Origin of the sequence: Pseudomonas sp. AF32 (genome assembly GCF_022342325.2) — a bacterium.
Taxonomy (GTDB): Bacteria; Pseudomonadota; Gammaproteobacteria; order Pseudomonadales; family Pseudomonadaceae; genus Aquipseudomonas; species Aquipseudomonas uvaldensis.
The window spans coordinates 225,037-268,768 of record NZ_RQJK02000005.1; the positions used below are offsets into that span (position 1 = coordinate 225,037).

General features: G+C 60.5%; 49 protein-coding genes (1 of these 49 cut by a window edge). 24 read left to right on the forward strand and 25 right to left on the reverse strand.

What is annotated here, in order from left to right; genetic code table 11:
- Positions 1–558, forward strand: partial view of a 2-hydroxyacid dehydrogenase gene (locus EGM97_RS07235; protein ID WP_238962690.1) — the 3' portion only. The gene continues 399 nt to the left of window position 1, outside the view; the window shows 558 of its 957 coding nt (coding positions 400–957); its start codon lies off the left edge, out of view; the stop codon is at positions 556–558.
- Positions 559–562: 4 nt separating this feature from the next.
- On the opposite strand, the gene EGM97_RS07240 is transcribed toward EGM97_RS07235, so the two are convergent.
- Together EGM97_RS07240 and EGM97_RS07245 are read right to left on the reverse strand one after the other, a co-directional pair.
- Entirely contained in the window at positions 563–937 is a 375-nt protein-coding gene (locus EGM97_RS07240) for a hypothetical protein (RefSeq protein WP_238962689.1), read from the reverse strand.
- Positions 938–966: 29 nt separating this feature from the next.
- Complete coding sequence (locus tag EGM97_RS07245) at positions 967–1,374, reverse strand: VOC family protein (RefSeq protein WP_238962688.1); 408 nt, start codon at positions 1,372–1,374, stop codon at positions 967–969.
- A 67-nt stretch (positions 1,375–1,441) separates the two neighbouring features.
- Between EGM97_RS07245 and EGM97_RS07250 the strand changes: the two genes are divergently transcribed.
- Positions 1,442–2,002, forward strand: coding sequence for a GNAT family N-acetyltransferase (locus EGM97_RS07250; protein WP_238962687.1), 561 nt, complete (start codon positions 1,442–1,444; stop codon positions 2,000–2,002).
- Positions 2,003–2,025: 23 nt separating this feature from the next.
- Here the strand turns inward: EGM97_RS07250 and EGM97_RS07255 are convergent, their stop codons facing one another.
- A complete protein-coding gene (locus tag EGM97_RS07255; RefSeq protein WP_238962686.1) occupies positions 2,026–2,538 on the reverse strand; it encodes a P-loop nucleotide/nucleoside kinase family protein in 513 nt (170 codons plus the stop codon).
- Positions 2,539–2,819: 281 nt separating this feature from the next.
- On the opposite strand from EGM97_RS07255, the gene EGM97_RS07260 reads away from it, so the two are divergent.
- The 9 genes from EGM97_RS07260 to EGM97_RS07300 all read left to right on the forward strand — a co-directional run bounded on the left by EGM97_RS07260 (position 2,820) and on the right by EGM97_RS07300 (position 9,539).
- Positions 2,820–3,848, forward strand: a complete 1,029-nt coding sequence (locus EGM97_RS07260) for a sterol desaturase family protein (RefSeq protein ID WP_238962685.1) — start codon at positions 2,820–2,822, stop codon at positions 3,846–3,848.
- Positions 3,849–3,990: 142 nt separating this feature from the next.
- Positions 3,991–4,179, forward strand: coding sequence for a hypothetical protein (locus EGM97_RS07265; protein ID WP_238962684.1), 189 nt, complete (start codon positions 3,991–3,993; stop codon positions 4,177–4,179).
- A gap of 245 nt (positions 4,180–4,424) precedes the next feature.
- Positions 4,425–6,614, forward strand: a complete 2,190-nt coding sequence (locus EGM97_RS07270) for a response regulator (protein WP_238962683.1) — start codon at positions 4,425–4,427, stop codon at positions 6,612–6,614.
- A gap of 154 nt (positions 6,615–6,768) precedes the next feature.
- Entirely contained in the window at positions 6,769–6,954 is a 186-nt protein-coding gene (locus EGM97_RS07275) for a hypothetical protein (protein ID WP_238962682.1), read from the forward strand.
- Positions 6,955–7,279: 325 nt separating this feature from the next.
- On the forward strand, positions 7,280–7,687 hold the full coding sequence (locus EGM97_RS07280) for a glycine zipper domain-containing protein (RefSeq protein WP_053150353.1): 408 nt from the start codon (positions 7,280–7,282) through the stop codon (positions 7,685–7,687).
- Positions 7,688–7,809: 122 nt separating this feature from the next.
- Positions 7,810–7,968 (forward strand): hypothetical protein, encoded by a 159-nt coding sequence (locus EGM97_RS07285; protein WP_172679609.1) that lies wholly within the window; start codon positions 7,810–7,812, stop codon positions 7,966–7,968.
- A 30-nt stretch (positions 7,969–7,998) separates the two neighbouring features.
- Positions 7,999–8,202 (forward strand): hypothetical protein, encoded by a 204-nt coding sequence (locus tag EGM97_RS07290; RefSeq protein WP_238962681.1) that lies wholly within the window; start codon positions 7,999–8,001, stop codon positions 8,200–8,202.
- An 87-nt stretch (positions 8,203–8,289) separates the two neighbouring features.
- Positions 8,290–8,643 (forward strand): hypothetical protein, encoded by a 354-nt coding sequence (locus tag EGM97_RS07295; protein ID WP_238962680.1) that lies wholly within the window; start codon positions 8,290–8,292, stop codon positions 8,641–8,643.
- A gap of 200 nt (positions 8,644–8,843) precedes the next feature.
- A complete protein-coding gene (locus tag EGM97_RS07300) occupies positions 8,844–9,539 on the forward strand; it encodes an HAD-IA family hydrolase (protein ID WP_238962679.1) in 696 nt (231 codons plus the stop codon).
- Positions 9,540–9,604: 65 nt separating this feature from the next.
- Here the strand turns inward: EGM97_RS07300 and EGM97_RS07305 are convergent, their stop codons facing one another.
- Complete coding sequence (locus EGM97_RS07305; protein ID WP_238962678.1) at positions 9,605–10,351, reverse strand: 3-oxoacyl-ACP reductase family protein; 747 nt, start codon at positions 10,349–10,351, stop codon at positions 9,605–9,607.
- 125 nt (positions 10,352–10,476) lie between these two features.
- Between EGM97_RS07305 and EGM97_RS07310 the strand changes: the two genes are divergently transcribed.
- A complete protein-coding gene (locus EGM97_RS07310; RefSeq protein ID WP_238962677.1) occupies positions 10,477–11,400 on the forward strand; it encodes a LysR family transcriptional regulator in 924 nt (307 codons plus the stop codon).
- A 146-nt stretch (positions 11,401–11,546) separates the two neighbouring features.
- Here the strand turns inward: EGM97_RS07310 and EGM97_RS07315 are convergent, their stop codons facing one another.
- The 3 genes from EGM97_RS07315 to EGM97_RS07325 all read right to left on the reverse strand — a co-directional run bounded on the left by EGM97_RS07315 (position 11,547) and on the right by EGM97_RS07325 (position 15,021).
- Entirely contained in the window at positions 11,547–12,275 is a 729-nt protein-coding gene (locus EGM97_RS07315; protein ID WP_238962676.1) for an aspartate/glutamate racemase family protein, read from the reverse strand.
- A 17-nt stretch (positions 12,276–12,292) separates the two neighbouring features.
- Entirely contained in the window at positions 12,293–13,822 is a 1,530-nt protein-coding gene (locus EGM97_RS07320) for an NCS1 family nucleobase:cation symporter-1 (RefSeq protein WP_238962675.1), read from the reverse strand.
- 458 nt (positions 13,823–14,280) lie between these two features.
- Positions 14,281–15,021 (reverse strand): phosphoadenylyl-sulfate reductase, encoded by a 741-nt coding sequence (locus EGM97_RS07325; RefSeq protein WP_238962674.1) that lies wholly within the window; start codon positions 15,019–15,021, stop codon positions 14,281–14,283.
- 173 nt (positions 15,022–15,194) lie between these two features.
- Here EGM97_RS07325 and thrH point away from each other — a divergent pair, with 173 nt between their 5' ends.
- Positions 15,195–15,812, forward strand: a complete 618-nt coding sequence (thrH, locus tag EGM97_RS07330; protein WP_238962673.1) for a bifunctional phosphoserine phosphatase/homoserine phosphotransferase ThrH — start codon at positions 15,195–15,197, stop codon at positions 15,810–15,812.
- Positions 15,813–15,858: 46 nt separating this feature from the next.
- Here thrH and pabB read toward each other — a convergent pair whose 3' ends face one another.
- From pabB to rloA, 4 genes are all read right to left on the reverse strand, one after another.
- The gene (pabB, locus tag EGM97_RS07335) at positions 15,859–17,202 is read right to left on the reverse strand and encodes an aminodeoxychorismate synthase component I (RefSeq protein ID WP_238962672.1); all 1,344 of its coding nucleotides are present in this window, start codon (positions 17,200–17,202) and stop codon (positions 15,859–15,861) included.
- A 302-nt stretch (positions 17,203–17,504) separates the two neighbouring features.
- A complete protein-coding gene (locus tag EGM97_RS07340; protein WP_053150389.1) occupies positions 17,505–18,491 on the reverse strand; it encodes an alpha-L-glutamate ligase-like protein in 987 nt (328 codons plus the stop codon).
- The gene (rloB, locus tag EGM97_RS07345) at positions 18,491–20,023 is read right to left on the reverse strand and encodes an osmotic stress tolerance membrane protein RloB (protein WP_238962671.1); all 1,533 of its coding nucleotides are present in this window, start codon (positions 20,021–20,023) and stop codon (positions 18,491–18,493) included. The genes EGM97_RS07340 and rloB overlap by 1 nt, the downstream gene beginning before the upstream one ends.
- 5 nt (positions 20,024–20,028) lie before the next feature.
- On the reverse strand, positions 20,029–20,565 hold the full coding sequence (gene rloA / locus EGM97_RS07350) for a retropepsin-like aspartic peptidase RloA (RefSeq protein ID WP_053150397.1): 537 nt from the start codon (positions 20,563–20,565) through the stop codon (positions 20,029–20,031).
- Between the two features lie 282 nt (positions 20,566–20,847).
- On the opposite strand from rloA, the gene EGM97_RS07355 reads away from it, so the two are divergent.
- From EGM97_RS07355 to prpF, 5 genes are all read left to right on the forward strand, one after another.
- Positions 20,848–21,561, forward strand: coding sequence for a GntR family transcriptional regulator (locus EGM97_RS07355; protein ID WP_238962670.1), 714 nt, complete (start codon positions 20,848–20,850; stop codon positions 21,559–21,561).
- Positions 21,558–22,448 (forward strand): methylisocitrate lyase, encoded by an 891-nt coding sequence (gene prpB, locus EGM97_RS07360; RefSeq protein WP_232777519.1) that lies wholly within the window; start codon positions 21,558–21,560, stop codon positions 22,446–22,448. Before EGM97_RS07355 ends, prpB begins: the two co-directional genes overlap by 4 nt.
- Positions 22,449–22,503: 55 nt before the next feature.
- Positions 22,504–23,631: a bifunctional 2-methylcitrate synthase/citrate synthase gene (gene prpC, locus EGM97_RS07365; protein ID WP_238962669.1), complete on the forward strand. Its 1,128-nt coding sequence runs from the start codon at positions 22,504–22,506 to the stop codon at positions 23,629–23,631.
- A 198-nt stretch (positions 23,632–23,829) separates the two neighbouring features.
- The gene (acnD, locus tag EGM97_RS07370) at positions 23,830–26,418 is read left to right on the forward strand and encodes a Fe/S-dependent 2-methylisocitrate dehydratase AcnD (RefSeq protein ID WP_238962668.1); all 2,589 of its coding nucleotides are present in this window, start codon (positions 23,830–23,832) and stop codon (positions 26,416–26,418) included.
- Between the two features lie 33 nt (positions 26,419–26,451).
- Positions 26,452–27,645: a 2-methylaconitate cis-trans isomerase PrpF gene (gene prpF / locus EGM97_RS07375; RefSeq protein WP_238962667.1), complete on the forward strand. Its 1,194-nt coding sequence runs from the start codon at positions 26,452–26,454 to the stop codon at positions 27,643–27,645.
- Positions 27,646–27,772: 127 nt separating this feature from the next.
- Here prpF and EGM97_RS07380 read toward each other — a convergent pair whose 3' ends face one another.
- The 10 genes from EGM97_RS07380 to soxR form a co-directional block, all read right to left on the reverse strand.
- The gene (locus EGM97_RS07380; protein WP_238962666.1) at positions 27,773–28,675 is read right to left on the reverse strand and encodes a metal ABC transporter solute-binding protein, Zn/Mn family; all 903 of its coding nucleotides are present in this window, start codon (positions 28,673–28,675) and stop codon (positions 27,773–27,775) included.
- Positions 28,676–29,575, reverse strand: a complete 900-nt coding sequence (locus EGM97_RS07385; RefSeq protein WP_053150416.1) for a metal ABC transporter permease — start codon at positions 29,573–29,575, stop codon at positions 28,676–28,678.
- Entirely contained in the window at positions 29,575–30,327 is a 753-nt protein-coding gene (locus EGM97_RS07390; protein WP_238962665.1) for a metal ABC transporter ATP-binding protein, read from the reverse strand. Before EGM97_RS07390 ends, EGM97_RS07385 begins: the two co-directional genes overlap by 1 nt.
- Positions 30,324–31,253 carry a metal ABC transporter solute-binding protein, Zn/Mn family gene (locus EGM97_RS07395; RefSeq protein ID WP_238962664.1) on the reverse strand — a complete coding sequence of 310 codons (930 nt, stop codon included), beginning with the start codon at positions 31,251–31,253 and terminating at the stop codon, positions 30,324–30,326. Before EGM97_RS07395 ends, EGM97_RS07390 begins: the two co-directional genes overlap by 4 nt.
- Positions 31,254–31,289: 36 nt before the next feature.
- Positions 31,290–31,865, reverse strand: coding sequence for a DUF6162 family protein (locus EGM97_RS07400; RefSeq protein WP_238962663.1), 576 nt, complete (start codon positions 31,863–31,865; stop codon positions 31,290–31,292).
- Entirely contained in the window at positions 31,862–32,188 is a 327-nt protein-coding gene (locus tag EGM97_RS07405) for a hypothetical protein (protein WP_238962662.1), read from the reverse strand. Before EGM97_RS07405 ends, EGM97_RS07400 begins: the two co-directional genes overlap by 4 nt.
- Positions 32,185–32,730, reverse strand: coding sequence for a thiamine pyrophosphate-binding protein (locus tag EGM97_RS07410; protein ID WP_238962661.1), 546 nt, complete (start codon positions 32,728–32,730; stop codon positions 32,185–32,187). Before EGM97_RS07410 ends, EGM97_RS07405 begins: the two co-directional genes overlap by 4 nt.
- On the reverse strand, positions 32,727–33,941 hold the full coding sequence (locus tag EGM97_RS07415; protein WP_238962660.1) for a PepSY-associated TM helix domain-containing protein: 1,215 nt from the start codon (positions 33,939–33,941) through the stop codon (positions 32,727–32,729). The genes EGM97_RS07410 and EGM97_RS07415 overlap by 4 nt, the downstream gene beginning before the upstream one ends.
- A gap of 278 nt (positions 33,942–34,219) precedes the next feature.
- Entirely contained in the window at positions 34,220–34,678 is a 459-nt protein-coding gene (locus EGM97_RS07420; RefSeq protein WP_238962659.1) for a VOC family protein, read from the reverse strand.
- Between the two features lie 103 nt (positions 34,679–34,781).
- On the reverse strand, positions 34,782–35,234 hold the full coding sequence (soxR, locus tag EGM97_RS07425; RefSeq protein WP_238962658.1) for a redox-sensitive transcriptional activator SoxR: 453 nt from the start codon (positions 35,232–35,234) through the stop codon (positions 34,782–34,784).
- A gap of 93 nt (positions 35,235–35,327) precedes the next feature.
- On the opposite strand from soxR, the gene EGM97_RS07430 reads away from it, so the two are divergent.
- The 5 genes from EGM97_RS07430 (at position 35,328) to EGM97_RS07450 (ending at position 39,964) form a co-directional block, all read left to right on the forward strand.
- Positions 35,328–35,693 (forward strand): antibiotic biosynthesis monooxygenase, encoded by a 366-nt coding sequence (locus tag EGM97_RS07430; RefSeq protein WP_238962657.1) that lies wholly within the window; start codon positions 35,328–35,330, stop codon positions 35,691–35,693.
- 111 nt (positions 35,694–35,804) lie between these two features.
- Positions 35,805–36,074, forward strand: coding sequence for a hypothetical protein (locus EGM97_RS07435; RefSeq protein WP_238962656.1), 270 nt, complete (start codon positions 35,805–35,807; stop codon positions 36,072–36,074).
- Positions 36,075–36,170: 96 nt separating this feature from the next.
- Positions 36,171–36,785 (forward strand): LysE family translocator, encoded by a 615-nt coding sequence (locus tag EGM97_RS07440; protein ID WP_238962655.1) that lies wholly within the window; start codon positions 36,171–36,173, stop codon positions 36,783–36,785.
- 159 nt (positions 36,786–36,944) lie between these two features.
- The gene (locus tag EGM97_RS07445) at positions 36,945–38,111 is read left to right on the forward strand and encodes a cysteine desulfurase family protein (RefSeq protein ID WP_238962654.1); all 1,167 of its coding nucleotides are present in this window, start codon (positions 36,945–36,947) and stop codon (positions 38,109–38,111) included.
- A 44-nt stretch (positions 38,112–38,155) separates the two neighbouring features.
- Positions 38,156–39,964: an aminopeptidase P family protein gene (locus EGM97_RS07450; protein WP_238962653.1), complete on the forward strand. Its 1,809-nt coding sequence runs from the start codon at positions 38,156–38,158 to the stop codon at positions 39,962–39,964.
- 8 nt (positions 39,965–39,972) lie between these two features.
- Here EGM97_RS07450 and EGM97_RS07455 read toward each other — a convergent pair whose 3' ends face one another.
- Both EGM97_RS07455 and EGM97_RS07460 read right to left on the reverse strand, forming a co-directional pair.
- On the reverse strand, positions 39,973–40,563 hold the full coding sequence (locus EGM97_RS07455) for a 2-hydroxychromene-2-carboxylate isomerase (RefSeq protein ID WP_238962652.1): 591 nt from the start codon (positions 40,561–40,563) through the stop codon (positions 39,973–39,975).
- Positions 40,564–40,598: 35 nt separating this feature from the next.
- A complete protein-coding gene (locus tag EGM97_RS07460) occupies positions 40,599–41,327 on the reverse strand; it encodes an SDR family oxidoreductase (protein WP_238962651.1) in 729 nt (242 codons plus the stop codon).
- 90 nt (positions 41,328–41,417) lie between these two features.
- Here EGM97_RS07460 and EGM97_RS07465 point away from each other — a divergent pair, with 90 nt between their 5' ends.
- On the forward strand, positions 41,418–41,987 hold the full coding sequence (locus tag EGM97_RS07465; RefSeq protein ID WP_238962650.1) for a TetR/AcrR family transcriptional regulator: 570 nt from the start codon (positions 41,418–41,420) through the stop codon (positions 41,985–41,987).
- Between the two features lie 10 nt (positions 41,988–41,997).
- Here the strand turns inward: EGM97_RS07465 and EGM97_RS07470 are convergent, their stop codons facing one another.
- Entirely contained in the window at positions 41,998–42,279 is a 282-nt protein-coding gene (locus EGM97_RS07470; RefSeq protein WP_238962649.1) for a hypothetical protein, read from the reverse strand.
- 167 nt (positions 42,280–42,446) lie between these two features.
- Positions 42,447–43,334: a threonine/homoserine exporter RhtA gene (rhtA, locus tag EGM97_RS07475; RefSeq protein WP_238962782.1), complete on the reverse strand. Its 888-nt coding sequence runs from the start codon at positions 43,332–43,334 to the stop codon at positions 42,447–42,449.
- Positions 43,335–43,732 lie beyond the last annotated feature (398 nt).

Here is a 43,732-nt window from a genome sequence, read left to right on the forward strand (position 1 = left end):
AGCCCGACACCGTTGGCACCGCTGCCATTGGCTCGTCAGGTGTCGGGCATGCGCATCGGCATCGTCGGCATGGGCCGCGTCGGTCGTGCCGTGGCGATCCGCGCCGCCGCGTTCGGGTGCGCGATCAGCTATACCGACCTGCAACCCATGAATGACGTGAGCCACCGGTTCGTTGCCGACCTCAAACAGTTGGCGAGTGAGAGTGACGCACTGATTCTTGCCGCCGCCGCCGACAAGGCCGAAGCGATCATCGACGCCCAAGTGCTGCAAGCCCTGGGGAAGGGCGGCTACCTGATCAACGTGGCCCGGGGCAAGCTGGTCAACGAGACCGATCTGGTCGCAGCACTGAACGCCGGAGACATCGCCGGCGCGGCGCTGGATGTGTTCGTCGACGAACCGAACGTTCCCGAAACGTTGTTTGGCAATGAACATGTCGTCCTGCAACCTCATCGCGCCAGCGCAACGTTGCAGACCCGCACGCGCATGGGAGAAATGGTGGTGGCCAGCCTGGTGGACAGTTTTGCCGGAAAAGTACCGCAAGGGTGCGTGACGGGGTGAGCGCTTAACGTCCGAACGGGTAGTGCTCGATACGACAGGCATGACTGTTGCCATCGCCTTTGCAGATACCGTCCAGGTAGCGGTAGTCGACTCGCACCGACTGCCCTTTCCTGGGCCATTGCCGGCGGGGAAGCGTGGCCTGGTAGTCGGCCGTTTCCGGCGTGAACGTGAGTGTCGTTCCTTCCTTTGGGCACTCTACCGTGGCCGACTTCGGGCTTGCCGTCAGGACCTTGGCTTGTAGTTGTGGGAAAGGGCGTTTAAGTACGTCAGTGATGTGCAGTTCCAGACGGCAGATTTGCCAGGTGGCTGCCTGTACGGGATCGCACAGGACCAAGAGTGCCAACGCGAACGGCACAAGATAGGCGGCTTGTTTTTTCATGTCATTTTCCCTGAGAGCCCCGATTCCATTCAACGCCACCAGGCTGCTTCAGGATCATGGCAGCAAACGCACAGCTTATTGCCGTCAAGGTCCCGAAAGTAGGCGCCGTAATAATCGGGGTGATAGTGGGGCCTTAATCCTGGAGGGCCTTCACAAGTGGCCCCGAGAGCCAACGCTGTAGCGTGGCTTTTCCTGACCGCCTCTCGGTTGGGCGCGAGTAGCGCCACCATCTGCCCATTGCCGGGCTCACTGGCGTGGCCGTCAAACGGTGTGCCTATGACAAAGATCGGGCGGGGAGAGGCTGGCGCGACCCAACCGGCCCAAGCCTTGCTCGCTTCGCAGAATTTCAACGTGAGGCCCAGGCCAGCCATTATCTTTGAATAGAAAGCGAAGGCACGATCGAAGTCGCGTATACCTACATAAACGTGGGATATCATGACAGTCACCACTGAGGCTATGGATCAACGGGTTTACCAAGCCTGAGAAGTAAAAAGGAACTTTATCGTGGACACCATCCCCGTGCTCAAGACTCGGCGCCTTATCCTCACGCCCCTGCAGCTGAGCGACGCACCGGCTATCCAGCAGTTATTCCCTCACTGGGACGTAGTGCGCTATCTCGACAGCCGCGTGCCTTGGCCCTATCCGGATGACGGCGCGCTGACCTACATCCGCGACCACGCGCTCCCCGCCATCGAAGCGGGCCGTGAATGGCATTGGATGATTCGCAGGTGCGAAGAACCGGCGCAAAGCATCGGAAGTATCAGCCTGTACGACCAGCACGGCAACAACCGAGGCTTCTGGCTGGCACCTCAATGGCAGGGAAACGGCTACATGCGCGAAGCCTGCGAAGTTATTAACGCCTATTGGTTCGAAACGCTGGGACGTCCCGTCATGCAGGTACCCAAGGCGGTGGGCAACCAGGCATCGCGCAGGGTGTCGGAGCGCGAAGGCATGCGCATGATCGCGACGGGGCAGGGGGATTTCGTTTGTGGGCCGATGCTCAAGGAAATCTGGGAGATGAGGCGCGAGGATTGGCTTGGACGCAAGGCCGCGTCAGGAATGTAGCAAGCCAGCCACGGCAAGATGGATCATTGGAGGTTGGGCCGAAAACAACGCTCCATGATCATGGCAACCGCTTTCGTTGAAGACAACAGGGCTGTGTCTACGCTGAGCGGCGCACGATTCCACGCTTCGTATTCATGATTCTGGACCGACTGCCAGCTTGGCGGAGTCAGTCCGGGAATATCGATCTGCCTGGTTTCTACCCGTCGTCGGTGTTCCTGCTTATCCGAACAGATCACTTGGATATCCACTAGCTGAACACCTGACTGTCTGGCGATTGAGCTCCACGCCTCGCGGCTTTCGGCTACGGGATTTACGCAATCGACGATGACCGTGCTGCCAATGCGCAGATTACTCCGAGCCAGCTCATTGGCGACCCGATAACCGCTGCGTCCCACTCCATGAGCCAGCACACCCTCGTTTCGGATGGCCTGCTCGATCGTATCGATTCGCAGGTACACGGCGCCAATTTTAGCGGCAAGGTCACTTGCGATAGTCGTTTTTCCGGTCCCCGGAAGACCGCTGAAGACAATGAGCATCTTATGTTCCTTGATGATCTGAAACCGCTATCGACGGCTGTTTTGCGCGGTCTAGGTTTTTCACGTTGTCCTCCGGAACAGAACCATCGATCGTTCGGGACAGGTTAGCAATTCGTTCAGGTCATTGCCCGAAGCCACATTCGCTTGCGTATCTGGGGACGTGGAGGGGCAAGATGGCTTGAAGCTGAGCACTTGATCCACTGACATGCCCGATCAAATGCCACCCAGACATTAATAAGATTGATTTACAATGCCGTTCCTTCGTCCGAGGCCGACGCTCCGTGGATGCATTTTCCCTGCTGTATCGACACTTGATCGATTGGGTCATCACGCCCATTACCGAGCAGTTCTTCGGCATTTTCAACCTGAACGGCCGCCTCGGCGCCCTGTTTCTCTGCGCTTCCTACGGCGTTGCCTATGGCCTGTTCCGTTTCAGGAAACGTCGCGGCTTGACCGGCGCCCGTTCGTTCTGGCAATTTCTCGGTGGTAATCAGGTTCATTGGCATCGTTCGGCGTTGCTGGATTACCGCTATTACTTCGTGCGGGCGATTCTCAAGGTCGCGCTGGTGGTGCCCATCGTCCACCTGGTGGATCCGTACATTCTGCGCTCTGGCGATTACCTGGCGTTCTTCGGCAATCTCTGGGGCGCGCGGCCGCGCCTGGGGGAGAACCTTTCGCTCGCCTTGATGTATGGACTTGGGGTGTTCCTGGTGAAGGATTTCATCCATTACTGGGCGCACCGGGCGTTTCACTCGCGTTGGCTTTGGGCTTTTCACAAGGTCCACCATTCGGCGCCCGTGCTGGTGCCGGCCACCGCGAGTCGCGTGCACTTTTTGGAAAAAGTCGTCGAGAAAATCGGCGTCACCGCCGGCCTTGGCCTGTATGTCGGTGCCTTCTGGTATGCCTGCGGTGGCGAGGTCAGCCGCTACACATTGTTCGGCGTGACGTACCTGGTGTTCATCTTCAACAGCCTGGCGGCGAACCTGCGGCACACCCATGTCTGGCTGTCATTCGGCCCGGTGGTGGAGCATCTGTTGAACAGCCCGGCCCAGCATCAGATCCACCACAGCGACGCTCCACGGCATTTCAACCGGAACTTCGGCACGAACCTGTCGCTGTGGGACTGGATGTTCGGCACGCTCTATGTCACCACCCGGCAGCCCGAGCCGCTGCGTTTCGGCACGGGCGAGCAGGATCAGCAGCGGTACTTGACGGTTTACAGCCTGATCGTCACGCCTTTTATGGAGACGGCTCGCAAGTTCAGGACGAGGCGTTCGCGGAGGGTTGAGGCTGAAACGCGGAGTTTATAAACGGATTTTTAGCGAGGTTAACGGATACAAGAAAAAACGAAACCTCCTACTTCTTATACGGAAACGTCCAAAGGCCGAACAAGGTATCTTCGTGGCTCTGCATACAGCACCCCGAAACGTGGGTAATCTTTGGAGGTCGGGAATGGAATCGCGTGTGGTGAAACTCGAGACGCATGTCGAAAATGTTCGACGCGAGATGGACGTTATCTGCGTAGACCTGCGCGAGCATCGCGCTGAAACAAGGATGGATCTGAGGGTTTTGTTCGCGGCATTGATTACGTCCTCCCTGGGGTTGGCCGGGATGATGGCGAAAGGTTTTGGCTGGCTGTGAATCAAAGGCCCTGACTCAGTCAGGGCTTCGTGATTCCAGGGATAGACCGTAAAGGCAATTTCCAATGATTTGTAGGAAACTGCTGTAGCCTAATCGTCCGGTCCCACGCTTACGCCCCCATTTGCATCCTCACGAATCCCACAATCCAATCGCACATTCCTTCCCGGCGCGGGATAATAGGCCCCGGCTTAAGGACACAGCACTTCGCTTCGATGATGTTGAGCGGCTGAGAGGGACCGAATGCAATGACTGACTGGCTGCAAAGCTATGGAGAAATGGCCGAACAGGTACGTCGCTATGATTGGGCCAGCACTTCTATCGGGCCGTTGGAGCAATGGCCGGATGTGCTGAAGACCACCGTGGCGCTGAGCCTTGCCTCCCATTTTCCCAAGGCCATCGTATGGGGGCCGGATCTGATTACCCTGTACAACGATGCCTTCATGGCGATCCTCGGCAACAAACCCGATGCGCTGGGCCGCCGGTTCGACGAGATCTGGCAGGAAGCATGGAGCGAGATTGGTCCGATCCTGCAGGGTGCATTCGGTGGGCAAGCGACCTATATCGAGAATTTCCCCTTGGTCGTCGAGCGGGGCGGCGGTCCTGAGCAGGCTTATTTCACTTTCTGCTACAGCCCCATCCGTGATCAGTTCGGCAATGTCGTGGGCATGCTTGACACCGTCACCGAGACCACGTCGACCGTATTCATGACCCAACGCTTGGCCGTTCTCGATGCCATTGGCAGTGCGGTGGCCAACGCCACCGATCCACAGGCCATCATGGCAACCACCACGCGCATCCTGGCGGCGCACTTGAATCTGTCCAATTGCGCGTATGCGGACATGGAGGAAGACGAGGATGCCTTCACGATTCGCGGTGACTGGGCCAGGGCGGGCTCGCCCAGCATTGTCGGGCATTATCGACTGGCGGATTTCGGTCGGCTGGCGGTCGACAACCTGAGGGCCGGAAAACCGCTGGTGGTCAACGATAACCTGGCGGAACTGGCGCCGAACGAAGCGGCGGCGTTCCAATCGATCGGTATCGCCGCCACCATTTGTGTCCCGCTGATCAAGAACGGGCGATTGACCGCTTTGATGGCGATCCATGATAGAACGCCCCGGGTCTGGTCTTCGAACGATCTGGCGCTGTTGATGGAAGTCACCGAGCGATCCTGGGCCCACATTGAGCGAGCCCGTGCCGACGCGGCCGTGCGCGAGGGGCTTGCGGCCCTGGCCGAACTGAACGCGACGCTGGAGGAACGGGTCGAGGAGCGCACCACGCGGCTGAAGCAGACCGAAGCCGCGCTTCGTCAGTCGCAGAAGCTCGAAGCTATCGGTCAGCTCACGGGCGGTGTGGCCCATGACTTCAATAACCTGCTGACCATCATTCGTTCCTCTGTCGACTTCCTGCGCATGCCCAATCTGTCCGATGAACGTCGCCAGCGCTACATGAGTGCTGTATCCGATACGGTGGAGCGCGCTGCCAAATTGACCAGCCAACTGCTGGCGTTCGCCCGGCGTCAGCCCTTGAAACCGCAAGTGATCGATGTGGGCAAGCAAGTGCAGAGCCTGGGAGACATGCTGGAAACCATCACGGGGGCGCGGATGCAGGTCAAGGTCGAACTGTGCGACCGGCCCTGTTACATCCGGGCGGACCTGAGCCAGTTCGAAACGGCCCTGATCAACATGGCGTTGAACGCACGCGATGCCATGAGTGGTCAGGGCACGCTGTGGCTTCGGCTCAAATGCGGTGCAGGCATGCCGCCGATCCGTGGTCATGCAGGATCCGGGCAGGCTTTTGTCGCCGTGGCCCTGGCAGACACCGGTACGGGTATTGCGTCCGAGTTCCTCGAGCACATTTTCGAGCCCTTCTTCACCACCAAGGAAGTGGGCAAGGGCACGGGGTTGGGCCTGTCCCAAGTGTTCGGCTTTGCCAAGCAATCCGGTGGCAACGTCGATGTTTCGACCGTTGTCGGCCAGGGCACGGTGTTTACCTTGTACCTTCCCGAAGTCGAGGCCGAAAGGGTGGCGCGACCGGTGGAGGAAGAAACCACCCGCCTGATACTGGACAAGGGCAGGCGGCGCGTTTTGATCGTGGAAGACAATGTGGAAGTGGGGCGGTTTGCCAACCAGATCCTGCAGGACCTGGGTTACGAAACCGCCTGGGCTACCAACGCCGAGGAGGCATTGGACCTGGCCGGCCCGGATGCCATGGCCTTCGATGCGGTATTTTCCGACGTGGTCATGCCGGGTATCAGCGGTATCGCGCTGGCCAAGGAGCTGCGTCGACGTCGCGAGGACTTGCCAGTGGTGTTGACGTCCGGCTACAGCGAGGAGCTGGCACACAGTGGCCATGAAGGTTTCGAGTTTTTGTCCAAGCCCTACTCGGCCGACCAGGTTTCCCGGGTGCTAAGCCGGACGATAATGCGCACAGGTTGAGTGTTTCCCTTTTGAAACAGTGGCTTCCATTCGTCGGTCAAGCGCGGATAGGACAGGCGGTCTGTTGCTGACCGACTAGTCTCAAACCCTGAAGGTCGATATTTTCAGGCAATCGGTTGTTGCCGGTATCGGTCTCGACGTAAAGGGGAAGGCAATGGGAGCACCGTACAGCGAGGATATCGGAGCTGTGTATCCGATCAATGAAGGGTTGCAGTGTGGTCAGTCGGCCTACCGGGCCGACTTTGGCGACGAGCCGATCAAATCCATCAGGACCAAGGTACCGAAAGTGCAGCGAGGGGAAAAAGCCAAATTCCTGCCCAGGGTGCCGGCCAGGAAATAGCATCAGTCGCAGCCCCGTCAGTGGACGGGGCTTTTTGCAAGTGCGTTCCCTGGGCGAGGGCGCTGGCAACCTCGACCGTCGCGTAACTGTTTTTCATCTTTATTTATCGACGTTTCTTTCACGTTTCTTTCACACGCGCACACGTAGCCTGAGCTCATCCGTTAGAAAGCAGTACCTGCCCGTTTCCCCAGCGGGCTTTTTTTTGTCTGTCATAAAACTACCCTCGCGTTCGTTGTCCAACCGGCATGGCTGAGCCGTTTGGCGTAAACTCGCGCCCGCGCGCATCGGCCATCTCTCCCGATGCGGCATTCTTGAGGTTTTTATCATGCGTTTGACTTTGTCCACCCTGGTGCTTGGGCTTCTGGTTGCTCAAGGCGCGATGGCGGCTGGCGATGGGACCGCCGCGATCGGCGGTGGCCTTGGCGGGGTATTGGGTAATGTGGTCGGCCAGCAGATGGGCGGCAGCACGGGCGCCGCGATCGGCGCCGGTGTAGGCGGTGCCGCCGGCAGTGCGGTAGGGGCTCGCAAGGGCAGCCGTACGGAAGCTGCCATCGGCGGCGGTCTGGGGTCGGCCGGTGGTTCGATTATCGGCAACCGCCTGGGCGGCTCCACCGGTTCTACCATCGGCGCAGGTCTCGGCGGCGCGGCCGGTGGTGCATTGGGCAGCAACCTGTCCAACGACAATGACGGTCACTCCGGCAAGAAGCACAAGCACAAAAGAAAGCATCGCTGAAGTGATGTCTGGATGAGAGGACCCGGCCACGTGCCGGGTTTTCTTTTCCCGGGATTTGTCCGGAACGTTTACCTCGCTCCCGCCTCGAATTCATACATCCACTTGCAATCACGAGGTGTGCCATGACGCCGGAAACCGAAGGCCAGGAAGAAAAAGGCCCGTCGGGTGTCCCTTTCGTCAATGATCCGGGCAATGAAGACCCTGGTTCCTTGATGGATGACGCCCAGGTGCCTCTGATCGACGACGAAGACGCCGAGCTTGAAGAAGAATCCTACGATTGAGGCCGAGCAATCTGCCTCAGGAGGTTTGTCATGACTGCCGACCCACCTATTCCAGAAGACGATGAAACCCCGGAATACCCGCTGCCATCGCCCACTGACTCGCTGGGTCGCGACCAGCGACCGCCTGAGGACGACGCCGGCGTAGAGCAGGTACCGAATGAAGATGAAGACATCGAGGCGAGTCCGGACGATCCGGATATCGCCGGTGACGATGCATCCGGCAAACCCAGCTGAAGACCGGGCCGCCTGTCGATTTCGGGGCACCATTGACCCGTTATGGCGGCCACACATCAGGTAAGTACCTTGAAAAGGAGACTCACCATGATGAAGTCACACATGACCGCGCTGACGCTAGCCGGGATTCTTTCAGCCAGTCCACTGGCGGTTTTCGCGCAGTCCTCCGATGACAATGCGCCCGTGGACAAAGGCGGGATGCCGCCGTCTACCCAGATGGATGCCGGCTCCACGTCCGACGCCAACGGTAACGCTTTGCCTCCGGGATCTGTCAGCGGGGGGAACGGCGGCGATGCCAACGGCAGCAGTACCAGCCCCGGCACGGGAAGCGGGTCCACCAGTGGCGGTAGCTCCGTGGGCGGCGGTGCAAGCAGTGGAGGCGGCACGGGCACCAGCGACAGTGGCGGCAGCTCGGGTGGCTCCAGCGGTTCGAGCCAATAAGTCAGTCATAACGACCAATCCTGTAGGAGCGGGATGAAGACGATTCAGTTCCTACAGGCTCCTTTCTCAGGCTTGTAAGATTTTTCGTTGCCTGTTCCACGCCCCCCTCGTTATTCTGCTGAATCCTTTAAGGCAGACACCCCACCTGGCCGCACCTGAGCCATCCCCTGGAATGTTGTGTTGATAACGGATCAGATGCGATGAATGCACCGCACAAAGAGTTTGGCCCGATCAAGGCTGTGATTTTCGACATGGATGGGCTGCTGCTCGACACCGAGGGCATCTACACCGAGGTCACGTCCATTATTGCCGAGCGCTACGGGCGCACCTTCGACTGGAGCGTGAAGCAGAACATCATTGGGCGTGGTGCCGGGGATCTGGCTCGTTATGTGGTCCAGGCCCTGGATCTGCCGATCACTGCCGAGGAGTTCCTGGTGATCCGGGAGCCCCTGATGCGCGAGCGTTTTCCTCATGCCTTGGGGATGCCCGGCGCCGAGGAGTTGGTACGGCATCTCAAGGCCCATGACATTCCCATTGCGGTGGGTACCAGTTCGTCGAGTCACACATTCAAGCTGAAAACCACTTTGCACCGGGACTGGTTCGCGTTGTTCGATTTCATCGTCACTGCGGATGATCCGGAAGTGGGCGCGGCAAAACCGGCGCCGGATATTTTCCTCACCGCGGCCCGTCGCCTGGGGATCGCTCCCCGTGATTGCCTGGTGTTCGAGGATTCGCCATTTGGCGTCACGGCCGCGAAAGCGGCGGGTATGACCGCCATCGCTGTCCCGGATTCGGCCATGGCCGACGAAAAGTACGCCCATGCCGACGCAATCATTCGTTCGCTGAAGCTGTTCCAACCGGCCTTGTGCGGCTTGCCGGAACTGGAGTGGGCCTGAGGGCATGAGGCAAAAAAACGCCGGCCACGGTTGAAACCCTGGCCGGCGTTTTTCATGGGGAGCGGTCAGGCGCCGAAACCGCCGTCGATGGTCAGGCTGGCCCCGGTGATATAGGCTGCTTCCGGGCCTGCCAGGTAGGCGACGAAACTGGCGATTTCATCAACTTTGCCATAGCGTCCGATGGCCATCAGCGACATCAGGCTTTCGGCGAAGTCGCTGTCCGCCGGGTTCATGTCGGTATCCACCGGGCCGGGCTGCACGTTGTTGACGGTAATGCCACGCGGGCCCAGGTCGCGGGCCAGGCCTTTGGTCAGACCCACCAGTGCAGATTTGCTCATGGCGTAGGTGGCGCCCCCGGCGAAGGGCATGCGGTCGGCGTTGGTGCTGCCGATGTTGATCACCCGACCGCCTTCGGTCATATGACGCGCAGCCTCTTGGGTGGCGATGAACACGCTGCGCACGTTGACGGCCAGAGTCTGGTCGAAATCTTCCAGTTTGAACTCCTCCAGCGGGCCCATGGCCAGGATACCGGCGTTGTTGACCAGAATGTCCAGACTGCCGAAGGCTTCGACGGTGGTCCTGACGGCATTGCGAATGGCCTCGGCGTCGGCGCTGTCGGCCTTGATGGCCAGGGCCTTGCCACCGGCAGCGGTGATGCTGTTCTGCAATTCCTCGGACTTGGCGGCGGAGCTGACATAAGTGAAAGCCACCGCGGCGCCTTCCGCGGCGAGGCGTTTGACGATGGCGGCGCCGATGCCGCGGGAACCGCCCTGGATCAAGGCGACTTTGCCGTTCAGTGTTTGCGTGCTCATGGTGTTCTCCAAAGGTTTCCGGGGCGAGATGCCGCGGTGATGGGGGGAGTATCCGGATCGGTCCGCACCTTGTGTAGACCGCCACTGATATAGTCTGTGTAAACCAAAAGTTTAGAATGGTGGCTATGGAGACTTTCAGCAGTATCGAATGCTTTGTGCGCAGCGCCGAAGTCGGTAGCTTTGCCGAAGCAGCACGCCGCCTGAGCATCACTCCGGCAGCCGTGGGCAAGAGTGTGGCCAAGCTGGAAGCGCGGCTGGGTGTGCGCCTGTTCCAGCGTAGCACTCGCCGCCTGACACTGACCGAGGCCGGTCAGTTGTTTCTGGAAGAGGTGAGTGGCAGCCTCAATACCATCCAGAACGCCGTCGCCAACCTGGCCAGCGCCGGCGGCCAGCCGGCGGGTACGTTGAAGGTGAGCATGGGCACGGCATTTGGCCGGCTGTACATCGTGCCGTTGCTGGGCGCGTTTCTGCAGCGTTACCCGGCGATCAATCCGGACTGGCATTTCGACAATCGTCAGGTAGACCTGATCGGCCAGGGCTTCGATGCGGCCATCGGCGGCGGCTTCGAACTGCCTCAGGGAGTGGTGGCGCGCAAGCTGTCCGTGGCTCACCGGGTCCTGGTCGCCTCCCGGGACTATTTGCACAATCATGCCGCGCTGCGCGAGCCGGAAGATCTGGCGCATCATCAAGGCATTCTGATTCGTTCGCCTCAGACGGGGCGGATCCGTTCGTGGCAACTGACCAGCCGGACAGGACAACACAGCCCGCTGATGCTCAAGGCACGCATGACCATGAGTGACTCGGAAGCCGACTGTGCAGCCGCCGCCCAAGGGCTGGGCATAGGGCTGGTGAGCATGCCGGTGGCCGTTCCTTACCTGGAATCAGGGGCGTTGCAGCGGGTGTTGCCGGATTGGTACGTCGACGATGGCAATATCTCCCTCTATTACGCCGAGCACAAATTGCTGCCGGGCAAGACCCGGGCGTTTGTGGACTTCATCATTGAACAGTTTGCCGAGCAGGGGTGGGGGGAGCGGTTCAGGGCGGTTTGAATATGGCTCTGGACCGAGGCGTTCCCTTCGCGAGCAAGCCCGCTCCCACAGTAGGTCTGTGTCGTATACACATGCTGTGATCAATACCGTTCATTTATGGGAGCGGGCTTGCTCGCGAAGGGCTCAACTCGGTTCGAGGCTGGAACTCACCGCCCGAACCGCCCCGGCCAACCAATGATGTTCTTGGGGCGCGGTGTCGCATACGTGCGCACCTTGGAAGTCGACAACCCCAGCCGCACCAGGGACTCGGCAATGGTTACCGCTGCGGTCACCCCATCCACCACCGGCACTCCGGTGCGCTGGCGGATCCGTTCGTCGAGCCCGGCCATGCCGCCGCAACCCAGGCAGATGACTTCGGCCTTGTCCTGGCTCACCGCCAGTTCCGCCTGCTGCACGATCGCTTCGACTGCCCGCTGTGGGTCTTGCTCCAGTTCCAGCACCGCCAGGCCACTGGCCCGTACCGATGCGCAGCGGTCGAACAGGCCGGACAGTTTGAGACGGTCTTCGATCAGCGGCACGGTGCGGTCCAGGGTGGTGACCACCGAATATGCATGGCCGAGGAACATTGCGGTGCTGGCGCCGGCATCGGTGATATCCACCACCGGCACGTTCAGCAGCTCCTGCAAACCTTCACGGCCGTGCTCGCCGTAGCCGGCCTGGATCACCGCGTCGAACGGCTGGTCGTAGGACATGACCCGGTCCATCACCGCGATGGCGGCCAGGTAACTTTCGAAATTGCCTTCGATGGAATCTGCACCGAAATGCGGGGTGAGCCCGACAATCTCTGTTCCCGGTGCAGCCACGGCCTGGGCCTGGCGGGCAATGGCCTGGGTGATGGAGTCGGTGGTGTTGACGTTGACCACGAGAATACGCATGAGCTTTTCCTTTTGAATCAATGACTGACGCTGTCCACAGCGATGGACTCACCGCTGACGTCTTCGTAGTACGGCTGGCGTTTGGCGATGATCCGGTAAAGCAGCCCTGCAATCCCGGCGCCAATCAACCAGGAGAACGGTGAAACGCTGTCGAAGCCGGGTACCAACGCCAGGACGATGGCAATCAGCGCCGCCGGGATGAACGCCGCCACTGCACGCAGGTTGACGCCATTGCTGTAGTAGTACGCGCCGTTAGGGTCTTCGCTGTACAACTGCGGCACATTGATCCGGCCTTTGCGGACGAGCCAGTAGTCGACCATGATCACGCCATACAGTGGCCCGAGCAGCGCACCCAGGCCGGACAGGAAATAGACGATTACCAAAGGGCTGTTGTAGAGGTTCCACGGCAGGATCAGCACGGCGATGGCGGCGCTGATCAGCCCGGCCCGGCGGAAGGTCAGGTATTTGGGCGCCAGGTTACTGAGCACGAATGCCGGGGCGACGAAGTTGGCCATGATGTTCACCGCCACGGTGACGATCAGGAACGCCAGGCAGCCGAGCACCAGGAAAAAGGTATTGGGGATCGAGGCGATGACCTGGGTCGGGCTCTCGATGATCTGTCCGTTGATCTGGAACTGCGCACCGCACAGCAGGACGGTGATCCCGGCGAATACCAAAATGTTCACCGGCAGGCCCCAGAAATTGCCGACGATGATGGTCCGCCGGCACGGCGAAGAGCGTGCGAAATCGCAGAAATTGAGCACCAGCGTGCCGTAGATCGCCAGCCACAGCGCACCACCGGCAAAGATGTTGCGCCACATTTCTCCCCCGGTCAGTGGGTCACGTATTGACCAGGCAATGGTCGCGTCGGCCTGGCTGTACATCCAGCCGGCCAGGGCGGCGACAGTGACCAGGATCACTGGGCCGGCAAAACCTTCGTAGCGGCGCACCATTTCCATGCCGTAGGCCAGGATCACCAGCTGCACGAACCAGATCGCCACGAAACACACCCAGCCCAGGCTCGACAGGCCGAGGATCGAATTGTGGTCATATTCGGCGAAGCCTGGGTGGATGGCCGTCAGCAACACCCGGAACACCACGGACGCCAGGTAGGTCTGGATACCGAACCAGGCGATGGCAATGACCGCGCGGATTAATGCCGGAATCTGCGCACCGTGGATACCGAAGCTGATCCGGCTGATCACAGGGAACGGCACGCCGGTTTTTTGCCCCATGTAGCCGGACAGGTTCATGAAGCCATACACCAGTGCGGCACCGATGCCCAGGGACAAGAGGATCTGCCAACCTCCCAGACCCAGCGCATACAAGCCGATGGCAAAGGAGTAGTTGGCGATGTTGTGTACGTCGTTGGTCCACAGAGCAAAGATGCTGTAGCGACCCCAGCGCCGTCCTTCGGCCTTGGTTGGTGCCAGGTCCTTGTTATGCAGCCTGGGACTCAGGGTCAGTGGGGCAGCGGTTTTGATATTCGGGACAGTAGTGGAGGAGGGTAGATCCAGCGCGATGTTATTGGAGAGACTTGTACGCATTCCGGCAGGCTCCTGATCCTCGGGTGCCGCGATGACTGTGCATGAGCCCGTGGCTCGGCAATCTTCGTCGCGGTCGGCGAGCATCCTTGGTTACGGGGCATCTGCAGCCTGTACGGGATAGGGCGCTTCAGGCTTGCGGATCTAAAAGTGTGTGTATGTTTTCTTTGATTTGTATACAAAACACTTGTCGACTCAAGCCAGTTCTATGCCAATTGAGGATCTAAAAGCCAAAGCATTCATTTCGATTAGTTATCTGAGAAAGCTAAGTAATTGATATACGGCGGCTATAAATTGACCGTTTGAACAGGTATTTATTTTTGGTGAGGCGTGCGTGAAGAGGGAAGCAAAGCGGAGGGAGGCTAGAGGTGTAACTTTTTGGTGCGGTTCTAAGAGCGGTGCGCACAAAAAATGCCACCTTAGGTGACATTTTTGTGTACAGAAATGCTTGGTACGGTATTTCAGACCTTGGACTTACTGATGATATTGCCGGCGTGCAGCCCGCATTCCTTCTGCGTGGCTTCTTCCCACCACCAGCGACCTTCGCGTTCGTGCTGGTTTGGCAGTACCGGGCGGGTGCAGGGTTCGCAGCCGATGCTGATGAAGCCGCGTTCGTGCAGGCTGTTGTAAGGCAGCTCCAGCATGCGGATATAGCCCCAGACTTCCTCGCTGGTCATCTGCGACAGCGGGTTGAATTTGTACAGCGTGCGCTCCGGCGTGGAAAACGCCGTGTCGATTTCCAGTACCGCCACCTGACTGCGGGTGCCAGGGCTCTGATCGCGGCGCTGGCCGGTGGCCCAGGCGCGAACACCGGACAGTTTACGCCGCAGCGGCTCGATCTTGCGGATACCGCAGCATTCCCCATGGCCGTCCTTGTAGAAACTGAACAGGCCTTTTTCCTTCACGAACGGATCCAGTTTCGTATGGTCCGGCGAGATCAGTTCGATATCGATCTTGTAGTGCTCGCGCACCTGGTCGATGAATCGATAGGTTTCCGGATGCAGGCGACCGGTGTCGAGGCTGAACACCTTGACGTTCTTGTTCAGCTTCCAGGCCATGTCCACCAGCACCACGTCCTCGGCGCCGCTGAAGGATATCCACAAGTCATCACCGAATTCGGCGAAGGCCAGCTTGAGAATGTCTTGTGGAGACTTGTTGGCATAGGTCGTGGCGAGTTCCACGACGTCAAACGATGGGCTCATCAGGGCGGTTTCCTACAGGTCGGTGGCGCTGGGCGCTCTATATGGGGCTGATGGTAACAAAAGCTGTCGGGGCTGGCGCGTCCCTGTGCGTTGCGTGGGGTCGGGCGAATGGCTAGAGTCGGCAGGGCTTTGTTCGCTCAACCGATAAACATCAGAATAAATGGGAGTGTCTTGTGGAAGTTGCCTGTCTCGACCTCGAAGGTGTACTGGTCCCGGAGATCTGGATCGCCTTCGCTGAAAAAACCGGTATTGAATCGCTCAGGGCGACCACCCGGGACATTCCCGACTACGACGTGCTGATGAAGCAACGCTTGCGCATCCTCGATGAGCATGGCCTCAAGCTCTCCGACATCCAGGAAGTCATCGCCACGCTCAAGCCCCTGGAAGGCGCCAGCGAATTCGTCGACTGGCTGCGCGAGCGTTTCCAGGTGGTGATTCTTTCCGACACGTTCTACGAATTTTCCCAGCCGCTGATGCGCCAGTTGGGCTTCCCGACGTTGCTCTGCCATCGTTTGATTACCGACGACAGCGGGCGGGTGACCGGTTATCAATTGCGTCAGAAAGATCCCAAGCGGCAGTCGGTCCTGGCCTTCAAGAGCTTGTATTACCGGGTGATCGCGGCGGGGGATTCCTACAATGACACCACGATGCTCGGCGAGGCCGATGCCGGGATCCTGTTCCATGCGCCAAAGAATGTGATCCGTGAGTTCCCGCAATTCCCGGCGGTGCACAGCTTTGCCGAGTTGAAGCAGGAATTCATCAAGGCGTCGAACCGCACCCTTAGCCTGTAACCACTACCTTTGTGGGAGCGGGCCTGCTCGCTCCGACAGAGGCCGGTTACAAATTCTGTAGTGTTTCCAGCAACACCTTCACTTTAGTAATTGATTCCTGATATTCCGCCTGCCAGTCCGAGTCCGCGACAATCCCGCCGCCGCCCCAGCAACATACCTGTCCATCCTTGACCAGCAGGCTGCGGATGGCGATGGAGCTGTCCATTTCCCCGCGCACGTCCAGGTATAACAACGATCCGCAATACAGTCCGCGTCGAGTGGGTTCCAGTTCATCGATGATTTGCATGGCGCGGATCTTCGGAGCGCCGGTGATCGAGCCGCCGGGGAAACTGCCGGCGATCAAGTTCAGGGCGTCTTTGCCCGCGGCCAGTTCGCCGGTCACGCTGCTGACCAGATGGTGGACGTTCGGGTAGCTTTCCAGGCTGAACAGCTCCGGCACCCGCACCGAGCCGATGCGGCAAGTGCGGCCCAGGTCGTTGCGCAGCAGGTCGACAATCATCAGGTTTTCCGCCCTGTCCTTGGGACTGGCCAGCAGCTCGGCGGCGTGGGCCGCGTCTTCGGCAGGCGTGGTGCCGCGGGGACGGGTGCCTTTGATCGGTCGGGTTTCCACCTGGCCTGCGCTGACTTTGACGAAGCGTTCCGGAGACAGGCTGAGCACCGCACCGCCGTCGGGCAGGCTCTGGAAACCGGAAAACGGCGTCGGGCAGGCGGTACGTAGCGCCTGGTAGGCGGCCCAGGCATCGCCCCGGCACGGTGCGCGGAAGCGCTGGGCAAAGTTGACCTGATAACAGTCTCCCGCCTGGATATAGGCCTGGATCCGTTCGAGTGCCTGTCGATATTCATCGGCGCTCAGGTCTGGGGCCATGGGGCTTTCCAGTTTGAAGGTGGCCTCTGTCGCCGGGATCGGTTGGTTGAACAGCTCGATCAGGCGCTCGCGTTCGCTTTCACCACAATGGGGATGAAACACCAGCTGACTGGTACCGACCTGGTGGTCGGTGACCAACGCCCAGTCGTACACGCCGAAACGCGCGTCAGGTAGTTGTAAATCATCCTTGGCGTGGGACGGCAAGGCTTCAAGGTGTCGGCCGAAGTCATAACTCAAGTAGCCGATCACGCCGCCAGCGAAGGGCAGTTGCACCGTATCGGGTAATGCCGCATGCCCCAGTTGTGTCAGGTGGCTGCGCAAGCGCTGCAGGAACAGGGCGCCGTTTTCGTCCGGTAGCACCGCCAGTTGCGCCAGCGGCCAGGCGCTGAGCAAGTCATAACGCCCGCGCTCGGCACTCGGACGGCCGCTGTCGAGCAGCACGCTGCCAGGGGCATGACGAATCGCCGCAAAGTACTCGGCAGGGTTGGCGCGGTAGGGTAAAGGATGTACGGAGCAGGTTGGCATGGGCGGGGCGGATCAGCCGTTCAGGCGGGGGGGCGATTGTAATCCTCTGTAGGATTTGCTCCTAGAGGGATGTCGGAGATGGGTATGTCTGGCGATTGAAATAGCCCTGCTCAACTCTGTGGCGAGGGGATTTAGCGAAACGTCGCACCGCCCCGTTGGGCTGCGAAGCAGCCCCAAACAAGTCGACGCAATCAATTCTGACCCACCGGGTTATGGCTTTTCGGGGTCGCTTCGCAACCCAGCGGGGATAAATCCCCTCGCCACAGGTTATGTATCAGCCATTAGAGGGCGGGTTGAAGGAATCACCCTTCAACCGGCGGAATATGCCCGAACAACTCCTGGGCAAACGCCACGCGTTCTTCCACGGTTTCCACCACGCCCCGGGCCTTGAGTTCTTCCAGGCGGGCTTCCACCGCGTGGGTACGCAACGTCAGGCCGCAGTCGTTGGCAATCTGGATGTTCAGCCCCGGCCGCGCGTTCAGCTCCAGGATCAGTGGGCCTTTTTCCTGGTCCAGCACCATGTCGACGCCGATGTAGCCCAGCCCGCACAGTTCATAGCAACCGGCGGCCAGTTTCATGAAGCCATCCCAGTAGGGCAGTTGCACACCGTCCACCGCGTTGGTGGTGTCGGGGTGCTTGGTGATGATGTTATTCAGCCAGGTGCCGCGCAGGGTCAGGCCGGTGGCAAGATCGACGCCTACGCCGATGGCGCCCTGGTGCAGGTTGGCCTTGCCGCCGGACTGGCGGGTCGGCAACCGCAACATCGCCATCACCGGATAACCCATCAACACGATGATGCGGATATCCGGCACACCTTCATAGCTGATGCTTTTGAAAATCTGGTCCGGCACCACGCGGTATTCGATCAGCGCCCGGTCGCGGTGCCCACCCAGGGAATACAGGCCGGTGAGGATGCTGGAAATATGATGCTCGATTTCCTCGTGGCTGATGATCTTGCCGGACACCGTGCGATAGCGGCCCTCGAAGCGGTCGGCGATCACAATGATGCCGTCGCCGCCCGCGCCTTGGGCTGGCTTGATGACGAAGTCGGTGCGTCCGCCGATGATCGAGTCGAGTTTTTCGATCTCCTTCTCGGTGGAAATGATCCCGTACAGCTCCGGCACATGAATGCCCGCGGCGATGGCCCGTTCCTTGGTGATGATCTTGTCATCCACGATGGGATACAGGCTGCGCTTGTTGTATTTGAGCACGTAGTCGGCGTTACGCCGGTTGATGCCCATGATGCCCCGGGCTTCCAGGGCCTTCCAGGTCTTCCAGAGCCCGAACATTACGAGTCTGCCTTGACGAAGGCCTTGAACCGCACCAGCTCGGTCAGGCGGTAGCCACGGTAGCGACCCATGGCCAGCATGAAGCCCACCAGGATCAGCAGGATCGCCGGGAAGGTGAAGACGAAGTACACCAGCTCCGGCACGCTCATGATCAGGTGTGCCAGGGAGGCGGCGAACAGCGTGCCGATGGCGACTTTCATCGCGTGGCCGGCGCCGCGCTCTTCCCAGGTGATGGACAAGCGTTCGATGGTCATGGTCAGGATCACCATCGGGAACAGCGCCACCGACAGGCCGCGCTCCAGGCCCAGCTTATGGCTGAACAGGCTGATGGCGGCGATCAGCACCACCACGAACGTCAGTACCACCGACAGTCTGGGCAGCATCTGCAATTTGAGGTGTTCCAGGTAGGAACGTAGCGACAGGCCCAGGGTCGTGATCACCGTGAACAGGATGATGCCGAAGCCCAGCTGGGTTTCGCGGAACGCCAGGGCGATCAGCACGGGGGTGAACGTGCCGAGAGTCTGCAGGCCGATCAGGTTGCGCAGCACCAGGATCACCAGCACGCCGATCGGGATCATCACCATGATCATGAATGTCTGCTGGGTCTGAAGAGGCAGGCCGTAGAGCGAGTATTCGAGGAAGTTGGCGTCGGTGTTTTCATCCGTCAGCTTGGCCAGGCGAATGGCGTTCATTTCGCTGTTGTTCATGCTGAAGGTCACGGTGGCTTTCTTGCCGCCATCGACGGTGATCAGGTTCTCATCGCCGGTCCACCACAGCAGGCGGTCGGTAGGCAGGCCCTGTTCGCCGGTGTCCGGGTTGAAATACAGCCAGTCGGTGCCGTTGAAGCTGCGCAGCCACAATTCGGGTGTCTGCGGCTGATCGGCGACCAGGCGGATGGTGTGGACCTTTTCCACCGGCACATGGGCAATGGACAGCACCAGTTCGACGATCCTCGCCTTGTTGCTCGAAGAAACATCGCCGGCCAGCAGCAGCTTGACGTTGTCGTCGTTGAGGTTGTTGACCCGCTTGATGGCCTCGCTGATGAAGGTTTCCACGTCGGCCGAATGCTGGCGGATCGGCGCCAGCAAGGCTTCGGCGGCAATCTTCTCCGGGCCTTCGACGGCGATGCTGTCGCGGAAGGTCGGGCCCTTGACCTTGGTTTTCTCGGCGCTGTAGCGCTTGGTCAGCACCAGTCGGTAATACAGCGTCTGGTTGCCCTTGGCCCGGCGGGCCGACCACGTCACCTTGCGGTTACCGTCGATCCGGTTCACCGCCACACCGTAGTTGTTGGAAATGAAGCTCTCGTTGAGGCTCACATAGTCGCGGCTCAGGGGCGGCACGAACATCTGGACCTTTACCGGATCCTTGGCGTTGGGCACGAATTCGACTTTGGCGTCGATGTTCCACAGGTCGTCGGTAGCGTCTTCGGTCACCGGAATGCCGAGCACGAAAATCTGATAGGCCGTCACGGACAGGCCCAACACCACCAGGATGGCGATCAGCATTTTCAGATGGAGGGTCAGGGAGCGCATTGGAATTACTCTGCGGTTTGAGCGGCATTGGCGCAGGCAGGTTTGCCGGCAGCGTATTTGAGACTGGGGTCGACCAGCGCGTCGAAGCGCTTGAGCGCTTCGGAGCCGATCAGCAACGGGTATTGGAATGCACTGCGGTCGGTCAGGTTCACTTCGATGCTGCGCAAGGCGGAGCCCATGCAGATGTCCAGTTCGATAACCGGCCGGGCCGTGTATTTCTTGCCTTCTTCCGGGTCGTAGTCACCGGCGCGGCGCTTGATCTTGCTGACCCGGGCCAGGGGACGTTCGATGGGGTGCGAATGGGCAGCGTCGATAGCAAGGTAGAAACGCACCCAGGATTCGCCATTGCGTTTGAAACGCTTGATGTCCCGGGCGCTGAGCGAAGCGGTCTTGGCGCCGGTATCGAGCTTGGCGGCAACCTCCAGGTCGATGCCCTGCAGGGCGGCATATTCGTTGAGGCCGTACACGGTTTTTTCACCCGCCGCGGCAAAAACGGGCAGGCACATGAAACAAAGAACAGCAGGTAAGGGCTTGAGTGTCATAGATCCTGGTGCACGGCGTTCCGTTTGTCGGTTCAGGCCCTGGCATTGCTGCACAAGCTCCTTGGGTAACCTTCTCTATTAATAGAAGAGCAGTAAACAGCGGCGGCATTCTAGCACGGTGGTTTTCTGACGCCACCGCTGGCCGGAGGCTACAAGTGACCCTTTGCGGTGTGTGGCTTATCTGCGGTCATTAGACGATTGTCGACAATCCTTATTTTTGCTTTGACGTTTGCCTAGTCATTGGTTAGTTTTTGCTTCAATGCTTTTTAAGGTGTCGACAATATGCTGGAGCAGCTCGAATCACCGGCGATGGCCCAGGACGACTCGGAGACACTTTCCGAGAACGTCTTCCGGCGTATCCAGGCGGCTATCGTCAAAGGCGAAATTGCCCCTGGCAGCAAGATTTCCGAACCTGAGCTGGCTCGCACCTACGGCATCAGCCGCGGTCCGCTGCGCGAGGCGATCCATCGTCTGGAAGGCCAGCGCCTTCTGGTGCGTGTGCCCCATGTCGGCGCTCGGGTGGTGTCGCTCAATCACGCGGAGTTGCTGGAGCTCTACGAGATCCGGGAGTCCCTCGAAGGCATGGCCTGCCGCTTGGCGGCCGAGCGCATGACCGTGGAAGAAATCGACGAGCTGCGCCGGGTCCTGGAAACCCACGAACGCGATGCGGCGTTTCAGGCTGGGGTCGGCTACTACCAGCAGGAAGGCGATTTCGACTTCCATTACCGAATCATCCAGGGCAGCGGCAACCGCACCCTGACCCAGATGCTCTGCGGCGAGCTGTATCAACTGGTGCGCATGTACCGCATCCAGTTTTCCACCACGCCCAACCGTCCACGCCAGGCTTTTGCCGAGCACCACCGGATTCTCGATGCCATCGCCGACCGTGACGGCGAACTGGCCGAATTATTGATGCGCCGGCACATCGGCGCTTCCAAACGCAACATCGCGCGTCATTACCAGGACAGCGCCACCACTGAACGAGGTGAGTCATGAGTTCCAGCAACAGCACGCCAGGTCAGCGATTCCGCGATGCGGTCGCCAACGAGCATCCGCTGCAAGTGGTGGGCACCATCAACGCCAACCATGCGTTGCTGGCCAAGCGCGCCGGTTTCAAGGCGATCTATCTGTCGGGCGGCGGCGTTGCAGCCGGCTCCCTGGGTGTGCCGGACCTGGGCATCACCGGCCTGGACGACGTGCTGACCGATGTGCGGCGGATCACCGATGTCTGCGACCTGCCACTGCTGGTGGACGTGGACACCGGTTTCGGCTCCTCGGCCTTCAATGTGGCCCGCACCGTCAAGTCGATGATCAAGTTCGGCGCGGCGGCCATCCATATCGAAGACCAGGTGGGCGCCAAGCGTTGCGGCCATCGTCCGAACAAGGAAATCGTCTCGCAGCAGGAGATGGTCGACCGCATCAAGGCCGCCGTCGATGCCCGCACCGATGACAGCTTCGTGATCATGGCGCGCACCGATGCGTTGGCCGTGGAGGGGCTGGACTCCGCCCTGGACCGCGCCGCCGCGTGCATTGAGGCCGGCGCCGACATGATTTTCCCCGAAGCCATTACCGAGCTTGAGATGTACAAGCTGTTCGCCAGTCGCGTGAAGGCGCCGATCCTCGCCAACATCACCGAATTCGGCGCGACACCGCTGTACACCACCGAGCAGCTCGCCGGCGCCGATGTATCCCTTGTCCTGTACCCGCTGTCGGCGTTCCGCGCCATGAACAAGGCGGCCGAGAACGTCTACACCGCGATCCGCCGCGACGGCACGCAACAGAACGTCATCGACACCATGCAGACGCGCATGGAGCTTTACGATCGCATCGACTACCACACCTTCGAGCAGAAGCTCGATGCGTTGTTCGCCGCGAAGAAATAAGGCACACCCCTACAACTTGCCGATTCCCTACAAATTCAAGAACTGGAGACAGCAAATGGCCGAAGCAAAAGTACTCAGTGGCGCCGGGCTCCGCGGCCAGGTGGCCGGACAGACCGCACTATCCACCGTGGGCCAGTCCGGTGCCGGCCTGACCTACCGCGGCTACGACGTTCGTGAGCTGGCGGCTGACGCGCAATTCGAAGAAGTGGCGTACCTGCTGCTGTATGGCGAACTGCCGACACGGGCGCAGTTGGACACCTACATCGGCAAGCTGCGTCAATTGCGTGACTTGCCACAAGCCCTGAAGGAGGTGCTGGAGCGCATTCCCGCCGATGCCCATCCGATGGACGTCATGCGCACCGGCTGCTCGTTCCTGGGCAACCTGGAGCCGGAGCAGGACTTCTCCCAGCAGCGGGACAAGACCGACCGCCTGCTCGCCGCGTTCCCGGCGATCATGTGCTACTGGTATCGCTTCAGCCACGAAGGCCAGCGCATCGAATGCGTGACCGACGAACCCTCCATCGGTGGCCATTTCCTGCACCTGCTGCACGGCAAGAAGCCGAGCGACTTGCATGTCAAGGTCATGAACGTGTCCCTGATCCTCTACGCCGAGCACGAATTCAACGCCTCGACGTTCACCGCCCGGGTTTGTGCCTCGACCCTGTCGGACCTGTTTTCCTGCATCACCGCCGCTATCGGTTCGCTGCGCGGCCCGCTGCACGGTGGCGCCAACGAAGCGGCGATGGAAATGATCGAACGCTTCGACTCGCCGGAAGCGGCGATCAAGGGCACCCTGGGCATGCTTGAGCGCAAGGACAAGATCATGGGCTTCGGCCACGCGATCTATAAGGACAACGACCCGCGCAACGAGGTGATCAAGGGTTGGTCGAAAAAACTCGCCGAGGAAGTGGGCGACACCGTGCTGTTCCCGGTGTCCGAAGCCATCGACAAGACCATGTGGGAACAGAAGAAACTGTTTCCCAACGCCGACTTCTACCATGCCTCGGCGTACCACTTCATGGGCATCCCGACCAAGCTGTTCACGCCGATCTTCGTCTGCTCGCGCCTGACCGGCTGGGCCGCCCATGTGTTCGAACAACGCGCCAACAACCGCATCATCCGCCCGAGCGCCGAATACACCGGCGTCGAACAGCGCAAGTTCGTGCCAATCGAACAACGCTGAGCTGGGGGGGGGCCGACGTAGTCACTGAAGGAACCGCGTCCCCTTGTGGGAGCGGGCTTGCTCGCGAATGGGATGTGTCAGTTGACATTAATGCCGCCTGACACACCGCTTTCGCGAGCAAGCCCGCTCCCACAGTAGACCGAGTTGACTTCAACGGCTGCGCCGCCCCTCTGAAACCACCGTGACCGAGTCCTGACGATGAACACAGAATTTCGCAAACCGCTGCCCGGCACTTCGCTGGATTATTTCGACGTTCGCGGGGCCGTGGAGGCCATCCGCCCTGGTGCCTATGACGGCCTGCCGTACACCTCCCGCGTACTGGCGGAGAACCTGGTGCGTCGCTGCGACCCGGCCACGCTGAACGAATCGCTGTTGCAGCTGATCGAGCGCAAGCGTGACCTGGATTTCCCGTGGTTCCCGGCCCGGGTGGTGTGCCATGACATCCTCGGTCAGACCGCCCTGGTGGACCTCGCCGGTCTGCGTGATGCCATCGCCCAGCAGGGCGGCGATCCGGCCCAGGTCAATCCGGTGGTGCCGACCCAACTGATCGTCGACCACTCGTTGGCGGTGGAAAGCGGCGGCTTCGACCCCCAGGCGTTCGCCAAGAACCGCGCCATCGAAGACCGGCGCAACGAAGACCGTTTTCACTTCATCAACTGGACCAAGAAAGCCTTCAAGAACGTCGACGTGATTCCGCCGGGCAACGGGATCATGCACCAGATCAACCTGGAAAAAATGTCCCCGGTGATCCAGCAACGCGACGGCGTGGCGTTCCCCGATACCTGCGTCGGTACCGACAGCCACACCCCCCACGTTGATGCCCTGGGCGTGATCGCCATCGGTGTCGGTGGCCTGGAAGCCGAAAGCGTGATGCTGGGCCGCGCCTCGTGGATGCGCCTGCCGGAGATCATCGGCGTCGAGCTGACCGGCAAGCTGCAAGCGGGCATCACCGCCACCGACATGGTGCTGGCGCTGACCGAGTTTCTGCGCAAGCAAAAAGTCGTTGGTGCCTGGTTGGAATTCTTTGGCGAAGGCGCCCGCGCCCTGACCCTGGGCGACCGCGCGACCATCTCCAACATGGCCCCGGAATATGGCGCTACGGCGGCGATGTTCCATATTGACCAGCAGACTATCGACTACCTGAAGCTCACCGGCCGCGAAGACGCCCAGGTGCACTTGGTGGAAACCTACGCCAGGCAGGTGGGCTTGTGGGCCGACAGCCTGCAAGGCGCGCAATATGAGCGTGGTCTGACGTTCGATCTGTCTTCCGTAGTGCGCAACATGGCCGGCCCGAGCAACCCGCACGCCCGCGTTGCGGTTTCGGATCTGGCCGCCAAGGGGATCTCCGGTCAGTGGGACGAGGTGCCGGGGCAAATGCCCGATGGCGCCGTGATCATCGCTGCCATCACCAGTTGCACCAACACCAGCAACCCGCGCAACGTGATCGCTGCCGGCCTGCTGGCGCGCAATGCCAATCGCCTGGGCCTGACCCGCAAGCCGTGGGTCAAGTCGTCCCTGGCACCGGGTTCGAAAACCGTGGCGCTGTACCTGGACGAAGCCGGCTTGACGCCGGAACTGGAGAAGCTGGGGTTTGGTGTGGTGGCGTTTGCCTGCACCACCTGTAACGGTATGTCTGGCGCGCTGGATCCGGTGATCCAGCAGGAAATCATCGACCGCGACTTGTATGCCACTGCCGTGCTGTCGGGTAACCGCAACTTCGACGGACGCATCCACCCGTACGCCAAGCAGGCGTTTCTCGCCTCGCCGCCATTGGTTGTGGCCTACGCCATTGCCGGGACCATCCGCTTCGACATCGAGAAGGACGTGCTGGGCGTGGTGGATGGCCGGGAGATCCGCCTCAAGGACATCTGGCCGAGTGACGAGGAAATCGAAGCGGTGGTGAAGGCCTCGGTGAAACCGGAGCAGTTCCGCCAGGTGTACATCCCGATGTTCGCCATTCAGGAGGACACAGGGCCGAAAGTCACGCCGCTGTACGACTGGCGCCCGCAAAGCACCTACATTCGTCGCCCTCCGTATTGGGAGGGTGCGCTGGCCGGCGCCCGACCGCTCAAGGGCATGCGTCCATTGGCGGTGCTGCCGGATAACATCACCACGGATCACCTGTCACCGTCCAACGCCATCATGCCGGACAGCGCGGCGGGCGAGTATCTGGCGAAAATGGGCTTGCCGGAAGAGGACTTCAACTCCTACGCCACCCACCGGGGCGACCACCTGACCGCCCAACGTGCCACCTTCGCCAACCCGAAACTGTTCAATGAAATGGTCCAGGAAAACGGCAAGGTCAAGCAGGGCTCGCTGGCGCGGGTCGAGCCGGAAGGCAAGGTCATGCGCATGTGGGAAGCCATCGAAACCTACATGGAACGCAAGCAGCCGCTGATCATCATTGCCGGCGCCGACTACGGCCAGGGCTCGTCCCGTGACTGGGCGGCCAAGGGCGTACGCCTGGCCGGTGTCGAAGCGATTGCCGCCGAAGGCTTCGAGCGCATCCACCGCACCAACCTGGTGGGCATGGGCGTGTTGCCGCTGGAATTCCTGCCTGGCATCAATCGCAAGACCCTGGGCATCGACGGCACTGAAATCTATGACGTGATCGGCGAGCGGACGCCGCGTGCGACGCTGACCCTGGTGATCACGCGCAAGAACGGCGAACGCGTCGAAGTGCCGGTGACCTGCCGCCTCGACACGGCCGAGGAAGTGTCGATCTACGAAGCCGGCGGCGTGTTGCAGCGCTTCGCCCAGGACTTCCTCGAATCGGCGGCCGTTTGAAATCTCGTTTCAGTACTCAGGAGTAGGCGCACCATGGCTCACGCCCCTCAAATCAGAATCCCCGCCACGTATATGCGTGGCGGCACCAGCAAAGGCGTGTTCTTCAGCCAGCAGGACCTGCCCGAAGCCGCCCGTGTCCCTGGGCCGGCGCGGGATGCTTTGTTGCTTCGGGTGATCGGCAGCCCCGATCCGTATGAAAAGCAGATCGACGGCATGGGCGGTGCGACGTCCAGTACCAGCAAGACTGTGATCCTGTCCAAGAGCACCCGGGCCGACCATGACGTCGATTACCTGTTCGGCCAGGTGTCCATCGACAAACCGTTCGTGGATTGGAGCGGTAACTGCGGCAACCTGTCGGCGGCGGTGGGTTCGTTCGCCATCAGCAGCGGCCTGGTGGACGCCAGTCGTATCCCGCAGAACGGCGTGGCCGTGGTGCGGATCTGGCAGGCCAACATTGGCAAGACCATCATCGCCCATGTGCCGATCACCGACGGCGCGGTGCAGGAAACCGGCGATTTCGAACTCGACGGTGTGACCTTTCCGGCGGCTGAAGTGCAATTGGAGTTCATGGAGCCGGCGGCGGACGAGGAGGGTGGAGGCGGTTCGATGTTCCCCACCGGCAACCTGGTGGACGACCTGGAGGTGCCCGGCGTCGGCACGCTCAAGGCGACGCTGATCAACGCGGGAATCCCGACCATCTTCGTCAATGCCCGGGACATCGGCTATACCGGCACCGAATTGCAGGGCGCCATCAATGGCGATCCCAAGGCGCTGGCGATGTTCGAAACCATCCGCGCCCACGGGGCCTTGCGCATGGGGCTGATCAAGCACCTCGACGAAGCCGCCCAGCGCCAGCACACGCCGAAAGTGGCGTTTGTCGCACCGCCGGCGGACTACGTGTCCTCCAGTGGTAAAGCCGTAGCGGCGGGTGATATCGACCTGTTGGTGCGGGCGCTGTCCATGGGCAAGTTGCACCACGCCATGATGGGCACGGCGGCGGTTGCCATCGGCACGGCGGCGGCGATTTCCGGCACTCTGGTGAATCAGGCAGCCGGCGGTACCGAGCGCAACGCCGTACGCTTCGGCCACCCGTCCGGCACCCTGCGCGTCGGTGCCGAGGCCAGCCAGGTCAACGGCGAATGGACCGTGAACAAAGCCATCATGAGCCGCAGTGCGCGGGTGTTGATGGAAGGGTTCGTGCGGGTGCCTGGGGATGTCCTGAACTGAACCTCTGAGTATCCACAATCAAAACCTGTGGGAGCGAGCTTGCTCGCGATAGCGGTGTGTCAGTTGGTGATGATGTTGGATGTGCCGGCTTATCGCGAGCAAGCCCGCTCCCACAGGTGGTGGTGTTTCAGGCGCCGGTCAGTGCGGCGACGACTTGCTTTACGTTGTTCTCCAGTTCAGCCACCGGATCGGCCGCATCGGTGCTCAGCACCAGCAACCGGCTGCCGCTTTCGGTGATGGCGGCTTTCAGTGCATCCGAGGGCTGGCGATGGTGCAGCACCAGCGCAACGTCATGGTCTTTTAAGGTGGCGGTCAATTGCTTGAGAGCCTCAGGTGTCCATTCGGCGTCGGGTCGGGCGTCGGTGCTGATCCCCTCCAGATTGAGTCCGCTGATCAAATAACCGAAATGTTCGCTCAGGCTGACAACGCTCAGGTTGTCGGCCGTGGCGAGTTGCTTTTCGCTGTCGGCGCTGAGCTTGAGCAGGCGTTGCTTGAGCGCCGCCAGATTGGTGTCGATCTTGGGTTTTTCGGTCGGGGCCAGGCGCACCAGGTCGGCGGCGATCACGTCGGCCATCCGCCCCAGGTTATGGCTGGCCATCCACGGTTGGCTCGCCAGGCCGTCGGCCATGCCCGGCTGCACGGCGATGCCGGGCAGAGCACCGTCCACCGGACGGGCGCCGTCGATTTCGACGATGCGGATATTGCTGCGCCGGGCCATGGGATACAGCGGATCGTCCGGCCATAGCGAGCGCAGGCCGATCACGGCGTCGGCATTACTGGCCAGTTTGCTGAGCTCGGGTGCGCCGCGACCGCTGAAATAAGCGCTCTGCCGGGACCCGGGCAAGTTGGCGGGCGCGGCTCGCTCCAGGCTGACGTCGGTGCCCTTGAGGAGTGCTTCGCTCAATCCGTAAGTGACCGGCAACGAGGCCAGCAGGTGTATCGGCCGGGGACTGTCGGCGGCGAAGGACGGGGTGGTGATCAGGCCATACAGGGCCACGGCCACGGTCAGTTGTCGCAATGAAGAAATCATTTATCCAAGGTTCCCTTTAAGGCTGGGGACGACGCCGCGAGCGATGGCGGCCAGGGCGAACGCGATGCCGGCCACCAGGATGATCGCGGCACCGGACGGGATTGGCAGGTCGAAGACAATCGGCGCGAGAATCCCGCATAAGGTGCTGGCGGTCGCAATCAGCACCGAACACCAGAAAAAGCCTTTCAACGACTGGCTGAGCAGACGCGCCGCCGCTGCCGGGATCACCAGCAGGGCTCCCACCAGGATCGCGCCGATGACCTTGACCGCCGCCACGGTGATCAAGGTCACCAGCACCACGAACAGATAATCCAGAGATTTGACCGCCACCCCGCGCACCGCGGCCAGTTGCGGATTGAAACTGGCCAACATGATGCGGTTGTACAGCGGCAACGCCAACGCCATCACCAGCGAACCGACCACCGCCAGTACCAGCAGGTCGTTGCCGTTGACGGTCAGCACCGAGCCGAACAGCACGTTTTCCAGGATATGCACATTGATCTTGCCCGCCAGGATCAGCAGGAGGCTGGCGCCCAGGGCCAGGGACACTGAAAGGAACACGCCGATCAAGGTATCAGGTGCCAGGCCGGTGCGGTTGCGCAAGTAATTGAGCAGGATGCCGAACAGCAGGCAATAGCCGAACAGACTGCCGTAAGGGCCGGTGTAGGGTTCGCCCAGCAGAATGCCGATGGCCACGCCGGTCAACGCAGCATGGCCCACGGCCTCGGAGAAAAATGCGAAGCGCTTGACCACCACCAGTGTGCCGAGGCCGCCCAGCACCGGGCCGATCAATAGTCCGGCGAGCAAGGCATTGACCACGAAACCGTAGGCCAGCGCCTCGGGCAGGTAGCCCGACGAGGCCCAGCCCTGGACCGTCAGACGAAAAGCTTCGTAACTCATCAGGCGGCGCTCCCGTGTGTCCGTGGATGGGTGGAAAACAGCGATAGCAAGCGTTCAGGGGAGAGTGCCTGGCGTGGTGGGCCGTCGAACAATACCCGGCGATTCAACCCGGTGACACGATCCGCCAGGCGTCCGACGGCTTCCAGGTCGTGTTCGATCCACAGCACGGTGATGCCCGCCTGGCGCCAGTCCAGCAGCAACCGCTCGAAAACCTGGATGCCGGCCTCGTCCAGCGCCGACATGGGTTCGTCGAGCACGAGCAGTTGCGGTGCGGGGATAAGCCCCTGGGCCAATAAGACCCGCTGGCGCTCCCCACCGGAGAGCGCGCCCATGCGGCGCTTGCGTTTGTCCTGCATGCCGACTCGTTCCAGTGCCTGGCCGATGGCCTCGGAATAATGCTTGCTCAAGCCGAGAAAAGCGGGCTTGCGCTGACACATCGCCGCCATGAAGTCATACACCGTCATGGGCAGGCCACGGTCGAACTCCAGCGCCTGGGGTACGTAGCCGATAACGCCGGGTTCGCCAGGCCATTGCAGACTCAGGCGTCCCTGATGGGGCATCTGCCCCAGCAACGTCTTGATCAACGAACTCTTGCCACCGCCGTTGGGGCCGACCAGGGCGTGGACGCTGCCGGCCTGTACCTGAAAAGCCACAGTGTCGAGAATGTTCGTGCGGCCCAGATTCAGGCTGACGTCGGCGAATTCGATCAGGGGACCGATGTGTTTCAGGGGGAGTGTTTCCTGGACGGTCATGCGCCGGACTCCTGGATTGCTCGGACCACCGTGTCGAGATTACCCGCCATTTCCTTTTCATACTTCCCGGCACTGTAGTCACCGTAGGAAATGTGCGAGAGGGGGTACAGCTTGACGCCCGATTCACGCTGGATGGTGTCAACGTAGGTCGATGGAAAATCCATCTCCGAGAAGATCACCTTCACGTCCAGTTCCCGCAGTTGATCGATGGTTTTCTTCAACTGACTGGGGCTCGGTTCGATGCCGTGGGCCGGCTCGACCACGGCGGTCACCTCCAGGCCGAACTCACGCAGCAGGTAATCGTAGGCGGCATGGACCGTGGCGACCCGCAGTTCAGCGTTGGGCGCCTGGGTCAGCTTCGCCAGGGCGGCGGCGCGCATCTGCCGCAGGCGCTTGCCGTAGGCTCGGGCGTTCTGGGTGTAGGCCTGGGCGTTGGCAGGGTCGAGCTTGCCCAGCTCCCGGGCGATGTTGTTGACCTGGGCGATGGAGGCACTGATGGACAGGAACGTGTGGGGATTGACCACTTTGCCCGCGCCGCGGGCGGCGGTACCGGTGGCGGCCAGCAACGGAACGTTCTCGTTGGCCTCGATCACCTTCACGTCCGGGGTTTCGCTGGCGGCGATCATGCGGTCGGCGAAGTCATCATGGCCCACGCCATTGAGCACGACCACATCCAGGCCGCTGATGCGCTTGATGTCCTCGGCGCGTGGTTCATAGGCGTGAGGGTTGAAGCCGGCGGGGATCAACGGCACCACCTCGGCCTTGTCACCGACAATATTGGCAACGTAGCTGTAATAAGGATGCAGGGTAATGCCGATGCGCAGGCGCTTGGTCGTTTCGGCGTGAGCAAGAGGGGTAAGCAGGCAGGCCAGCAGACCGGCCAGCAGCAGGCGAAGCAAGGGCCGGCGTTGAGATGCAATGGACATGGGCAAACGGTCTTCTCTCAAAAGGAGGGCAGGGGATCAATGTCGATGCTGGCGGGTGACGCCGGCGTCGAACTGCGCAACGATCTGTTGCCAGCCGGCGGCGGACAACGCGGCGTCGTCCAGCGTGCCTGGCACCGTGACGTCTTCGTTACGAGTGAGCCAGATGTCCGGCGCAGCGTCGGACGCTTCGCTGATACGCATCAGGAACGAACCGGCAACGGTGGGTTGGGCACTCGCACCGAAGTAGGCCCGGTCCTCCACCTGGTGCCAGACATGGCCGCCCCGGCTGACGGAACTGGCGTCCTGGGCAAACGGAGCAAAGCCTTCTTCGGCCAGGGTCTGGGGAGTGGGCAGGGCCTGCTGCTCTTCGCGCAGCAACCGGATCTCGTCCAGCGTCACCCGCAAATCGGCATAGATGCCTTGCTCGGCGGCGCTGAGGTCGCGGCGAGCGTCGAGCTGGTGGGCAGCGAGGTGACTGACGTCCCGCGTTTCCCCGTGCAAGGCCACGACTGAGCCGGCCATCAGGACGATAAACAGGCACAGCAGTAACACGTAGAGGGTTTCATGGCCCGCGCCGGCGGGACGGATGACTTGTGTGGTGGGGTTGTTCATGGGGCCTCGATGTCGGCTTGGTCGATTTCCACCACATGGCCGGGGCCGGCGTCGAAGAGTACATAGAACTCCGCGTCCGGTCTCTTGAAGGTCAGCTTCGAGTCCGCGCCGAGCTTGCCGGGCACCAGGATGGTTTCGTCGTAGCCGATCACGTCCAGGGTCACCCCGGGGGCGCCGCTGCCGTCGGAAAAGCCGCCGGTGCACTGGATCTGCTCGGCATCGATGGCCTTGCATTCGCACATCGGGTTGTGGGCCAGGGCGCCGGTGCTGAACCCGACGCACAGGAGCAGCGCCAGGCTGCGGATGGAGGTGTTGGGGGTCATGGTTGGGCTCCGTGGGTCTTCAGCCAGGCAATGGTGGCCGGAGACGCCTGGCTCAGGGGAATGGAGGCTTGATGCATCGAACCGTCCCAGCCTTCGAGCGTGAGCCACAGTTCGGCGTCGGGCTGGGTTTTCTGCGGCACCGGCAACCAGGCGCCCATGCGATAGGGCGAGCCGAAAAAAATCACTCCAGCGGCTCGCAGGCTGCGGGGCTTGCCGATGCGCAGGTAGGTGGCCTTGACCTGGCTGATACAACGTTGGCAAAGGGCAGCGTTGAATTGCTTCAGGTGCCCGGCCGGGCCATCGGCTCGCGGGGCTTCGTCGCGAAACTCGGCCAGTCGCACGCTCCACGGCCCGACCTGGATTTCGCCGATCTCCCGTTCGCCAAGCCCGGCGTCGCCGCGAAACAATGCCGCTTCCGAGAAGTACTTGGGCATGAAGCCCAAGGGAATCAGCAGCAAGAGCACGTTGAGGTGAAAACGCCACTTTTGCCAGAACAGGCTCAGGCGTGAAGGTGAGGGTGTCGTCACGGTGGACTGGCTCACAGGTTGCCCTCCGGTGATTCAGGGTGGATGGACGGCGGTAGTGACCGGGCGGCTTGAGGCACCCGTGGGGTTTTATGGTTGCGCTTGAAGGCATTGGCAGTGGCCAGGGCCGTGCGTTTGGTCCAGATCAGCAGCCCGCTGAGGACCATCATGCTGAGGATCAAACCGAAGAAGAACCAGAGGAGTTTGACCCACAAGCCACCGAAATCCCCGGTGTGCAAGGGGCGCATGGATTCGGTGACAAATTCCAGCGCCGTGCGGTCCGACAGCAGTCGCGAGGCGGCCACCTCTGCGGTATAGGGATGGATGGTGGCTGTCTGGTACATCAGTGGGTACCAACCGCGCCCGCCGATTTCCAGATGGCTGTAGGCATTACCGGGCAGGCTGATGAAGCTCGCTTCCAACCCTGGTATTTGCTCTCGGGCGATATCTACGGCCCGGTCCAGGCTCAATTGAGGCGGCGGCAGGCCATCGGTCGACAGGGGCACGCTTTCACGGGATACCGCCGGCAGTACCGGAGCACTGGAAATGGAAATGTGGTTATCGCCCAACAAGGCCTGGATCAGAAACCAGGTGCCGGTGATGGAAATGACTGCGATGAACCAGATCGACCAGATACCGCTGAGGCGGTGGAAATCCCCCCAGAAAATCCGCGCACCGTGGCGAAATCGCAAGGTCGGACGGAAGAAGCCTTTCCAGAAGCGCTTGTAGACCACCAATCCGGTCACCAGCGAAGCCAGCAAGGGCAGCCCCAGGAACGAGACCAGATACCAGCCCCAACTGTAACCATTGGTGAACGGCACCAGCCACCATCCATGCAGGGCACGGGTGAACGCCCTGAAGTTGAACACTGGCGCCGAGCCCTGGACGATGCCGGTATAGGGGTTGACATAGACCGTGTCGGGGCGCCCATCGGGGTAGGTCACCTTGACCTCCAGAGCGAAATGCGACTCGTCCGGACGAGCAATGCTGAGCACCTGGGTCTGCGGCTGGGCTTGCCTGATGGCGGTAACGACCTGGTCGTAGCTGAGCCGTTGGGCATCGTCGGAGGGTTTGCTGGCGCGCATATCGGGGTTCACCAGCCAGACGATTTCCTGGCTGACCACCGCCAATGTGCCGGTGACGCAGACGATGAGCACGAAAAACCAGATGGGCAATGCCAGCCAGCTATGGACCAGGAACCAGAGTTTGGAACGGGACTTCTTCGACATGATTGAACGTCTTGATTCGATGAAAGGCTCCGTATTACGGGCTTCGCAATACCGGAAACCATGAAAAGCAGCCCGTGGCTTTTGCCGACGCGGCCTGCTGCATCTAATTAAGACGAACGAGCACGGGAAATCCCGAAGAGAAAGATGAAAGAAAATGTTTCGTATTTACAGAGTGGGCAAAATCCTGTGGGAGCCAAGCCTGCTCGCCATGACCGCGGCGCATTCAACATCACCGGTTCAGGCCGACTGTCGCGAGCAGGGCTCGCTCCCACCTGGAGTCAGCCTTGCTGGAACATCTCTCTGGCCCGCTGTTCGATCTGCTCCTGGGTCAGGTCCTCCTTGTGCGTCGCCAGAAACCACACATGGCCATAGGGATCCCTCAAGGATCCGGTGCGATCGCCGTAAAACTGATCCTTGACCTCGGAGATGACCGTGCCACCGGCGGCAATCGCCTGGGCAAACATACGGTCCACGTCTTCCACATAGAGGTGCAGGCCCACCGAGGGTGATTGGTCCGGGTTGCGCAGGGGGCCCTTATCGCACGGCGTGCCGAGCATGATCGGACTGCCGCCGATCCGCAGTTCGGCATGACCGATGCCTCCGTCAGGCGTGGTCAGGCGCATGACTTCGGTGGCGTTGAAGGCTTTTTTGTAGAAATCGATGGCTTGTGCCGCTTCCTTGATGCCCAGGTAAGGCGTGAGGCTATGGAAGCCTTCGGGGATGGCTTTGACGGCCATGACATGTTCTCCTTGTTCCGTCCGGCGAAGAGAGGCTTCGTCGATTTGCGAACAACCACTATAGGACAGCCATCCGGGACCGACCGGTGCCCCGACGAACGTCTTATCTCGTGTCGAGCAGGTGCGCACCCGGCCCGCGCTTGCCCAGTGCATCGCCCTGGTTTCGCAGCGGGCACGCTTCCATCGACAGGCACCCGCAGCCGATGCAGCCATTGAGCCGGTCCCGCAGTGCCACCAATTGGTTGATGCGTTCGTCCAGGTCGCGGCTCCATTGCTCTGACAGGATCTTCCAGTCGGCGGCCGTTGGGGCACGGTCGTCGGGCAGGGCTCCCAACGCCTGGCCGATTTCCGCCAGGGGAATGCCCAGGCGCTGGGCGACCTTTATCAACGCCACGCGCCGTAACACTTCTCTGGGATAACGTCTTTGGTTGCCCTGGTTGCGAGTGCTTTTGATCAGTCCCTTGGCTTCATAGAAATGCAAGGCGGTGACTGCCACGCCGCTGCGGGCGGCCACCTGGCCAACGGTGAGCGCTTTGTGAACATCGATTCGGGTCATGACGATTCACTGCTTGACCTTGAGTTAACTGGAGGTTTTACCCTGCACGCTTTTGGATCGCAAGATTCGTCTCACACGTATCGAGGAGTCGTCATGCAATTGCCTGGGAACAATCGCAGCTTTACCCAACTGATCGAATTCGACATCGAACCGCAATGGCAGCGGGCCTTGATCGACGCCCTGTCGGACCAGACCGAGCGCCTGGCCCGGGATCACCAGGGTTTCCTGAGTGCCAGTATCCAGGCCAGCGAGGACGGCAGGCGTGTGCTCAATTACTTGCAATGGCGAACCCGAGAAGCGGGCGAAGCGGCGTTTCAGTGTTTTGAAAGGGGCGAACAGGATTTCTGGCGATTGGTCCAGGCACATCGGGTCCGAACCGTGACGTTTGGTTCGTTCCATGTAGTGCGTAACATCGAGCGCAGCCTGGATAATGCGTTGAATTGTCAGCTGGTCGATTAAGCGCAACGGCCGATGCGAAGGGGCAATACCCACTATTGAAAGCGTTGATTTCTGCCGTACGGGACCGACGGGTAGCCTTTGTTCATCGCCACAGAACACCGGATACCCATCATGAATCGCATCGTTGCTGTTTTGCTGCTGTCGGTCACCGCCGTATTGAGTGGATGCACCACATCATCGCCTGAGCTGCGTCCCTACACCGCCGAGGAAACCCGCGAACTGGCCCTTGAGGCTCTGAATCGCCGGGGGCTGTCGTTCGATGAATACCATGCGAAGAAAGCCGAACTGCTCGGCCCGTCGCAGAAAAATTCGGGCTTCGACGATCGTGGCGAGATGAGCGCGGAGCAGACCGTACAGAAACTGCCGGGCCGGGCCAGCTGAGAGACTGTACCGCCTGAAGTTTTACCCAACTGTCCATGGGTTTGCAGCGGGACGTGGGGTAGGGTCTTCCCCTGACCACCCGACGGACTCAATGTCATGACCCTTTCGCTTGATTTGCTGCTGGGCTTCGCCCTGTTTGCCCTTGTGACTTCGATCACGCCTGGGCCCAACAACACCATGTTGCTGGCTTCGGGGGTCAATTTCGGGTTCAACCGAACCATCCCGCATATGCTGGGCATCACCTGCGGTTTCTTTTCCCTGGTGCTGGCGGTAGGTCTGGGCCTTGGCGCGATGTTCCAGACATATCCGCTGCTCTACACGATATTGCGCTATGCCGGCGCGGCGTACCTGCTGTACCTGGCGTGGAAGATCGCCCACTCCGGTCCGGTCTCGGACAGCCGGGCAGGGAATCAGGCGCCGATCAGCTATTGGGGCGCGGCGGCATTCCAATGGGTCAACCCCAAGGCCTGGATCATGGCCATCGGAGCCATCAGCACCTATACGCCGCTCCAGGGCTACTTTTTCAATGTTGTGGTAATCGCCGCCGTGTTTGCCTTGATCAACCTGCCCAGTGTGAGCGTGTGGGTGATATGCGGCAGCCTGTTGCGCAACCTGTTGCGTGATCGTCGCTGGCTGCGCCTGTTCAACTGGGGCATGGCGTTGCTGCTGGTTGCCTCGCTGTACCCGTTGTTGCTCGAAAGCATCGGTTGAGGGCTGAGCTTGAGCCGGATGCCTGCTAAGCTCGCTGTTCAGGAGCGTTCCTACGCACTTTTAAACGAAGTCTCACTTCTTTAAGGTCTTCGATCGGGTATAGCTAGTCTCGAACCCAACGAGGGCGCCCGGTCCCGGAACAGGCTCTGCGAGTTTCCCATGAATAAACGTCCTTTATATTTCGATTATGCTGCCACCACACCGGTGGACGAACGGGTCATCCAGGTCATGGTTGAATGCCTGGGCTTCGACGGCAACTTCGGCAACCCGGCTTCCAGCTCCCATGCTTTCGGCCAGCAGGCCCGCCGCTCGGTGGAGCATGCGCGCCGGCAGGTGGCGCAATTGGTCGGGGCGCAGTCGGAGCAGATTGTATGGACTTCCGGCGCCACCGAGTCCAACAACCTGGCCCTCAAGGGCGTGGCCCAGGCGCGCGGTGCGTCCCCAGGGCATGTCATCACCAGTTTGATCGAGCACAAGGCGGTGCTGGACACAGTCCGACAACTCGAAGAAAGCGGCGTAGCGGTGACCCGGCTGGCGCCGGACGCCGATGGTCTGATCGATCCGCAAGCGGTGCGCGAGGCATTGCGCGAAGACACGTTCCTGGTATCGCTGATGCTGGTGAACAACGAACTGGGCACACTCACTGACGTCGCCGCCATCGGTGAGGTCGTGCGTGGGCACGGCGCACTGTTTCATGTGGATGCGGCCCAGGGAGCCGGCAAGGTAAGAATCGACCTTGGCCGGTGGCCGGTGGATCTGATGTCGTTTTCCGCCCACAAGGTCTATGGCCCCAAAGGGATCGGTGCGCTCTACGTCGGCGAGCGCGCCCGGCCGCGTCTGGCGGCGCAGATCCATGGCGGCGGACACGAGGGCGGCCTTCGTTCCGGCACGCTTGCCACCCACCAGATCGCAGCCATGGGGGCGGCCTTCGAACTGGCGGCTCAGGCATTCGACGATGAGCTCGACAAAATCGTCCGATTGCGCAATCGTTTGCTCGAACCGCTGCTTGCCCGTCCTGGCGTGCGGGTCAACGGCAGCTCGGCCCAGCGCATCCCGCACACGCTGAGCCTGACGTTTGATGAAGGGGAGTTCAACTCGGCTGCGTTGGGCACTTCGCTTGCATTTTCCGCCACGTCTGCCTGCAATTCGGCAAACAACACGCCGTCCCATGTGCTGCTGGCCCTGGGGCACGATGCACGTGCGGCCGGGCGGACCATTCGCTTGAGCCTGGGACGCTTCACCCGTGAGCAGGACATCGACGAAGCCGTGCAGTTGATCGAGGCAGCCTGCGCCGCCGCGCCTGCATTCTGGGCCACCACCTCATAAGCCGGACGTCCGGCACCGAACAATAATGATGAACAGGAGAAACGATGAGTACCGAGCCTTTGACCCATGGACTGGTTCCCCAGCGCCTGGCCCGAATCCGTGAATTGATGAGCCGCGAAGGCATCCATGCGTTACTGGTGCCGTCGGCCGATCCGCATCTGTCGGAATACCTGCCTGGCTATTGGCAAGGTCGGCAATGGCTGTCGGGATTCCACGGTTCGGTCGGCACCTTGATCGTGACGGGGGATTTCGCCGGGGTCTGGGCCGACAGTCGTTACTGGGAACAGGCTACCCATGAGCTCGAGGGCAGTGGGATCGAACTGGTCAAGCTCATTCCAGGCCAGCCCGGTCCCTTGGACTGGCTTGCGGAACAAACCCCTGAAGGAGCGGTGGTGGCGGTCGATGGTGCGGTCATGGCCGTGGCGTCGGCTCGAACGCTGGGCAGTAAACTTCAAGAACGTGGTGCACGGTTGCGTACAGACATCGACCTGCTCGACGAAGTCTGGACCGCCCGCCCATGCTTGCCCAGCCAGCCGGTCTACGCGCACTTGCCACCTCAGGCGACCGTCAGCCGGATCGAGAAGCTCGCCAAATTACGTGAATCCCTCAAGGAGCGTGGCGCCGACTGGCATTTCATCGCTACCCTGGACGATATCGCCTGGCTGTTCAACCTGCGTGGCGCCGATGTGTCGTTCAACCCTGTGTTCGTCTCCTTTGCCTTGATCAGCCAGCAGCAGGCGACCTTGTTCGTGGCGCTGGACAAGGTTGACGGCGCATTGCGCGCGACGCTCGAACAAGAGGGCGTCTCCCTGCGGGACTACAGCGAAGCGGGAAGCGGGCTGCGGGAGGTTCCAGGCGGCGCGAGCCTGCTGGTCGATCCGGCCCGCGTCACGGTCGGCTTACTGGACAACCTGCACAATGACGTGAAGTTGGTGGAAGGGCTCAACCCCACGACGCTGGCCAAGTCTCGCAAAAGTCCGGCCGACGCCGAGCACATCCGTCGGGCCATGGAGCAGGATGGCGCGGCGCTCTGTGAATTTTTCGCCTGGCTGGAAGGTGCCTGGGGCCGTGAACGCATTACCGAACTGACCATCGATGAACGCCTGACGGCGGCACGCAAACGACGTCCGGATTTCGTTTCCCTGAGTTTCAATACCATCGCCGCGTTCAACGCCAATGGCGCAATGCCGCACTATCACGCCACGGAAGAAGCCCATGCGGTCATCGAAGGCGATGGCTTGTTGTTGATCGATTCAGGTGGCCAATACCTTGGCGGCACCACCGATATCACTCGCATGGTACCGGTCGGAACGCCCAACGCTGAGCAGAAACGTGACTGCACCCGTGTACTCAAGGGGGTCATTGCGTTATCCAGGGCCCGATTCCCCCGGGGCATTCTGTCGCCGCTGCTGGATGCCATCGCACGGGCACCGATCTGGGCGGAGCACGTGGATTACGGTCACGGTACCGGTCACGGTGTCGGTTATTTCCTGAACGTCCATGAAGGTCCGCAGGTCATTGCCTACCAGGCGGCTCCCACTCCGCAAACAGCCATGCAGCCGGGCATGATCACGTCGATCGAGCCGGGAACCTATCGTCCGGGACGCTGGGGTGTTCGTATCGAGAACCTGGTATTGAATCGTGAAGCAGGCAGCAGCGAGTTTGGCGAATTCCTTGAATTCGAAACCCTGACCTTGTGCCCGATAGACACGCGCTGCCTGGAACCATCGTTGCTGACCCAGGATGAAAAGGAATGGCTCAATGCCTATCACGCCGAGGTTCAGCGTCGCCTGAGCCCGTTGCTGGAAGGTGATGCGTTGCAATGGTTGAACACACGAACGATGGCGATCTGACGTCTGGATCAGTTGAGGGCTTCACGGACGAAGTCCAACCGATCCTGGCCGAAGAACAACTCGTCTCCGACGAACATGCTGGGGGCGCCGAATACGCCCCTTGCGATGGCCTCTTCGGTGGTTGTCTTGAGGGCTTCCTTGATTGGCTCGTCTGCGGTCAACGCCAGCACGTATCGAGGGTCGAAACCGCTTTCATCCAGGACGGCTGCCACAGTCGCCGGATCGCTGAGGTTACGGGCGTCGACCCACAGGGCATGAAACAGGCAGTCGATGAACGCTTCGAACCGTTCTGGATGACGCAATTGCATGCCGGTTATGGCACGCATCAATGAAAGTGTGTTGATCGGGAAGTACGGATTGAGCCTGAATTCGACGCCGTAACGCTTGGCGAAGCGATCCAGGTCCTTGGCCATGTGGGCGCCTTTGGCCGGCACGGTTACCGGCGATGCGTTGCCCGTTGCCTTGAAAACACCCCCCAGCAGCATGGGGCGATAGATCAGCACGCTGTTGGCATCCGCGCAGAGGATGGGTAGCTGGGTATAGGCCAGATAAGTCGCCGGGCTGCCGATATCAAAGAAGAACTCCACCGATTTGCTCATGGTCACTGCTCTCTTGTTGTTATCGAGGGATAGCTTTACCAGCGTTCATTCCAGGGACGCAGGTCCAACTCGAAGGTCCAGGCATCGCGCGGTTGGGTGTGCAGGTACCAATAGTTCTCGGCGATGTGTTCAGGGTCGAGGATGCCGTCTTGATCCTTGGTTGCATACTTTTGCGGGAAGTTATCGCGGATGAAGTCGGTGTCGATGGCGCCGTCCACCACCACATGAGCTACATGGATATTCATGGGCCCCAACTCACGGGCCATGCTCTGGGCCAATGCACGGATGCCGTGTTTGGCACCTGCGAAGGCAGCGAATCCCGAAGCTCCCCGTAGACCCGCTGTCGCTCCGGTGAACAGAATGGTTCCTCGCTGGCGCTTGACCATGCGTTTGGCCACTTCCCGGGCATTGAGGAAACCGGAGAAACAAGCCATCTCCCAGATCTTGAAATATTTACGGGCGGTCTCTTCAAGAATGCTGCAGGGCACGTTGGCGCCGATGTTGAATACAAACGCTTCGATGGGGCCGATCTGGCTTTCGATCTGTTCTACCAGGGCGATCACATCGTCTTCCTTGCGCGCATCACAGGCAAAGCCGTGGGCTTCGCCGCCCTGGTCGCGTATCGCCTCGACCAATGGTGCGAGCTTGTCGGCGCTACGGCGGGTGACGCAGGCTACAAATCCCTGCTTCGCGAAACGCTTGGCTATCGCGCCGCCCGTAGCATCTCCCGCGCCAACAACCAGTACGACCTTCTTGTTATCCATGATCAGCCTCATTGGTAAACGATCGTTAGCTGAACGGACGTTATGCTAAGGTCGGGTGTGCGTCAAGGTGAGCGATCAGGGGCAGGATTTATGCGTTATTCAGCCAGTCACAAGATGGAAACCCGCGAAAAACTATTGGCCAGCAGTGCCGTCTCCGCCAAGAAATCCGGATTTTCAGCGGTGGGCGTCGATGGCCTGATGAAAGCGATCGGGTTGAGCGGCGGGGCGTTCTACAGTCATTTTTCCTCAAAGGATGAGCTTTTCAAGGTCATCGTCGAGCGGGAGTTGACCCGGAGTCTGGAGCGCCTGAGCGGCGATCATGTCCTGGATTCGGCGAGATTGGAGCGTTGTCTCCAGCAGTACCTGAGCATGGACCATGTCCGGCAACCTGAAATCGGGTGCGTGCTGCCGGTGCTTGGCGCTGAGATCGCTCGTTCGGATGTACAGGTGCGGGAGACGGCGCAAACGTGGATCTGTCGTTTGCATGAGGGCTGGGCGCGGATACTGGGAAGTGACAGTCTGGCCTGGGCGATTCTGTCGCAATGCGTTGGCGCGCTGGTCGTTGCGCGCATGTTGGTCGCGCCGGAGATTCAGCGTAATGTCCTTCAAGCCAGCCAGGAAGAGATCGGCCGGCGAATGGCAGAGCAACGGATCGATTGAAAACCGCTGTCTATTTGCAGATGACGATCATGCTGCGGCTGGTATAGCCGGCAGGGTTGAGGCCGAAAGGATAATCCCCCGGCTCTTCGACCGCATCGCCCGACTTGGCGATGATTTTGTAATTCTTGGGGGCGCATGAGTTTGCGGCGCTGGCGAAGCACTGCTCCCAGGACGAGGACAGGCCGGAGCAGTTGATGTGCAAGCCTTTTTTGCCGCGTTTGACTTCACTCTTGGTGGTCGCCGCACACCCTGCAATTGCAAGTATGGCGATCAATATCAAAATTCGTTTCATTCCCGTCCTTATGCCGTCGTGCATCTGCTGTCCACGTACGGCTGTGTTCGCTTGCGCTTGAAGCGTTCATGACGTCCTGTATGAAAAAATCCATGACTGACATTGGGTTACATGCCTAAACATGGCCCAAATGCGCGGCAAATACCAGACTTTCGTGAAATCCTGCTTCAATCCGCCGCGACGACGGGCTTTACCGTGTTGTTCATGGTCAGCGTTGCGCCAACTGATGCGAGAATAATGCAGGCAATGGCGGCCCATTGAGGGAATGACAGGTACTCCTGGAGAAATATGAATCCCGACAAGGCCGCTACGGCGGGCTCAATGCTCATCAATGTGCCAAAGGTGCGGGCCGGCAGGCGAGTCAGGGCTATCATTTCGAGGGTGTAGGGCAGGGCCGTGGATAGAATGGCAACGCCGATGGCGACTGGAATCAGGCTGGGTGTCAACAGTGCGGTCCCCGCATGGACGATGCCGAAGGGGGCCACGAACAGTGCGGCGATCACTACGCCCAATGCGGCTGTCTGTACGCCGTGGTCTGCACCAGCCTTTTGACCGAACAGGATATAAAGTGCCCAGCAGACACCTGCCCCCAACGCATAACCGGCCCCGACCAGGTCGAAACCCGTGCTGGTGGCTCCGGTAGGTATCAGCAGGAACAGGCCAATCACTGCCAAGGCAATCCAGAGAAAGTCGATTGCCCGTCGTGAGGTATAGATCGCCACCGCCAGGGGGCCGGTAAACTCCAATGCCACGGCGATGCCCAGGGGCGTCGTGCGGACCGACATATAAAAGAGAAAATTCATGCCGCCCAGTGCCATCCCATAAACGATCACGGTACGCAGGGATTGGGCCGTGAGCTTGGCGCGCCACGGGCGTAACAGCAATAGCATGATGATGCTGGCAAAAATAAGCCGAAGGGTCGTAGTGCCTTGGGCGCCTATTACCGGAAACATGCTTTTTGCGAGAGAGGCTCCGGACTGGATGGATGCCATGGCGATAAGTAGCAGTGCAACCGGGTAAACGGTGGATGCCAGGCTGCGATGTGGGGAAGTCATTGAAAAGCGTCGTCCAGCTAACGTAGGGAATGGGTTGAGCAATATATTGCGCATTTGTTGTTTCCACGTCTATATACGCAGTGGTTTTGTCCAGTGATCGTCGTAAACGGATAGAAAAGTAAAATTAAGGGTTGACGGCAGATTCTGAGTCTCTATAATTCGCCCCACTTCCGGCGCAGTCGAAACGAAAAACTCCTTGAAATTCAACGAGTTAAGTAGGTTTCGGCGGAGCAGGGCTTCAGATCATCGAAGCACGGAAGGAGTCGCTAGAGCGGTTTCTTGGCTCAGTCGACGGTTCGATCTTCTCGGTCGAAAGCGGCAAAAAAGAGGTGTTGACAGCAGCGACTAACGCTGTAGAATTCGCCTCCCGCTAACGAGAGATCGAAAGCGCAAGTGGT

Excerpts from the sequence above, each read along its gene's own strand:
- EGM97_RS07420 (WP_238962659.1), bottom strand. The coding sequence starts at position 34,678 with ATGGCCGTCAAAGCCATCCCCGAAGGCTTCCATAGCCTCACGCCTTAC.
- EGM97_RS07430 (WP_238962657.1), top strand. The coding sequence starts at position 35,328 with ATGCAATTGCCTGGGAACAATCGCAGCTTTACCCAACTGATCGAATTC.
- EGM97_RS07285 (WP_172679609.1), top strand. The coding sequence starts at position 7,810 with ATGACGCCGGAAACCGAAGGCCAGGAAGAAAAAGGCCCGTCGGGTGTC.
- EGM97_RS07325 (WP_238962674.1), bottom strand. The coding sequence starts at position 15,021 with ATGAGCCCATCGTTTGACGTCGTGGAACTCGCCACGACCTATGCCAAC.
- EGM97_RS07315 (WP_238962676.1), bottom strand. The coding sequence starts at position 12,275 with ATGCGTATTCTCGTGGTCAACGTCAACACCACCGACTCCATCACCCAG.
- EGM97_RS07290 (WP_238962681.1), top strand. The coding sequence starts at position 7,999 with ATGACTGCCGACCCACCTATTCCAGAAGACGATGAAACCCCGGAATAC.
- prpC (WP_238962669.1), top strand. The coding sequence starts at position 22,504 with ATGGCCGAAGCAAAAGTACTCAGTGGCGCCGGGCTCCGCGGCCAGGTG.
- EGM97_RS07415 (WP_238962660.1), bottom strand. The coding sequence starts at position 33,941 with ATGTCGAAGAAGTCCCGTTCCAAACTCTGGTTCCTGGTCCATAGCTGG.
- EGM97_RS07460 (WP_238962651.1), bottom strand. The coding sequence starts at position 41,327 with ATGGATAACAAGAAGGTCGTACTGGTTGTTGGCGCGGGAGATGCTACG.
- EGM97_RS07450 (WP_238962653.1), top strand. The coding sequence starts at position 38,156 with ATGAGTACCGAGCCTTTGACCCATGGACTGGTTCCCCAGCGCCTGGCC.
- rloB (WP_238962671.1), bottom strand. The coding sequence starts at position 20,023 with ATGCGCTCCCTGACCCTCCATCTGAAAATGCTGATCGCCATCCTGGTG.
- EGM97_RS07435 (WP_238962656.1), top strand. The coding sequence starts at position 35,805 with ATGAATCGCATCGTTGCTGTTTTGCTGCTGTCGGTCACCGCCGTATTG.
- EGM97_RS07355 (WP_238962670.1), top strand. The coding sequence starts at position 20,848 with ATGCTGGAGCAGCTCGAATCACCGGCGATGGCCCAGGACGACTCGGAG.
- rloA (WP_053150397.1), bottom strand. The coding sequence starts at position 20,565 with ATGACACTCAAGCCCTTACCTGCTGTTCTTTGTTTCATGTGCCTGCCC.
- EGM97_RS07455 (WP_238962652.1), bottom strand. The coding sequence starts at position 40,563 with ATGAGCAAATCGGTGGAGTTCTTCTTTGATATCGGCAGCCCGGCGACT.
- EGM97_RS07470 (WP_238962649.1), bottom strand. The coding sequence starts at position 42,279 with ATGAAACGAATTTTGATATTGATCGCCATACTTGCAATTGCAGGGTGT.
- EGM97_RS07275 (WP_238962682.1), top strand. The coding sequence starts at position 6,769 with ATGGGAGCACCGTACAGCGAGGATATCGGAGCTGTGTATCCGATCAAT.
- prpB (WP_232777519.1), top strand. The coding sequence starts at position 21,558 with ATGAGTTCCAGCAACAGCACGCCAGGTCAGCGATTCCGCGATGCGGTC.
- EGM97_RS07445 (WP_238962654.1), top strand. The coding sequence starts at position 36,945 with ATGAATAAACGTCCTTTATATTTCGATTATGCTGCCACCACACCGGTG.
- EGM97_RS07300 (WP_238962679.1), top strand. The coding sequence starts at position 8,844 with ATGAATGCACCGCACAAAGAGTTTGGCCCGATCAAGGCTGTGATTTTC.
- EGM97_RS07385 (WP_053150416.1), bottom strand. The coding sequence starts at position 29,575 with ATGAGTTACGAAGCTTTTCGTCTGACGGTCCAGGGCTGGGCCTCGTCG.
- EGM97_RS07440 (WP_238962655.1), top strand. The coding sequence starts at position 36,171 with ATGACCCTTTCGCTTGATTTGCTGCTGGGCTTCGCCCTGTTTGCCCTT.
- EGM97_RS07340 (WP_053150389.1), bottom strand. The coding sequence starts at position 18,491 with ATGTTCGGGCTCTGGAAGACCTGGAAGGCCCTGGAAGCCCGGGGCATC.
- EGM97_RS07465 (WP_238962650.1), top strand. The coding sequence starts at position 41,418 with ATGCGTTATTCAGCCAGTCACAAGATGGAAACCCGCGAAAAACTATTG.
- EGM97_RS07405 (WP_238962662.1), bottom strand. The coding sequence starts at position 32,188 with ATGACCCCCAACACCTCCATCCGCAGCCTGGCGCTGCTCCTGTGCGTC.
- EGM97_RS07255 (WP_238962686.1), bottom strand. The coding sequence starts at position 2,538 with ATGCTCATTGTCTTCAGCGGTCTTCCGGGGACCGGAAAAACGACTATC.
- EGM97_RS07270 (WP_238962683.1), top strand. The coding sequence starts at position 4,425 with ATGACTGACTGGCTGCAAAGCTATGGAGAAATGGCCGAACAGGTACGT.
- pabB (WP_238962672.1), bottom strand. The coding sequence starts at position 17,202 with ATGCCAACCTGCTCCGTACATCCTTTACCCTACCGCGCCAACCCTGCC.
- EGM97_RS07400 (WP_238962663.1), bottom strand. The coding sequence starts at position 31,865 with ATGAACAACCCCACCACACAAGTCATCCGTCCCGCCGGCGCGGGCCAT.
- EGM97_RS07395 (WP_238962664.1), bottom strand. The coding sequence starts at position 31,253 with ATGTCCATTGCATCTCAACGCCGGCCCTTGCTTCGCCTGCTGCTGGCC.
- EGM97_RS07380 (WP_238962666.1), bottom strand. The coding sequence starts at position 28,675 with ATGATTTCTTCATTGCGACAACTGACCGTGGCCGTGGCCCTGTATGGC.
- EGM97_RS07320 (WP_238962675.1), bottom strand. The coding sequence starts at position 13,822 with ATGCGTACAAGTCTCTCCAATAACATCGCGCTGGATCTACCCTCCTCC.
- rhtA (WP_238962782.1), bottom strand. The coding sequence starts at position 43,334 with ATGACTTCCCCACATCGCAGCCTGGCATCCACCGTTTACCCGGTTGCA.
- EGM97_RS07265 (WP_238962684.1), top strand. The coding sequence starts at position 3,991 with ATGGAATCGCGTGTGGTGAAACTCGAGACGCATGTCGAAAATGTTCGA.
- prpF (WP_238962667.1), top strand. The coding sequence starts at position 26,452 with ATGGCTCACGCCCCTCAAATCAGAATCCCCGCCACGTATATGCGTGGC.
- EGM97_RS07390 (WP_238962665.1), bottom strand. The coding sequence starts at position 30,327 with ATGACCGTCCAGGAAACACTCCCCCTGAAACACATCGGTCCCCTGATC.
- EGM97_RS07240 (WP_238962689.1), bottom strand. The coding sequence starts at position 937 with ATGAAAAAACAAGCCGCCTATCTTGTGCCGTTCGCGTTGGCACTCTTG.
- EGM97_RS07295 (WP_238962680.1), top strand. The coding sequence starts at position 8,290 with ATGATGAAGTCACACATGACCGCGCTGACGCTAGCCGGGATTCTTTCA.
- acnD (WP_238962668.1), top strand. The coding sequence starts at position 23,830 with ATGAACACAGAATTTCGCAAACCGCTGCCCGGCACTTCGCTGGATTAT.
- EGM97_RS07245 (WP_238962688.1), bottom strand. The coding sequence starts at position 1,374 with ATGATATCCCACGTTTATGTAGGTATACGCGACTTCGATCGTGCCTTC.
- soxR (WP_238962658.1), bottom strand. The coding sequence starts at position 35,234 with ATGACCCGAATCGATGTTCACAAAGCGCTCACCGTTGGCCAGGTGGCC.
- EGM97_RS07310 (WP_238962677.1), top strand. The coding sequence starts at position 10,477 with ATGGAGACTTTCAGCAGTATCGAATGCTTTGTGCGCAGCGCCGAAGTC.
- EGM97_RS07305 (WP_238962678.1), bottom strand. The coding sequence starts at position 10,351 with ATGAGCACGCAAACACTGAACGGCAAAGTCGCCTTGATCCAGGGCGGT.
- EGM97_RS07280 (WP_053150353.1), top strand. The coding sequence starts at position 7,280 with ATGCGTTTGACTTTGTCCACCCTGGTGCTTGGGCTTCTGGTTGCTCAA.